At 62.3% G+C, this 56280-nt stretch carries 51 protein-coding genes, 1 tRNA gene and 1 pseudogene (2 of these 53 running past the window's edge); 25 read left to right on the forward strand and 28 right to left on the reverse strand.

Annotation, left to right across the window (positions count from 1 at the left end):
* The 3 genes from NKI85_RS21335 to NKI85_RS21345 form a co-directional block, all read left to right on the forward strand.
* Positions 1-1231, forward strand: partial view of a glutamate--cysteine ligase gene (locus NKI85_RS21335; RefSeq protein ID WP_352526352.1) — the 3' portion only. The gene continues 143 nt to the left of window position 1, outside the view; 1231 of the gene's 1374 nt are visible here — the last part of the coding sequence; its start codon lies off the left edge, out of view; its stop codon occupies positions 1229-1231.
* 102 nt (positions 1232-1333) lie between these two features.
* Positions 1334-2224 carry a DUF937 domain-containing protein gene (locus NKI85_RS21340; RefSeq protein ID WP_352526351.1) on the forward strand — a complete coding sequence of 297 codons (891 nt, stop codon included), beginning with the start codon at positions 1334-1336 and terminating at the stop codon, positions 2222-2224.
* Positions 2225-2485: 261 nt separating this feature from the next.
* Positions 2486-2710: a type II toxin-antitoxin system HicB family antitoxin gene (locus NKI85_RS21345; RefSeq protein ID WP_352526349.1), complete on the forward strand. Its 225-nt coding sequence runs from the start codon at positions 2486-2488 to the stop codon at positions 2708-2710.
* A 145-nt stretch (positions 2711-2855) separates the two neighbouring features.
* Here NKI85_RS21345 and NKI85_RS21350 read toward each other — a convergent pair whose 3' ends face one another.
* Positions 2856-3146, reverse strand: a complete 291-nt coding sequence (locus NKI85_RS21350) for a DUF1127 domain-containing protein (protein ID WP_352526347.1) — start codon at positions 3144-3146, stop codon at positions 2856-2858.
* 178 nt (positions 3147-3324) lie between these two features.
* Between NKI85_RS21350 and NKI85_RS21355 the strand changes: the two genes are divergently transcribed.
* The 3 genes from NKI85_RS21355 to NKI85_RS21365 all read left to right on the forward strand — a co-directional run bounded on the left by NKI85_RS21355 (position 3325) and on the right by NKI85_RS21365 (position 7080).
* Entirely contained in the window at positions 3325-4281 is a 957-nt protein-coding gene (locus NKI85_RS21355; RefSeq protein WP_352526346.1) for a LysR substrate-binding domain-containing protein, read from the forward strand.
* 74 nt (positions 4282-4355) lie between these two features.
* The gene (xseA, locus tag NKI85_RS21360) at positions 4356-5921 is read left to right on the forward strand and encodes an exodeoxyribonuclease VII large subunit (RefSeq protein WP_352526345.1); all 1566 of its coding nucleotides are present in this window, start codon (positions 4356-4358) and stop codon (positions 5919-5921) included.
* A gap of 31 nt (positions 5922-5952) precedes the next feature.
* Positions 5953-7080, forward strand: a complete 1128-nt coding sequence (locus NKI85_RS21365) for a DmpA family aminopeptidase (protein WP_352526344.1) — start codon at positions 5953-5955, stop codon at positions 7078-7080.
* 61 nt (positions 7081-7141) lie between these two features.
* On the opposite strand, the gene NKI85_RS21370 is transcribed toward NKI85_RS21365, so the two are convergent.
* From NKI85_RS21370 to NKI85_RS21385, 4 genes and pseudogenes are all read right to left on the reverse strand, one after another.
* Positions 7142-7396: a DUF768 domain-containing protein gene (locus NKI85_RS21370; protein ID WP_023719384.1), complete on the reverse strand. Its 255-nt coding sequence runs from the start codon at positions 7394-7396 to the stop codon at positions 7142-7144.
* 576 nt (positions 7397-7972) lie between these two features.
* Complete coding sequence (locus NKI85_RS21375; protein ID WP_352526415.1) at positions 7973-8317, reverse strand: Atu4866 domain-containing protein; 345 nt, start codon at positions 8315-8317, stop codon at positions 7973-7975.
* On the reverse strand, positions 8317-9045 hold the full coding sequence (locus NKI85_RS21380) for an SDR family oxidoreductase (protein ID WP_352526343.1): 729 nt from the start codon (positions 9043-9045) through the stop codon (positions 8317-8319). Before NKI85_RS21380 ends, NKI85_RS21375 begins: the two co-directional genes overlap by 1 nt.
* A gap of 108 nt (positions 9046-9153) precedes the next feature.
* Positions 9154-9928: pseudogene (locus NKI85_RS21385) on the reverse strand (SDR family NAD(P)-dependent oxidoreductase).
* A 111-nt stretch (positions 9929-10039) separates the two neighbouring features.
* Here NKI85_RS21385 and NKI85_RS21390 point away from each other — a divergent pair.
* Positions 10040-10948: a LysR family transcriptional regulator gene (locus NKI85_RS21390; protein WP_352777828.1), complete on the forward strand. Its 909-nt coding sequence runs from the start codon at positions 10040-10042 to the stop codon at positions 10946-10948.
* A 66-nt stretch (positions 10949-11014) separates the two neighbouring features.
* On the opposite strand, the gene NKI85_RS21395 is transcribed toward NKI85_RS21390, so the two are convergent.
* Positions 11015-11091, reverse strand: a tRNA-His gene (locus NKI85_RS21395).
* Between the two features lie 443 nt (positions 11092-11534).
* On the reverse strand, positions 11535-11993 hold the full coding sequence (locus NKI85_RS21400) for a phasin (RefSeq protein WP_352526342.1): 459 nt from the start codon (positions 11991-11993) through the stop codon (positions 11535-11537).
* Between the two features lie 253 nt (positions 11994-12246).
* On the opposite strand from NKI85_RS21400, the gene NKI85_RS21405 reads away from it, so the two are divergent.
* On the forward strand, positions 12247-16017 hold the full coding sequence (locus NKI85_RS21405) for a PAS domain S-box protein (protein ID WP_352777831.1): 3771 nt from the start codon (positions 12247-12249) through the stop codon (positions 16015-16017).
* Positions 16018-16304: 287 nt separating this feature from the next.
* On the opposite strand, the gene NKI85_RS21410 is transcribed toward NKI85_RS21405, so the two are convergent.
* Positions 16305-18263, reverse strand: a complete 1959-nt coding sequence (locus tag NKI85_RS21410) for an acetoacetate--CoA ligase (RefSeq protein ID WP_352526339.1) — start codon at positions 18261-18263, stop codon at positions 16305-16307.
* 284 nt (positions 18264-18547) lie between these two features.
* Between NKI85_RS21410 and NKI85_RS21415 the strand changes: the two genes are divergently transcribed.
* A complete protein-coding gene (locus NKI85_RS21415; RefSeq protein WP_352777833.1) occupies positions 18548-20398 on the forward strand; it encodes an AsmA family protein in 1851 nt (616 codons plus the stop codon).
* An 11-nt stretch (positions 20399-20409) separates the two neighbouring features.
* On the opposite strand, the gene NKI85_RS21420 is transcribed toward NKI85_RS21415, so the two are convergent.
* The 7 genes from NKI85_RS21420 to NKI85_RS21450 form a co-directional block, all read right to left on the reverse strand.
* Positions 20410-21228 (reverse strand): ABC transporter permease, encoded by an 819-nt coding sequence (locus tag NKI85_RS21420; RefSeq protein ID WP_352526337.1) that lies wholly within the window; start codon positions 21226-21228, stop codon positions 20410-20412.
* The gene (locus tag NKI85_RS21425; protein WP_352526335.1) at positions 21225-22193 is read right to left on the reverse strand and encodes an ABC transporter permease subunit; all 969 of its coding nucleotides are present in this window, start codon (positions 22191-22193) and stop codon (positions 21225-21227) included. Before NKI85_RS21425 ends, NKI85_RS21420 begins: the two co-directional genes overlap by 4 nt.
* Positions 22194-22202: 9 nt before the next feature.
* Positions 22203-23342, reverse strand: a complete 1140-nt coding sequence (locus tag NKI85_RS21430; protein ID WP_352526334.1) for an ABC transporter ATP-binding protein — start codon at positions 23340-23342, stop codon at positions 22203-22205.
* Positions 23343-23415: 73 nt separating this feature from the next.
* Positions 23416-24513 carry a polyamine ABC transporter substrate-binding protein gene (locus NKI85_RS21435; RefSeq protein WP_352526333.1) on the reverse strand — a complete coding sequence of 366 codons (1098 nt, stop codon included), beginning with the start codon at positions 24511-24513 and terminating at the stop codon, positions 23416-23418.
* A 352-nt stretch (positions 24514-24865) separates the two neighbouring features.
* Positions 24866-25819, reverse strand: coding sequence for a DMT family transporter (locus NKI85_RS21440; protein WP_352526331.1), 954 nt, complete (start codon positions 25817-25819; stop codon positions 24866-24868).
* A 182-nt stretch (positions 25820-26001) separates the two neighbouring features.
* Positions 26002-26979 carry a DUF2167 domain-containing protein gene (locus NKI85_RS21445; RefSeq protein ID WP_352526330.1) on the reverse strand — a complete coding sequence of 326 codons (978 nt, stop codon included), beginning with the start codon at positions 26977-26979 and terminating at the stop codon, positions 26002-26004.
* A gap of 134 nt (positions 26980-27113) precedes the next feature.
* Positions 27114-28565 carry a helix-turn-helix domain-containing protein gene (locus NKI85_RS21450; RefSeq protein WP_352526328.1) on the reverse strand — a complete coding sequence of 484 codons (1452 nt, stop codon included), beginning with the start codon at positions 28563-28565 and terminating at the stop codon, positions 27114-27116.
* A gap of 237 nt (positions 28566-28802) precedes the next feature.
* Here NKI85_RS21450 and aceA point away from each other — a divergent pair, with 237 nt between their 5' ends.
* On the forward strand, positions 28803-30092 hold the full coding sequence (gene aceA / locus NKI85_RS21455) for an isocitrate lyase (protein ID WP_352526327.1): 1290 nt from the start codon (positions 28803-28805) through the stop codon (positions 30090-30092).
* Between the two features lie 78 nt (positions 30093-30170).
* A complete protein-coding gene (locus NKI85_RS21460; protein ID WP_352526326.1) occupies positions 30171-30413 on the forward strand; it encodes an SMc00767 family acetate metabolism repressor in 243 nt (80 codons plus the stop codon).
* Positions 30414-30477: 64 nt separating this feature from the next.
* Here the strand turns inward: NKI85_RS21460 and NKI85_RS21465 are convergent, their stop codons facing one another.
* Positions 30478-30939 carry a RidA family protein gene (locus NKI85_RS21465; RefSeq protein ID WP_352777838.1) on the reverse strand — a complete coding sequence of 154 codons (462 nt, stop codon included), beginning with the start codon at positions 30937-30939 and terminating at the stop codon, positions 30478-30480.
* A 429-nt stretch (positions 30940-31368) separates the two neighbouring features.
* Between NKI85_RS21465 and NKI85_RS21470 the strand changes: the two genes are divergently transcribed.
* On the forward strand, positions 31369-31758 hold the full coding sequence (locus tag NKI85_RS21470; protein ID WP_352526324.1) for an ANTAR domain-containing protein: 390 nt from the start codon (positions 31369-31371) through the stop codon (positions 31756-31758).
* Between the two features lie 33 nt (positions 31759-31791).
* Here NKI85_RS21470 and NKI85_RS21475 read toward each other — a convergent pair whose 3' ends face one another.
* Complete coding sequence (locus NKI85_RS21475; RefSeq protein ID WP_352526322.1) at positions 31792-32508, reverse strand: HAD family hydrolase; 717 nt, start codon at positions 32506-32508, stop codon at positions 31792-31794.
* A gap of 168 nt (positions 32509-32676) precedes the next feature.
* Here NKI85_RS21475 and NKI85_RS21480 point away from each other — a divergent pair, with 168 nt between their 5' ends.
* The 3 genes from NKI85_RS21480 to NKI85_RS21490 all read left to right on the forward strand — a co-directional run bounded on the left by NKI85_RS21480 (position 32677) and on the right by NKI85_RS21490 (position 36584).
* Positions 32677-34110: a glutamine synthetase family protein gene (locus tag NKI85_RS21480; protein ID WP_352526320.1), complete on the forward strand. Its 1434-nt coding sequence runs from the start codon at positions 32677-32679 to the stop codon at positions 34108-34110.
* A 128-nt stretch (positions 34111-34238) separates the two neighbouring features.
* Positions 34239-35525, forward strand: a complete 1287-nt coding sequence (locus tag NKI85_RS21485; RefSeq protein ID WP_352526319.1) for an NAD(P)/FAD-dependent oxidoreductase — start codon at positions 34239-34241, stop codon at positions 35523-35525.
* A 258-nt stretch (positions 35526-35783) separates the two neighbouring features.
* Positions 35784-36584 carry an SH3 domain-containing protein gene (locus tag NKI85_RS21490; protein ID WP_352777841.1) on the forward strand — a complete coding sequence of 267 codons (801 nt, stop codon included), beginning with the start codon at positions 35784-35786 and terminating at the stop codon, positions 36582-36584.
* 68 nt (positions 36585-36652) lie between these two features.
* On the opposite strand, the gene NKI85_RS21495 is transcribed toward NKI85_RS21490, so the two are convergent.
* Positions 36653-37399, reverse strand: a complete 747-nt coding sequence (locus tag NKI85_RS21495; protein WP_352777844.1) for an SDR family oxidoreductase — start codon at positions 37397-37399, stop codon at positions 36653-36655.
* A 274-nt stretch (positions 37400-37673) separates the two neighbouring features.
* Between NKI85_RS21495 and zwf the strand changes: the two genes are divergently transcribed.
* The 3 genes from zwf (at position 37674) to edd (ending at position 41742) form a co-directional block, all read left to right on the forward strand.
* Entirely contained in the window at positions 37674-39143 is a 1470-nt protein-coding gene (gene zwf, locus NKI85_RS21500) for a glucose-6-phosphate dehydrogenase (RefSeq protein WP_352526315.1), read from the forward strand.
* Positions 39125-39844: a 6-phosphogluconolactonase gene (gene pgl, locus NKI85_RS21505; RefSeq protein ID WP_352526314.1), complete on the forward strand. Its 720-nt coding sequence runs from the start codon at positions 39125-39127 to the stop codon at positions 39842-39844. The genes zwf and pgl overlap by 19 nt, the downstream gene beginning before the upstream one ends.
* 74 nt (positions 39845-39918) lie before the next feature.
* Positions 39919-41742, forward strand: coding sequence for a phosphogluconate dehydratase (edd, locus tag NKI85_RS21510; protein WP_352526313.1), 1824 nt, complete (start codon positions 39919-39921; stop codon positions 41740-41742).
* Positions 41743-41841: 99 nt separating this feature from the next.
* Here edd and NKI85_RS21515 read toward each other — a convergent pair whose 3' ends face one another.
* The 4 genes from NKI85_RS21515 to NKI85_RS21530 all read right to left on the reverse strand — a co-directional run bounded on the left by NKI85_RS21515 (position 41842) and on the right by NKI85_RS21530 (position 46452).
* Positions 41842-43509, reverse strand: coding sequence for a vWA domain-containing protein (locus tag NKI85_RS21515; protein WP_352526312.1), 1668 nt, complete (start codon positions 43507-43509; stop codon positions 41842-41844).
* A 111-nt stretch (positions 43510-43620) separates the two neighbouring features.
* Positions 43621-44619, reverse strand: a complete 999-nt coding sequence (locus NKI85_RS21520) for a GlxA family transcriptional regulator (protein ID WP_352526310.1) — start codon at positions 44617-44619, stop codon at positions 43621-43623.
* Between the two features lie 16 nt (positions 44620-44635).
* A complete protein-coding gene (locus NKI85_RS21525) occupies positions 44636-45553 on the reverse strand; it encodes a bifunctional methylenetetrahydrofolate dehydrogenase/methenyltetrahydrofolate cyclohydrolase (protein WP_352526309.1) in 918 nt (305 codons plus the stop codon).
* A 209-nt stretch (positions 45554-45762) separates the two neighbouring features.
* Positions 45763-46452, reverse strand: coding sequence for a hypothetical protein (locus tag NKI85_RS21530; protein WP_352526308.1), 690 nt, complete (start codon positions 46450-46452; stop codon positions 45763-45765).
* 352 nt (positions 46453-46804) lie between these two features.
* Here NKI85_RS21530 and proC point away from each other — a divergent pair, with 352 nt between their 5' ends.
* Positions 46805-47620 (forward strand): pyrroline-5-carboxylate reductase, encoded by an 816-nt coding sequence (proC, locus tag NKI85_RS21535; RefSeq protein ID WP_352526307.1) that lies wholly within the window; start codon positions 46805-46807, stop codon positions 47618-47620.
* Positions 47621-47634: 14 nt separating this feature from the next.
* On the opposite strand, the gene NKI85_RS21540 is transcribed toward proC, so the two are convergent.
* The 3 genes from NKI85_RS21540 to NKI85_RS21550 all read right to left on the reverse strand — a co-directional run bounded on the left by NKI85_RS21540 (position 47635) and on the right by NKI85_RS21550 (position 49707).
* Positions 47635-48027 (reverse strand): type II toxin-antitoxin system VapC family toxin, encoded by a 393-nt coding sequence (locus NKI85_RS21540; protein ID WP_352526305.1) that lies wholly within the window; start codon positions 48025-48027, stop codon positions 47635-47637.
* Positions 48027-48269 carry a type II toxin-antitoxin system VapB family antitoxin gene (locus NKI85_RS21545; RefSeq protein ID WP_352526304.1) on the reverse strand — a complete coding sequence of 81 codons (243 nt, stop codon included), beginning with the start codon at positions 48267-48269 and terminating at the stop codon, positions 48027-48029. The genes NKI85_RS21540 and NKI85_RS21545 overlap by 1 nt, the downstream gene beginning before the upstream one ends.
* Before the next feature lie 124 nt (positions 48270-48393).
* Complete coding sequence (locus NKI85_RS21550) at positions 48394-49707, reverse strand: NAD(P)H-dependent oxidoreductase (RefSeq protein WP_352526302.1); 1314 nt, start codon at positions 49705-49707, stop codon at positions 48394-48396.
* 388 nt (positions 49708-50095) lie between these two features.
* On the opposite strand from NKI85_RS21550, the gene NKI85_RS21555 reads away from it, so the two are divergent.
* Genes NKI85_RS21555 through NKI85_RS21565 form a run of 3 tightly spaced genes read left to right on the forward strand, consistent with a single transcriptional unit; the run spans position 50096 to position 52162 of the window.
* Positions 50096-51328 carry a pilus assembly protein TadG-related protein gene (locus tag NKI85_RS21555; protein ID WP_352526300.1) on the forward strand — a complete coding sequence of 411 codons (1233 nt, stop codon included), beginning with the start codon at positions 50096-50098 and terminating at the stop codon, positions 51326-51328.
* Positions 51328-51768: a TadE/TadG family type IV pilus assembly protein gene (locus NKI85_RS21560; protein ID WP_352777848.1), complete on the forward strand. Its 441-nt coding sequence runs from the start codon at positions 51328-51330 to the stop codon at positions 51766-51768. Before NKI85_RS21555 ends, NKI85_RS21560 begins: the two co-directional genes overlap by 1 nt.
* A 40-nt stretch (positions 51769-51808) precedes the next feature.
* Positions 51809-52162, forward strand: coding sequence for a TadE/TadG family type IV pilus assembly protein (locus NKI85_RS21565; protein WP_352526296.1), 354 nt, complete (start codon positions 51809-51811; stop codon positions 52160-52162).
* 72 nt (positions 52163-52234) lie between these two features.
* Here NKI85_RS21565 and NKI85_RS21570 read toward each other — a convergent pair whose 3' ends face one another.
* Positions 52235-52420 (reverse strand): hypothetical protein, encoded by a 186-nt coding sequence (locus tag NKI85_RS21570; protein WP_352526294.1) that lies wholly within the window; start codon positions 52418-52420, stop codon positions 52235-52237.
* Positions 52421-52605: 185 nt separating this feature from the next.
* On the opposite strand from NKI85_RS21570, the gene NKI85_RS21575 reads away from it, so the two are divergent.
* The 3 genes from NKI85_RS21575 to NKI85_RS21585 all read left to right on the forward strand — a co-directional run bounded on the left by NKI85_RS21575 (position 52606) and on the right by NKI85_RS21585 (position 54880).
* Entirely contained in the window at positions 52606-53487 is an 882-nt protein-coding gene (locus tag NKI85_RS21575; protein WP_352526292.1) for a YihY/virulence factor BrkB family protein, read from the forward strand.
* Positions 53477-54250 carry an SDR family NAD(P)-dependent oxidoreductase gene (locus NKI85_RS21580; RefSeq protein WP_352526290.1) on the forward strand — a complete coding sequence of 258 codons (774 nt, stop codon included), beginning with the start codon at positions 53477-53479 and terminating at the stop codon, positions 54248-54250. The genes NKI85_RS21575 and NKI85_RS21580 overlap by 11 nt, the downstream gene beginning before the upstream one ends.
* Before the next feature lie 129 nt (positions 54251-54379).
* Entirely contained in the window at positions 54380-54880 is a 501-nt protein-coding gene (locus NKI85_RS21585) for a DUF2314 domain-containing protein (protein WP_352526288.1), read from the forward strand.
* A gap of 74 nt (positions 54881-54954) precedes the next feature.
* On the opposite strand, the gene NKI85_RS21590 is transcribed toward NKI85_RS21585, so the two are convergent.
* Complete coding sequence (locus NKI85_RS21590; protein WP_352526286.1) at positions 54955-55716, reverse strand: glutamine amidotransferase; 762 nt, start codon at positions 55714-55716, stop codon at positions 54955-54957.
* A gap of 89 nt (positions 55717-55805) precedes the next feature.
* On the reverse strand, positions 55806-56280 hold the end of the coding sequence (locus NKI85_RS21595; RefSeq protein ID WP_352526284.1) for a rhamnose ABC transporter substrate-binding protein. 527 nt of this gene lie beyond the right edge of the window; 475 of the gene's 1002 nt are visible here — the last part of the coding sequence; its start codon lies off the right edge, out of view — the gene reads right to left on this strand; the stop codon is at positions 55806-55808.

Below are 56280 nucleotides of genomic sequence, written 5' to 3' on the forward strand. Positions count from 1 at the left end.
GCCGGTGCCCTATGGCGGCGAACGCGGCATACGCGCCATCCTCGAAGGCATGCAGGACAAACTCGGCTGGGACCCGATCATGGATGCCGGCCGCATCATCGGCTTGGTCGAGCCGACCGGCCAGGGCGCGATCTCGCTGGAACCCGGCGGCCAGTTCGAACTGTCCGGCGCGCCGCTCGAGACGATCCACCAGACCTGCCGCGAAGGCAATGCGCATCTGGCGCAGGTACGCGAGATCGCCGAACCGATGGGCATTCGTTTTCTCGGCCTTGGCGGCAGCCCGAAATGGTCGCTGGCCGAGACGCCGAAAATGCCGAAATCACGCTACGAGATCATGACCCGCTACATGCCCAAGGTCGGCACCAAAGGCCTCGACATGATGTACCGGACCTGCACGATCCAGGTGAACCTCGACTTCGAGAGCGAGGCCGACATGCGCCGCAAGATGCAGGTGTCGCTGAAGCTGCAACCGCTGTCGACGGCGCTGTTCGCCAACTCGCCCTTCACCGAAAGCCGGCCGAACGGATTGCAGAGCTGGCGCGGCGAGATCTGGCGCGACACCGACAACCAGCGCTCCGGCCTGCTCGAGTTCTGTTTCTCGCCCGATTTCGGCTTTGCCGATTATGTCGAATGGGCGCTCGACGTGCCGATGTATTTCGTCATCCGCGACGGCCAGTACCATGACATGACGCACGTCACCTTCCGCCAGTTCATGGCGGGCGCTGCCCGCAACGAATTGCCGGACGGGCTGCCGACGATGGGCGACTGGGCGAACCATCTGTCTACGCTGTTCCCCGACGTGCGATTGAAACGCTTTCTCGAAATGCGCGGCGCCGATGGCGGGCCGTGGCGGCGCATTTGCGCGCTGCCGGCCTTCTGGGTCGGGCTGCTCTATGACGCGGCAGCGCTCGACGCGGCCGAGGCGCTGACTTCGAGCTGGAGCTATGACGAGGTGCTGGCGATGCGCAACGCGGTGCCGGAACAGGGCATTTCGGCGCCCTTCCGCAACACGACATTGCGCGAGATCGCCCGCGACGTGCTCGTCATCTCGCGCATGGGACTGAAGAACCGTGGCCGCAAGAACCGCGACGGCTATGACGAGACCTCGTTCCTCAACACGCTGGACGAGGTCGTCGCGCGCGGCACGACAAGCGCCGAAGAGATGCTCTCCGCCTACCACACGCGCTGGGGCGGTTCGATCGAGCCGGTGTTCATGGAATACGCGTATTAACGCTTCGCTATCCGCATGGTTCATGGTCCGGCAAATTCGCTTCAATCAGTGATGGAAACGAACTAGGCTTCTCCTGCGAGGATTTTCCCGGAGGAGAAAACAATGCCTTCCTTGTTCGATATTCTGGCGCAGGCTCAGAACGGCACCGGCATGCAGGCGCTGGCCCAGCAGTTCGGGCTTTCGCAGCAGCAGACGCAATCGGCGGTCGCGGCGCTGCTGCCGGCCTTTTCACAGGGGCTGAAGCGCAATACGGCGGACCCTTATGGGCTCGGCGCCTTCATGACGGCGATGGCCAGCGGCCAGCACGCCAAATATTTCGAGGATGCAAGCCGGGCCTTCTCGCCGCAGGGTCTCGATGAAGGCAACGGCATTCTGGGGCATTTGTTCGGCTCGAAGGATTTGTCACGCGCCGTCGCCAGCCAGGCCGCGCGGGCGAGCGGCGTCAGCCAGCAGGTCCTGCAGCAGATGCTGCCGGCAATCGCCTCGATGATGATGGGCGGATTGTTCAAGCAGACCACCAACCAGCTAGGCGGGCAGATGCATGCGGCAGGCGGCGGCGGCAATCCGCTCGGCGAGCTCATCGAGCAGATGATGCGGCAGGCGGGCGGCGGCGGCCAGGCGCCGGCACCACAGCCTGCAGGTCCAGCGGACAATCCACTCGGCAAGGTGCTGCAGGATATGTTCGGCGGCGGGCAGCAGCCGCAAAGCCAGCCGCAGCAGACACAGAACCCTTATGGTGACAATCCGCTCGGCAAAGTGCTGCAGGATATGTTCGGCGGCGCACAACAGCCGCAGTCTCAGCCGCAGCCTCGCCAGGCGCCGCGGCAACCCCAGGCGCCGCAGCCGCAGACCAATCCGAGCGGCAGGCCGAGAAATCCGTTCGACGACCTGTTCGGCAAGATGTTCGAGACGGGCGCCCAGCAACGCGACGACTACCAGAAGGGCATGGAGTCGATCTTCGACCAGTTCAAACAGGGAATGGGCCGGCGATAGCGCCACAAGCTGCGAGTCGACGTCCTGTGGGCAAGAGACTGGAACAGATGCGCCGCAACCCTCGCGGTGATTGGTCAATAGCTGATGTAAGGGCAGTTTGTGACGATGCAGGCGTTCAATGCGTGCCGCCACGATCCGGTGGGTCGCATTACAAAGTCTATCATTCGGCAATGGCCGAGATTCTGACAGTGCCTTTTAAACGCCCCATCAAACCCGTATATATTCGAAAACTCGTGGCTTTCATCGACGAGGTAAAGAGACATGGCGGACAGACTTGAATATGCGGTCGTCATCGCACCGCTTTCCGCAGAAGACGGGGGCGGATTTTCGGCCTCGGTCCCCGACCTGCCAGGCTGCATCACCGATGGTGAAACTCCTGAAGAAGCTATCGCTAATGTCCAAGACGCCATATCGTCCTGGATAGAAGCTGCGCACGAACTTGGCAGATCGATACCAAGGCCATCACAAAAGTCGGCCGTCGCCTGATTTCCCAAAAAGAAAGCCCGGTCCTTGCAAGGACCGGGCAGCGCGCAGGCGGCCGGGGGGATCCGGCAGGGAGTGGGGAGCCTGCGTAACTTGATGGCGTCGTGCCTCGAAAAGGTTCAATGCGACCGGATCGCAACTTGTGCGATCAGGCCACCTTGCGGGCAAGATCCTCGATCGTTTCGGCGCGCTCGACTGCGATGACGCGAAGCCTCTCGGTCGGATCGCGGCCAAAGGGCACACCGATAGCGACGTGCAGGTCGGCGCGGGTCAGGCCGATGTCGGCGAGCTCGGCATCTGACATTTCGCCGAGGCGATAAAAGGCGCGGCGGTTTTTCCAGGCGCGGTAAATATTGGCAGCCGCATTGGCCACGCGCGTCGCAACGGCCGGACGCGAGGTGATGCGCGAGGTCTCGGTGGCGAAATCAAACGTAGCCATGTCGGTCTCCTTTAGACTCGAACGGACAAAACCGGTCGATCGGGCGCTGGCGACAGCGGCCGTTCCGGCTTCGATTCACATGCCTTCATGTAGACAATGCGAATTTGCCATGGCGCGATTGATTAATCCAACGAATGTTTCTAATCTTTAGCATCAACATCAATGATGGATTGGACCGATGAAAGCGCCACTCGATCTCGATCAGTTGCAGACCTTCATCTCGATTGTCGACACCGGCAGCTTTACCCGCGCGGCGGAAGCGGTGCATCGCACCCAGTCGGCGGTGTCGATGCAGATGCGCCGGCTGGAAGAGCGGATCGGCAAGCCGCTGTTCGAAAAGGACGGCCGCACCAACAGGCTGACCGAGGAGGGCGACCGGCTGCTCTCCTACGCAAGGCGGCTGCTCTATCTCAACAAGGAAACACTGGCCGCATTCGACGACCGCCGGCTCGAAGGCACCATCCGCATCGGCACCCCGGACGACTATGCCGATCGCTTCCTGCCCGAGATCATGGCGCGGTTTGCCCGTTCCAACCCGCATGTCGAACTGACCGTCATCTGTGAGCCGACGCCGGGACTGGTCGAACACATCAAGCGCGGCAATCTCGACCTGGCGCTGGTGACGCACAATGACGCGCGCGGCCAGTCGGAAGTGGTGCGGCGCGAACCGCTGCTGTGGGTTACCTCGGCCAACCATGCGACGCATGAGCAGACGATCTTGCCGATGGCCTTCGGCCGGCCGAACTGCATCTGGCGGCGGGCCGCCGCCGACGTGCTCGACCAGCAGAACCGCGACTACCGCATCCTGTTCACCAGCTTCTCGGCCACCGTCATCGCCGCCGCGGTGCTTTCCGGCCTGGCGATCTCGGTGCTGCCGGAATGCGCGCTGCGGCCCGGTATGCGGGTGCTGGGCGAGGCCGACGGTTTCGGTGCCCTGCCCGATTGCCGCATCGGCATCATGCGCGGCCAGACCTCGCAGCCGGAGATCGTCGACGCGCTCGCCCGTCATATTTCGGAAAGCCTGGACAATATTTCCGTGCCGCTCGGGGAAGAGACCGGCACGTTCGACTTCGCAACACTCGCCTTCGCGAAGATGAAGCGGACCAAGCCGAGCCAGATCCTGCCGGGCTGGTGAAGGATCGCGCAATTGGGGCGGACATCGAACACGGCCGCCTTGACGCCGGCCAACAACAGTCCCCCAATCGGCCGATGAGCGACGCAGCATCCGAATCACGCACCAACGCCACCGAATATACGGTGAGCGAGATTTCCGGCGCGCTTAAGCGCACGGTCGAGGACGTCTTCGGCAATGTACGGGTGCGCGGCGAGATTTCCGGCTATCGCGGACCGCATTCCTCCGGCCATGCCTATTTCTGCCTGAAGGACGATCGCGCGCGGCTCGATGCCGTGGTGTGGAAGACCACGATGAGCCGGCTGAAATTCCGTCCCGAGGAAGGCATGGAGGTGATCGCCACCGGCAGGCTCACCACCTATCCCGGAAAGTCCAACTACCAGATCGTTATCGACAATCTCGAACCGGCCGGTGCCGGTGCGCTGATGGCGCTGCTGGAAGAGCGCAAGCGCCGGCTGCAGGCGGAAGGGCTGTTCGACGCGGCCCGCAAGCGCCTGCTGCCTTTCATGCCGCGCGTCATCGGCGTGGTCACCTCGCCGACAGGCGCCGTCATTCGCGACATCATCCACCGCATCAAGGACCGGTTTCCGCTGCACGTACTCGTCTGGCCGGTGCGGGTGCAGGGCGAGACGGCGGGTGCGGAGGTGACCGCTGCCGTCAACGGCTTCAACGCACTGCCGTGGGACGGCGCCATCCCGCGGCCCGACCTGTTGATCGTGGCGCGCGGCGGCGGCAGCCTGGAGGACCTCTGGGGGTTCAACGACGAAGCGCTCGCCCGGGCCGTCGCGGCTTCGGGCATTCCAGTGATTTCGGCGGTCGGCCACGAGACCGACTGGACGCTGATCGATCTGGCGGCGGATGTGCGGGCGCCGACGCCGACAGGCGCTGCCGAAATCGCCGTACCGGTCAAAGTCGACCTCGAAGCGACGCTTGCCGGCCTTGGCGCACGGCTGAAGACCGCGGTGTCGCGCAATTTCGAACGCAAGCGGCAGGCAGCACGCGCGGCCGCCCGTGCGCTGCCCTCGCCCGACCAGTTGCTGGCGCTGCCGCGGCGGCGCTTCGACGAGGCGACGAGCCGGCTCGGCCGGGCGCTGTCGGTCAGCGTCGAGCGCAAGCGGGCCAGGCTTCTGGGGCAGCGGCTGACGCCGGCCACCTTGTCGCGGCGGATGAACGAAGCCCGCACGCTGACCCGCCGCGACCTCGCCCGTGCGCAAGCGGCGTTCTTTGCCATCGTGCGCGAGCGGCGAGCGCGGTTTTCGCGCACCGCCACCAGACTGTCACCGGCGCCGATCGCAAGACGGCAGAAACTGCAAGGCGATGCCCTGCTGGCCCTGACGCGACGGCAGGACCACGCGATTTCGAGACGGCTGGACCGTCTGCGTGGAAGACTGACGCAGGCCGACCGGCTGCTGGCGACGCTGTCGCATAAGGCCGTGCTGGCGCGAGGCTTCGCGCTGGTCAAGGATGCGGACGGCGCGGTGGTCAAGCATGCGGCGGAAGTCGCGTCGGGAATGGCACTTTCGCTGGAGTTCGCCGACGGCACCGCGGATGCCGTCGCCATCAGTGGCACGGCGCGGCCGAAGACGGTTGCCAAGTCCGCGGCCAAGCTCAAGGCGCCGGGCGGCCAAGGTTCGCTTTTCTAAGGACGACCAAGGCTTGCTTTCTGAGGACGAAATGACCGACCCGCATCTTGCGACGCCCTCGGGCAAACTGCGTGCACGCGCCTTCGCGATCCCGTTCGAAGGCACGCCAGGGCCTTTAAACGCCATCACCGATGTGCCTGGCGTGACAGTCGGCTATACGACGCTGATCTCGGGGGACGGGCCGCTCGTTGTCGGCAAAGGTCCGGTGCGCACCGGCGTGACCGCGATCCTGCCACGGCCCAGAGGCGAGTTGGCCGTCCCGGCGTTCGCCGGCGTGTTCAGCGCCAATGGCAATGGCGAACTGACCGGCTCGCATCTGATAGAGGAACTCGGAGCGTTCAATCTTCCCATCACCATCACCAACACGCATTCCTGCGGCGTCAGCCGCGACGCAACGCTGCGCTGGATACAGAAGGTGCTGCCGCAATCGCTCGACAGCGCCTGGGCGCTGCCGGTGGCGGGCGAGACTTATGACGGCTTCCTCAACGACATCAACGGCCATCATGTAAGCTTCGAGCACGTGTTTTCGGCGCTCGAGACGGCTGAAAGCGGGCCGATCGAAGAGGGCAGCGTCGGCGGCGGCACCGGCATGATCACCTTCGGCTTCAAGGCGGGATCGGGGACATCCTCGCGCAGCGTCGACTGGAACGGAGAGCGTGTCACGATCGGCTGCTTCGTCCAGTCGAATTTCGGTGCAAGGCGGAACCTCGTCATCCGTGGCGTCAGGACCGAAGCGGAACTCGCCGAACCGGCGGTCCGGGACAACACGCCGCGAGCGGAAAAGAGCTCGATCATCGCGATCGTCGCCACCGATGCGCCATTCATGCCGCATCAGTTGAAAAGACTGGCAAAACGCGTGCCGCTCGGCGTGGCGCTGACCGGCGGCTATGGATACAATACGTCCGGCGATATCTTTCTGGCCTTCAGCACGGCCAATCCCGACGCGGCGCGCGGCGCGGCGGGCAAATTGGTCAGCGCCGGCTACATACCGGATGCCGACATCAACCCGTTCTTCGACGCCGTCGTTCAGAGCGTGGAGGAAGCAATCCTCAACGCGCTGGTCGCCAATGAAGACATGACCGGGCGCGACGGCAATTTCGTGCCGGCATTGCCGACAGAGTGGCTCACGGAGAGATTTGGCAAGGCTGCGCGGCGATAGACCGCGCAACTGCATCAGACAGCCAATGGTCGCCCGGCCGGTTTTGCCGGGGGGCGGTCCGTCAGCCGGCAGGCTTGTTGGAATTCTGCTCGTCCTGGTCGGCCTCGGCCGCCTCTTCGAGCCTCGAAGCAATGAGCTCCTGAATGTCGCCGACCTCTTCCTGGATATCCTCCAGGGGTATGCCGGCTTCGGCAGCCTTGGCCGCACATTCCCTGGCGAGGGTCTCGGCCTGCTTCTCGATTCTGGCTGGCGAGGGCTGGCAATGGACTTTTTCGCCAATCCACCCGCGCAAGAACTCGATCGCGTGTTCACTCATACTGCTGTTCCCTAGCGGCTATGCCGGTTGGTAATCATAAACGTCGGCATCTTGGAAAAGATGCGTGCTGCCATTCGAGCCGAGTCGGCTTCGCCCGGCAAGCCGAACTTGTCCGAGGTCCACAGAGCTGAAGGGAATGGAGGGTTCAAGGAGCACGTTCTGGTTCTTGAGGACTGATTCTCTCGACGAAACTCGTTCGACCCGCGCTATTGTTTCTATTTGCTTTTTTTTGGTTTTCAAGCCGTTTTGGATCACAATAGATGTCGCAATGACTAGCACATTTACCGCGCTCTCGCCGGCACCACGTAAGAGGCGAGCCGTCAAAGCCGCCGCTATATAGTGACAACCCTTTGCAATGTCGACTCCGCTCGCGATCCTGCTTCTTTCCGCCGCGCTTGCCGGGAGATATGTGGTGCGGCGAGCCTTGCAGTGCAAACTGCTGAGCGCCTCATGCAAGGCGTGCAATAGCTTCCTGGCAAGTGGGGCGGTGTCCGAGGAAAAGAGCGGCGGCACTTCGATCAAATACCGCGCAACCGTAACGGTGGAACCCTGAAGTGCTTGTCTCAGGGTGGCTCTCTACCGCTGGCGATAAAGGATCATCCCGCCATGATAGAGAACGCCTTCGACGAACTCACCATCTGCGGTGAAGCCCGTATCGTCCCAGTATTCTATGTGGTTGCCCTCTACTTGATAGCGTCCCCGGTAGGCGCTCTCGCGGTCACCGCGCGCTTCGTCATAACGGCCGTTCGGCAGGAGTTCGTGCCGGACATGGCGATCCTCGGTGATCCACATTCCGACGTAGGGATGATCTTGGTGCGTCATCGGTTCCTCTGCAAGAATTGGAGTTAACAACAGGGCCAGCCCTACTGGCGCAGCAGCGATTGCAACACAAGCGAGCACTGCGGCCAAACGGGGCCGCATCAATGCGCCGCCTTCGTCGGACGCACGACGATCTCGTTGACGTCGACATCGTCGGGTTGTTCGATTGCGTAGCGCACAGCTCGGGCGATGGCGTCGGGTTGCAGGGCAATTGCCCGCCACGTTTTCATGGCAGTGGCGGCGGCTTGGTCGGTGATCGTGTTCGCCAGCTCGCTTTCAACCACGCCAGGATGAATGCAGGTTACGCGGATATCGTCACACTCCTGGCGGAGCCCATCGGAAATCGCGCGGACAGCGTATTTCGTTGCACAATAGACGGCAGCCGTGGGCGAGACGGCCAGTGCTCCGATGGAGCCGATATTGATGATGTGGCCAGAGCCGCGTGCCGTCATCTCGGGCAGGACCGCCGCGATGCCATACAGAACACCTTTGATGTTGACGTCCACCATCAGCTCCCATTCGCCAACCTTCATCGCGGCCATGGCCGACAGCGGCATGACGCCCGCATTGTTGATCATGACATCGACCCGGCCCCATTCGGCCCGGGCGGCATCGGCGAACGCTGCGACATCTGCCCTCTTGGTGACATCGAGCGCTCGCACACGAACCGTTCCACCAGCCGCCTCGATCTCGGCCGCGAGAGCTTCAAGGCGGTCGGTACGCCGCGCGCCGAGGATCAGCTTTGCACCTGCCGCGCCAAGTTCGCGGGCGATGCCAGCACCGATGCCGCTGGAGGCACCGGTGATCAGAACAACTTTGTCCATGGTCATGAAAATGATCCTTTCGGTTCCAGAAATCCTGTGAGTATTTTCACGATGTGAAGGGTAGGCGTGCGATTAAGATCCTGCAGCGCGCCGGTCTGATGGTAGGGTTGCGTTTCATTGGGCGGTGTAGCCGCCGTCGACCAGAAGCAGGGTCCCGGTAATGAAGCTGGACGCCGGCGAGGCAAGAAAGACGATGCTCTCGGCAACTTCTTCCGGCTGCCCGATCCGGCCGATCGGATGTGCGTTGCCAAAGCTTCGCAGCATCTCCCGCCCATTCTCCACCACACCTTCCATGATGTCGGTTTCGATCACGCCAGGGGCAACGGCGTTGCAGCGAATGCCCATGCGCCCGTATTCGATCGCGATCACCTTGGTCAGCTGTGCGACAGCCGCCTTGGAGGAGGCATAGGCCGCCTGCGTCTCGAAGGCCGCAACCGCCGAAATCGATGAGACATTGACGATCGCGCCGCCGCCACCGGCGGCCATCAATTCCACTGCGGCACGGGCGGTGACGAAGCTGCCGCACGCATTGATCTGCAGAATGCGGTCATAGTCGTCGACGGAGGTCTCCGTCAGACGTTTGTTGAGCGTACGACCGGCGTTGTTCACGACGATCGAGGCGTCCGAAACGCTTCGCCGCGAACTCGACCGAGCGTCTCGCCAGATCCTCGTCGGCGACATCGCCGACCAGGGTTGCCACATCCTCGGCTTCCAATTCACGTACAGTGTCGCTGAGATCGCTTGCCACGATCCGGGCACCCCGGGCACGCAGCAGCTCCGCGGTGCAGCGACCGATGCCGCGTGCCGCGCCCGTCACGAGGGCGATTTTTCCATCCAGGTTCCAGGAAGAAGGCAGTGATGTCATGGGATCTCCTTTGTCAGCCGGCATCGGTTTGGATCGAGACGATCAAGCCTTCTTGCCGTTGCGACAGAGATAGGAGCATGGCATTGTCGCGATAACCCGCCTATTGTTAACCTCTAAGGTAAGTGTTGCTAACCAATGGACGTCGATCTCAATGCAATTGCCGTCTTTGTCACCGTGGCTGAGGAACGCAATTTTCGCGCTGCGGCAGACCGCCTGGGCGTGACGCGCTCGGCGGTAAGCCAGGGCATCCTTAGGCTTGAACAGCGTCTGGGGATCGCATTGCTGCAGCGCACGACACGCAGCGTAAACCTGACCGAAGCGGGTGAACGACTGCTGGCGAGCGTCGCACCGGCGATCGCCGACGTGAACGCGGCAGTCGAAGCCACTACGGAGTTTCTGGACCACCCGCGCGGCCTGCTGCGGATCGCGGTTTCATCGATCGCAGAGGCGTTCCTGTCAGGACCGTTGCTGGCGTCCTTCACGGAAACGTTTCCCGAGGTGCATCTGGACATTGTGGTCACCGACGAGGAGTTCGATATCGTGGCCGAAGGCTATGATGCCGGGGTGAGACTCGGCGAAGTGATCGAGCAGGACATGATCGCCGTGCCGGTATCGGGCGATCAGCGACAGATGGCCGTCGGCGCGCCGCGCTATCTCAACCGGTTCGGAGCCCCCGCTCATCCGCGTGAGCTTGTGGCCCATCGTTGTATCGGCTGGCGGCCGGCGCCCGGAGTTTCGCCTTATCGCTGGGAGTTTGGCGAGGACGGGCGCGAGTTCGACGTGGCTGTTGCGCCCGAGATCACGACCAACGACATGTGGCTGATGATCCGGCTGGCTGTTGCGGGCGCCGGGATCACGTTTGGCATGGCGGACACATTCCGCCCCTGGATCGACCGCGGCGAGCTTGTGCCAATCCTTGACGGCTACTTCCCGCCGTTTGCGGGCTTCTATCTTTATTTCCCCAGCCGGCGGAATATCGCGCCGAAGCTGCGAGCTCTCGTGGATCACCTGCGCGGCACGCGTCAGGCGCGGAATCGCGGGTGACCGCGACCGGATCGTAAAGACCGCTTTAGCGATATTTTGCCAGTCAGAAATGTAGCTGAAAGCTGATGGTACCGTTGGCTGGGATCGAACCAGCGACCTCCGGATCCACAATCCGGCGCTCTAACCATCTGAGCTACAACGGCACGCTTGCCTGAGCGAGATCCAGACGGAACGTTTATTCTCCGGGACCCGCTCTGTCGTTCGGCGATGCGTCCATACGGGCTATCGGAGCTTAATTCAAGGCTTTTGACGGCGCATGATCCCGAAAATCAGTTTCGATTTTCGGAAAGGATCATGCGCAAATCCAAAGTTCTGCGGCGTCTTTTGCGCATCCAAGAGGGCGCGCGGCGCTGTAGTAAAACATCGTCTCCCAGCGCAAGCTTTCGCCGGACAAAGAAAAGGCCGGCGGGAGGAGGTGCCGGCCTTTTCCTGTTACGAGCCAGCGGGAGGAGGTGCTGGCTGGTTACCCCGGTGAGCAGAGGGAGGAGGTTCCACTCGCCGGGTATTCGTTTGAACGACTATATCGCACATCTATTTGTCTGACGAAATGCGACCTTTTGATGCATCGTCAAACTGTGTCCAAATATTAGGCGATCTTAATTTCTTTCACGGCCTTTTCGAAGGCGGTCTTGATCGGCTTGGATACGTCCTCGGCCGCCTTGGCAGCAACGGCCTGGAAGTCCTTGGCCTGCTCGACGGTCATTTCGACCTGTTTGCGCAGGAATGCTGTCTGCAGCTCGACGACTTCCGACAGCGACTTGGCGCCGATCAGGGCTTCGAAATGTGAGAAGCCGGCTTCGGCATTGGCGCGCAGAGCGGCAATGGTCTTGAGCGACAGGTCGCTGGACACGGTCTTGGCGGTCTCGTAGGTCGACTCCAGCGCTTTCTGGGTCTCCTCGGCGCCGGTCTTCAGCTTGGCATAGGCCTCTTTCGACTGCTCGACGCCTTTTTCGGCGAAGGCGCGGATCTGGTCGGTGGCCTTGGAAGCGTCGAAGCTCGGGAATTCAACGTTTTCGATCGTGTCGGCAGTCTTGGTCCTGGACATTTTCCATCCTTTTCATCGGCAGCGGCTTTGACAGAAAGCCGTCTCGTTCATCTATCATGGCAATATAAAGGCAAATTTTGTGCGTTGCAACATGTTTGTTGCATCGCACCATAGATTATTTGTTTCGCGGCGTTAACCACGCGCCCAGAGATTCCGCTGGTTGCACGCTATGACTTGTGGACCTTCGCGCCGCCGGCTTTTATTAACAAAGCGTTAACCGCAAATTGCCCGCTCTGTGAGGGTCGCCAAGCGCATGCCGGCTGAAAACTACTCCTTCCTCGATGTCGCCGTGCTCGACGCGGTCCGCCTGCGCTTCGCCGCCGGCGACGCGATCGCCATTCTGTCGGCAGATCTCGAGCAGGTGATCTGGGCCAACGGCCCCGGGGCTGCGGTATTCGGCTATCCGGACATCGGAGCGATCATCGGCGCCTCGACAGGATTGCCGCTGATCGCCAGGCGCCAGATCATGGCAACCAGCGGTTTTCCGCAGGTCGGCCGCGACCGTGCCATCACGGTCCGACTGGCGACCGGCCTGACCAGCCGCGCGGTCGGCTTCTTGGCCAGCGCAGTGACAATGCCCGATGGCGAGGAAGCAATCATGCTGGCGCTACCGGGGGCGCAGGCCGGCTCGCGCAGCGCGGCCGAGATCGCCGATCGCGCCATCAGCGGCTTTACCGAAGACGGCCACTACATCGCCTTTGTCGACGCCAAGGGCAATATCGACGCCGCGTCGGACGGCTTTTCGTCGCTCGGCATCCGGCCTGAGACGCTGGCTGCCCTTGTCGCCGACGTGGCAAACGAGAGCGACCGCATCGTCAAGCGCCTGGTTCCGGGCGGATCCAGCTCCTATCCGGCGGGCTTTGCCCGGCTGACGGACGAGCGGCACCTGCTGGTGGTGATCGACGAGGACCGGCTTGACGGCGAGGCCCTTGTTGGCGAGCGCGCCGGCGCGGAAACCGGCAGCGAAGCAGCAGCGGCACCGAGCGGTGGCGATCTTCCCCAGTCGACGGACCAGGACAACGAGCCGCCAATCGCCGGGATGGGTGCGGCGGAGATCGGCCCAGCGAACGAAGGCACCTCCGCAGCGGCGGAGCACGAGCCTCCCGACTTGGCCGACAATCAGCACACGGTTGGCGAAACGCCGACGCAGCATGACCATTGGTACTTCAATGCCGGCGACGACGCGCAGGTCCGTGTGCCCGGCGAAGTCGAGACACCAACCGGCCCCGATGCTTCGCAGGCCGGCTCGGATGCTTCGCAGGAAAGTGCTGCACGAGCCACCAAAGCCGCCTCCCCGGCCGAACGCCCCGCCCCGGCGATCGACCGCACGGCTGCGCCCATGCGTTTCGTCTGGCGTACCGACGCAGAGGGCCGGTTCAGTGCCTTGTCGCCGGAATTTGCCGAACTCGTCGGCAAGCCTGCCGCCGACGTGATCGGCCGCCGCTTCGAGGACGTTTCGGCCGCCTACGGCCTCGATGCTTCAGGCGAGATCGCCGGCCTGCTCGAACGGCGCGACACCTGGTCCGGCCGCTCCGTGCTGTGGCCGGTCGGTGGCACCGATCTGAAGATACCCGTCGATCTGGCGGCGCTCCCGGTTTACAGCCGCAGCCGGGTTTTCGAAGGCTTTCGCGGTTTCGGCGTTGCCCGCAGCGGCGATGCGGTGGTCGATCCGGACGCGGTCGGTATGGCCCTTGTCGCCGACGGCGAACCTGCCGTGACCGTCGCGCCGGAAGCCGTTGAACCTGCCCCCGAGACACCGAAACCCGCCGATCCGTTCCAGGGCGAAGTGCCGGCGCTGACCATCGTGCCAAGACCAGAGCGGCGCTTTGCCGACAAGGTGATCCGGCTGGCCGAGCACCGGCAGCCGGCCAACGACAAGGGCCTGTCGACGCTGGAACGCAGCGCGTTTCGCGAGATTGGCGAGCGTCTCAAGAAGGACAGCACCCCGGCCGAAAAGCCGGCAGACCAGCGGCCGAGCGCCCGGAAGCCAAAGCCGGCTGCGGAGGCCGAGACCAAAGTCGAGGCAACCGGCAAGGCCGACGAGCCAAAGCTGAAAGCTGGTCCGACGGACATGGGTGAAATGCCAGCGCCAGGTCCGGAAAGCGAGGCAGCTGCCGCTGAACCGCCCGAGGCTGATGCGGAGGACCAGAAGGACCTTGCCCGGCTCGACGGCGAGCAGCCCGATGAGACGGCAGAAGAGACGCAAGCCGGCGAACCCGTCACACGCCCGGCCTCCGGGTCGCTGCTCGACTATGCCGACCGCGAACCCAGCGACGAAGCGCAGGAAGGCGTCGAGCCCAGCACGAACCGTCCAACGATCGTCGCCGAGGCGCCGCGGGATGGCGAAGACGACGACAGCATGACGGCCGAAGATTTCCGCGACGCCGAGGACAGCGAAGATTGGTCCGATGACAGCGAAGCCGCCGACGACGATGCCGGCCCGGCGGCGCCAATCGAGCGACCGCAGGCACCACCGCTCAAACTCGACGGCTTCGTGCCGTCGGCGTTTGCCGCCGGAGAGGACAACAAGGGGCCGGATACCTCGATCCTCGGCAAGCTGCCGGTGCCGTTGCTTATCCATTCCGGCGACCACCTGCATTACGCGAACGAGGAATTCCTCGGCTTGACAGGCTATGCGACGCTGGACGCGCTGGACGAGGCCGGCGGGCTCGGCGCGCTGTTTGCCGATCCTTATGACGACGACGGCAGTTCCGACGGCAGCGATCATGCACTGCGGCTGAAGACTCGCGACGGTCAGGAGTTTGCGATCGACGCGATTTTACGCTCCGTCCCCTGGCGGAACGGCAAGGCGCTGATGCTGGTCGTACGCCGTTCCGGCGACGACGAAGCAGCAGCCATTCCACATGGCGCCGCCGACGACCAAACGCAGCCGGATGTTTCCGAGCTCAAGGCGCGCATCGCCGAAATGCGCACCATCATCGACACTGCCACCGACGGCGTCGTGCTGATCAGCCGTAACGGAACGATCCGTTCAATTAGCCGTCCGGCGGAAGCGCTGTTCGGCTTCGACAGCGACGAGGTGACCGGCAAACCGTTCGTCTCGCTGTTTGCGATCGAGAGCCAGCGCGCGGCGCGCGACTATCTCGACGGGCTGTCGGAGCCCGGCGTGGCAAGCGTGATGAACGATGGCCGCGAGGTAATCGGACGCGAGGCGCAGGGGCGCTTCATTCCACTGTTCATGACCATCGGCAGGCTGCCCAACGACAGCGGCTTCTGCGCGGTGGTGCGCGACATCACCCAGTGGAAGCGGGCCGAAGAGGATCTGACCCAGGCACGCGCGGTCGCCGAGCGCGCCTCGTCGCAGAAGACTGATTTTCTGGCCCGCATCAGCCACGAGATCCGCACGCCGCTCAATGCTATCATCGGCTTTTCCGAGCTGATGGTGGACGAGAAATTCGGGCCGGTGGCCAATGACCGCTATCGCGACTATCTGCGCGACATCAATCGTTCGGGCAACCACGTGCTCGATCTGGTCAACGATCTGCTCGACATTTCGAAAATCGAGGCCGGCCAGCAGGAGATGGCCTATGAGGCGGTGTCGCTCAACGACACGCTAGCCGAAACCGTGGCGATGATGCAGCCGCAAGCCAATCGGGAACGCGTCATCATCCGCTCCAGCTTCGCCTCGCGGCTGCCGGAAGTGGTGGCCGATCTGCGCAGCGTGCGGCAGATCGCGCTCAACATCCTGTCGAACGCCGTCCGCTATACGCAGGCCGGCGGGCAGGTGATCGTGTCGACGGCCTACGAGATCTCCGGCGACGTCGTCATGCGCGTGCGCGATACCGGCATCGGCATGAGCCAGTCCGAGATCGAGCAGGCGCTGAAGCCGTTCAAGCAGATCAACGCGCTGAAGCGCGGCCGCGGCGACGGCACCGGTCTTGGGCTGCCGCTGACGAAGGCGATGGTCGAAGCGAACCGTGCCAGGTTCACCATCAACTCGACGCCCGGCGAGGGAACCCTGGTCGAAGTCGCCTTTCCCTCGACCCGCGTGCTGGCCGGTTAGGTCTATGGCTGCCCAAAGAAAAAGGCGTCCAACAGGACGCCTTGAATGATAGAATTGCTGTCACAACGGGGGCTTGAGCGAATCAGATCCTCTGGGGGCTAGAGGAACGGGATTTCTCCCTCAAGTTACGCACGACTATCGATGCCGGGCCTTAACAAATCCTTACCCGCGCGTCCGAAAATTTACCAATGTGTACCACTCATGAAATCTAGGTAAATTCCGCAGAGACATTTCGTTAACCATGCCGGAGAGGCAGACGCCAAACCGGCTCTCAGTTTGGATCCGGCTCAGTCGGCAAGCTGCGGCAGGTTGCGGAACAGCTCGAGTGCTTCGGGATTGGCGAGCGCTTCCTTGTTCTTGATGGCGCGGCCATGCACCATATCGCGAACCGCGAGCTCGGTGATTTTGCCCGATTTGGTGCGCGGTATATCGCCGACGGCGACGATCTTGGCCGGCACGTGGCGTGGGCTCGCCCCGGTGCGGATTTTGGTGCGGATGCGTTTTTCCAGCTCGGCGTCGAGCTCAACGCCGGCCGCCAGCCGCACGAACAGTACGACGCGAACGTCATTGTCGAAATCCTGGCCGATGCATAGCGCTTCGAGGATTTCCGGCATCTGCTCCACCTGGTTGTAGATCTCCGCCGTGCCGATCCTGACACCGCCCGGATTGAGCGTGGCGTCGGAACGGCCATGGATGATCAGGCCGCCATGGGCGGTCCATTCGGCGAAATCGCCGTGGCACCAGACATTGTCGAAACGTTCGAAATAGGCGGCTTTGTACTTTTTGTCCTCGGGGTCGTTCCAGAAGCCGATCGGCATTGCCGGAAACGCCTTGGTGCAGACGAGCTCGCCCTTCTCCTGGCGGAGCGGGCGGCCGTCATCGTCCCAGACATCGACGGCAAGGCCGAGCCCCGGCCCCTGGATCTCGCCGGTCCATACCGGTTCGATCGGCACGCCGAGCACGAAGCAGGAGACGATATCGGTGCCGCCGGAGATCGAGGCGAGATGCACGTCCTTCTTGATGCCTTCATAGACGAAACGGAAATCTTCCGGCGACAGCGGCGAGCCGGTCGAGGATATGGCGCGCACGCTGGAAAGATCATGGGTGTGGATCGGCTTCAGGCCGGCCTTGCGCACGGAATCGATGAATTTGGCCGAGGTGCCGAAATACGTCATCTTCTCGGCATCGGCGAAGTCGAACAGCGCATTGCCGTCCGGGTAGAAAGGCGAGCCGTCATAGAGCAGCAAGGTGGCACCCGACGCCAGGCCCGACACCAGCCAATTCCACATCATCCAGCCGCAGGTGGTGAAATAGAAGAGGCGGTCGCCGTCGAGCAGACCGGCATGCAGCCGTTCTTCCTTGACGTGCTGGATCAGCGTTCCGCCGGCCGAATGGACGATGCATTTAGGGATGCCGGTCGTGCCCGACGAAAACAGGATGTAGAGCGGATGCGAAAACGGCAGCCTTTCGTAACTGACAGGCCTGGCGGCAAAGGGTGACAGCGCCTCCTCCAGCGCAGCCGCCTTGTCGATGGTCGCCGCGACGTCGAGCGAGGTGCCGAGATAGTCGACAATGAGGACTTTGCGCACGGTGGCGAGCTTGCCCGCTACGGCCGCGATCTTGTCGGCGACTTCGATCGCCTTGCCATTGTACCAGTAGCCGTCCGGCGCGATGAACACGACGGGCTCGATCTGGCCAAACCGGTCGAGAACCCCCTGCTCGCCGAAATCTGGAGAGCAGGACGACCAGACGGCGCCGATCGAGGCGGCAGCCAGCATCGCTGCAACGGCCTCCGGCATATTGGGCATCATCGCGGCGATTCGGTCGCCCTTCTTCACCTTGAGCGACAGGAAAAGCTGCTGCAGGCGCGAGGTCAGCGCATGCAGCTCGTTCCAGGACAGCCGCCGCTCGACCTTGTCCTCGCCGCGAAAGACGATTGCGTCGCCAAGCCCGGTTTTCTTCAGGAGATTCTCGGCGAAGTTCAGCTTCGCGTCAGGGAAGAAGGTCGCGCCGGGCATCTTGTCGCCATCGACCAGCACGCGTTCGCCCTTATCGCCGACGATGCCGCAAAAGCCCCAGACCAGGCTCCAGAAGGTCTCGCGGTCATCGATCGACCAGCGATGCAGTTCGGCATAGGAGGAGAAAGCCTTGCCGGACCTGGCCGCCGCGGCGTTCATGAAGGCGGTCATCGGCGCAGCGTCGATCTGCTCTTGCGTCGGGGTCCAGAGCGGTGCGTCGTCAGCCATCCATTGTTCCTCCTTAAAGCACGTCACGTTTGAAGAGATTCACGCGACGCGCTTTAAACTTTTGTCGTTATGCATGTCGTTTATCCCAAAACCGCTGCGCACTTTTGGGCGACATGCATTGGCATCGCTTATGCATATCGCGATGCAGCAGAGCAAGATTTTGTTGGACCGGGCCGGCCCGGGTGTGCGCAAATGCCATCGCCGGGCCATAAAGACTTGAAATGCGTCAGCCGTCGGTTACACCCGTCGGGCGATTTTGTCGGAATGGAAGCATACGGGGCGATATGCCATCACCTTTGATCCGACGCGGAATATGGGCGATCGGCGCAGCCGTCATCGTCATCGCGCTGGTTGTCGCAGCTTTGCCGTTGATCGCCTCGACCCGCATCGTGCGTGACCGCATCGCGTGGGAAATGAGCGCTTGGAGCGGTTTCAGGGTCACCATCGATGGCGCGCCGCGGATCGAGGTCTGGCCGAATTTCCGGGCGATCCTGAGCGACGTGACGCTGTCGCAATGGACAGAGACGGATGCGCCGCCTGTGGTCGAGGCCGAACGGGTCGAGGTCGACCTCTCGGCGATGGCGGCGCTGCGGGGCGACGTGGTGTTTTCAACGGCGCGGCTGGTGCGGCCGACGATCAGGGTTCAGCGTAGCGCGAGTGGGTTTTTCCTGCCTGCGATTCCTACCGGCGGACGCATTACGCGTTCGATCGACGCTGCCCGCGCGGTGATCAATACAAATCCCGCCAAGCCGGATCTTGGCAAGCTGCCGGCAGATCCGTTCGGCACGGTCGAGTTCCGGGACGGCCGCGTGGTGGCTGCCATCGGCGGCAAGGACCAGGAGATATTGAGCAGCCTGAGCGGCCAGGCGAATTGGGCCGCGATGAACAGCAATGCGACGCTATCGGCGACCGGGATATGGCGCGGCGAAAGCGTTGCCGTCGATGCCGCATCGCCGAACCCGCTGGTGCTGTTTGGCGGCGGCGCAGCACCTGTCACCTTTTCCTTCAAGGCGGCGCCTGCCAGCTTTTCATTCGACGGCTTGGCCAGCATGTCAGAGAATGGCTATTTCGACGGCCAGGCAAAATTTGCCGCACCTTCGCTGAGACGTGTGCTCGAATGGTCGCAGGCCGGCATCGCGCCCGGTGCCGCAATCGGCTCGATCTCGGTTTCGAGCAAGATCACGGCGACGGACGGACGCATCAAGTTCGAAAACACGGCCCTAACCCTCGACAACAACCCCGGAATGGGCGCGCTGGACTTCACCTACGGCGAGACACTGCCGGTGATCTCCGGCACACTTGCCTTCGATACGCTCGACCTCAGATCGTTTCTCTCGGCCTTTACGCCCGTGCCATCCGCCGGCGCCGCCGGCCCGGGCGAAATCGACACAAGCTTCGCCGACCGGATCAATCTCGATCTCAGGCTGTCGGCCGCGCATGCCACGGCAGGCGCAATCCAGCTTGTCGACGTCGCCGCCACCGCACAGGTCAAGAATGGCCTCGCCGTCTTCGACATCTCCGATGCATCCGCCTTTGGCGGCAACATCCAGAGCAGCGTCCGTTTCGACCGCAAGCCCGCCGGCACGGAAGTCGAGATCCGGCTGCTTGCTTCCGATATCGACGGCGGCGCTTTCGGCACCGCAGCCGGGATGACGCGTCTGGTGCCGATCGGCACCGGAACCGTTTCGGTCATCCTCAAGGGGCCGGGCAGAACCTGGGACTCCATTTTCGAAAACGCCAATGGCTCGCTGTCCGCGACGTTCGGCGCGGGTGCGCTGAGCCGGCTTAACCTGCCGGCGTTCCTCAAGCACACCGAACAGGGCGGATTCTTCGCGCTCGACGACGTCTCGGACGGAACGCTGCCGATCGACGGGGCCGAACTCAAGGCGAGCGTTTCGAACGGCGTGGCGCGCATCGACAAGGCCGAGGTGAATTCCGCGCAATACAAGATCTGGCTTTCCGGCATCGCATCCTATGCCGGACGCGGGTTGGCGCTGTCCGGCGGCATCGTCCAGCCGAGCCAGGCTGCCACGCAGACGAACGGCCAGGCGCCCAAGCAGTCGTCGTTCTTCGTCGGCGGCACGTGGAGCACGCCGTTCATCTCGCCGATAAGTCGCGGCGTTTCAGGCGAGTAGGCAGCAAGAACTCAACCTCGCTGCGCCGCCTGCTCGTCGCGCTGGCGCTGCACCTCGCGGCGTTTGTTTGCGAGCGAAGCGATGATCACGCCGACGGCGACGACGGCGATCAGGATGGTGCAGGCCGCGTTGATTTCCGGCGTCACGCCGAGGCGAACCTGACTGTAGATCTTCATCGGCAGCGTCGTGGCGCCGGGACCCGAGGTGAAGCTGGCAATGACCAAATCGTCGAGTGAAAGCGTGAAGGCCAGCATCCAGCCGGAGACGATCGCCGGCATGATGACCGGCAGCGTGATCTGGAAGAAGGTCCTCACGGGTGGCGCACCGAGGTCCATCGCGGCCTCTTCCAGCGAACGATCAAACGTGATCAGGCGCGACTGGACCACCACCGCGACGAAGCACATGGTCAGCGTGGTGTGGGCAAGCGTCACCGTGAGAAAGCCGCGGTCGAGGCCCACGGCGACGAAGAGCAGTAACAGCGACAGGCCGGTGATGACTTCCGGCATGACCAGCGGCGCAAAGACCATGCCGGAAAACAGCAGCCGGCCGCGAAAGCGCGTGTAGCGCGTCAAGGCGAGCGCCGCCAGCGTGCCGAGCACGGTGGCCACGGTGGCCGAGATGACGCCCACGCGCGCCGTCACCCAGGTGGCGTCCATCAGACCCTGATTGTGGAACAGCGAGACGTACCATTTCGTCGAGAAGCCGCCCCAGACAGTGACCAGCTTCGACTCGTTGAAAGAGAACACGACGAGCAGGACGATCGGCAGGTAAAGAAAGGCAAAGCCGAGCACGATCGAGGTGATATTAAAGCGGCTCCAGGTGGCGTTCATTTGTCCTGCTCCTGGGCGCGCGCCTGGGCTCGCTGGAAGATCATGATCGGCACGATCAGCAGCAGCAGCAGGATGACGGCAACGGCGGACGACACCGGCCAGTCGCGGTTGGCAAAGAACTCATTCCACAGCGTCCTGCCGATCATCAGCGTCTGCGAGCCGCCGAGCAGGTCGGGAATAACGAACTCGCCGACGGCGGGAATAAAAACCAGCAGGCAGCCGGCGATGACGCCGGGCAGCGACAGCGGGAAGGTGATCTTCCAGAAGGCGCTGGTCGGCGGGCAGCCGAGATCCTTGGCCGCCTCGATCAGCGAATAATCCATTTTCTCAAGCGACGAATAGAGCGGCAGCACCATGAACGGCAGATAGGAGTAGACGATGCCGATGAAGATCGCCGTGTAGGTGTTGAGGATGATCAGCGGTTGGCTGATGATGCCGGTGGCGAGCAGCAGCTGATTGAGCAGGCCCTCGGGCTTGAGGATGCCGATCCAGGCGTAGACACGGATCAGGAACGAGGTCCAGAACGGCAGTATCACCAGCATCAGCAAGGTCGGACGGATCGTCGCCGGAGCGCGTGCCATGCCATAGGCTATGGGATAGCCGATCAGCAATGTCAGGACGGTCGAGATGGCGGCGACGATGACACTCGTCACATAGGCGTTGAAGTAGAGCGCATCCCGCGTCAGCAAGATGTAGTTGTCGAAATTGAGCGCGCCAACCCCCGAGATGAACCCGGAAATGCCGCCGCGGAAATCGAGCACCGGAGTGTAGGGCGGCATGGCGATCGCCGTCTGCGACAGCGAAATCTTGAAGACGATGATGAAGGGAACGAGGAAGAAGAACAGCAGCCAGAGATAGGGAATGATGATGACGAGACGGCCGACGAAAGCCGCGCCCAGCCTGGCCAAGGCGGATTTGCCGGCAGCGCTTGCCGGAGGGCTTGTTGGGGCGGTGACGGCGGACATGATCGTCGCCTACCGCGTCAGCACGATGCCGGCGTCGGGGCGGAAAGAAACCCAGGCGCGGTCGTTCCAGTTCAGCGGATCCTCGGTGAGGCGTGCCGCGTTCATGGTACTCGCCCGCACCACCTGACCGTCATCCAGCCTGACGTGATAGACGGTCATGTCGCCGAGATAGGCGATGTCGTAGACCTCGCCCTCGATGGCGTTGACGGCACCGGCCGGTTTTGTGGACGACACTTTGATCTTCTCCGGCCTGATGGCGAAGGTGACGGCAGTCCCTGCGGCGGCACTGCCGGCGTTGTCGGTGCGGATGGTGATGCCGTTGCCGGCATCGATGCTTGCGCTGCCGGCCTCGCCGCGCGCGATCTTGCCGTCAAACATATTCACGTTGCCGACGAAGCCGGCGACGAAGCGCGAGCCCGGCGCTTCGTAGACCTCGGCCGGCGTCGCCACCTGCATCACCTCGCCCTTATCGATGATGGCGATGCGGTCGGCCATCGTCATCGCCTCTTCCTGGTCATGGGTGACGACGACGAAGGTGAGGCCGAGGTTCTGCTGCAGGTCCATCAGCTCGAACTGGGTTTCCTCGCGCAGCTTCTTGTCCAGTGCGCCAAGCGGCTCGTCGAGCAGCAGGACTTTCGGCCGCTTGGCGACCGAGCGGGCCAGTGCGACGCGCTGGCGCTGGCCACCGGACAATTGGTGCGGCTTGCGCTTGGCGAACTGCTCGAGCTTGACCAGTCTCAGCATCTCAGCGACGCGCTTTTCGACATCGGCCTTGCCCATGCCTTCCTGCTTGAGGCCGAACGCGATGTTGTTCTCGACCGTCATGTGCGGGAACAACGCATAGGACTGGAACATCATGTTGACCGGCCGCCGGTATGGCGGAATGCCGCGCAGATCCTGGCCGTCGAGCAGGATGCGGCCGGCGGTCGGCTCCTCGAAACCGGCAAGCATCCTAAGCAGCGTCGATTTCCCGCAGCCTGAGGCCCCGAGCAGGGCAAAGAATTCGCGTTCGAAGATGGTCAGCGACAGATTGTTGACGGCAGTGAAGTCACCGAATTTTTTGGTGACGTTGTCGAACTGGATGTATGGCTTGGCGTTAGGATCGTTCCAAGGCGCAAAATCCCTGCGGATGCTGCCAAGCGATTTCATGTCCCACTCCGTCCTGCTGCTTGCCCCGCGAAAAGCGACCCCGGCAGCCGGCTGCCGGGGCCTAGTCAGGTTGTTATTGGCCGGTGACGATCTTAGTCCAGGTGCGGGTGATGATGCGCTGGGTCTTGGGGTCGTAAGGCGAAACGGTGTAGAGTTTCTGCAAGGTGGCAGCGTCCGGATAGATCGCCGGATCCTCCAGGATCGCCTTGTCGATGAACTGCTGCGACGCCTTGTTGCCGTTGGCATACAGAACGTAGTTTGACGATTTGGCGATCACTTCGGGCTTCATCATGTAGTTGAGGAATTCAAGCGCTTCGGCGACATGCGGTGCATCGGCCGGGATCGCCATCTGGTCGAACCACATCTGGGCACCTTCCTTCGGCACGGAGTAGCCGATCTCGACGCCCTGCTTGGCCTCTTCGGCGCGGTTGCGGGCCTGGAAGACGTCACCCGACCAGCCGACCGCCAGGCAGATGTCGCCATTGGCCAGGGCGTTGATATATTCGGAGGAGTGGAACTTGCGGACATAGGGCCGGACCTTCAGCAAGGCTTCTTCGGCCTTGGCAATATCGTCGGCGGACGTGCTGTTCGGGTCGAGACCAAGATATTTCAACGCCGCCGGTATGATGTCGGCCGGTGAGTCGAGCACATAGACACCGCAGTCTTTCAGCTTGGCCAGACTTTCCGGATTGAAGAACACATCCCAGCTGTCGATCTTGTCGGTGCCGAGCGCTGCCTGCACCTTCTTGATGTTGTAGCCGATCCCGACCGTGCCCCACATGTAGTTGATCGAATATTCGTTACCGGGGTCGTATTTGGCGGTTCGTTCCAGAACGGTGTCCCACATGTTGGAAATGTTGGGCAGCTTCGATTTGTCGAGCTTCTGGAACACACCTGCCTGGATCTGGCGTGCGAGGAAATTGCCGCTGGGCACGACGACGTCGTAGCCGCTGCCGCCGGCGAGCAGTTTCGTTTCCAGGATCTCGTTGGAATCGAAGGTGTCGTAGACGACCTTGATGCCGGTTTCCTTGGTGAAGTCGTCGATGATCGAACTGTCGATATAGTCGGACCAGTTGAAGACGTTGACGACACGGTCCTCGGCATGCGCGCCCAAGGTGAAAACTGCCAGAAACGCCGAAGTCGCCGAAAGCCAGAGCGCTTTGCGGGTCATGCTATTCTCCTTTGATGAGTGTTCCGTCGCCAGCTCGTCGCGGCGTTCGCGCGGCTGGGCATTTGCTTCAGGGTATTGAGCTTGCAGGCAGGCGACAAGCGCGAATTGCCGGCGCCATTATGGTTCGGCGACGAGGCGACAGTGAAGACTTGGCGTGGCGTTGGTGGTGTTCCGGGGCCGTCAGAAGCTTTCGCTACGGCGCAGGCAGGGAGACGACGATGTTGTCCGGCCTCGATGCGGCCGGCATGGAGACTTGGCAAGATACGCCTGTCTTGTTGTTGCCGTGACCGCAGCCTGCCCGCGCGGCTGCGACATTGTCAATGGTTCATCTCGCTTTGGCGCGCTCGCCGCATCAATTAGGCGACGGCACACCGGTGACGCCCGCCCGCCCCGGCCGCGTCTGGCGCTTGAATTCGAGCCCGATATGGACGAGCAGCGCGGTGACGACGACCGCACCGCCGAGGATGGTGCGCGCCGACGGCACCTCGGAATGGATGAGCCAGACCCAGATCGGGCCAAGGATCGGTTCGAACGTGCCGAGCAGCGCCGCCACAGCGGCCGGAACAAGCCGGGCGCCGGTGGCGAAGAAGGCGAGACCGATCCCCAGATTGATCACGCCGAAGGCAAAAAGGAAGCCCATGTCGTGGCTGGAAACGCCCATTGCCGACGTCTGCGATGCCGCGAAGGCGGCCGCCAGCATCGTGCCGAGGCAGGTCGCCGGGGTCATGCGCACATGGGCAAAGCGGCGCGTGATGACGGTGGCGATCGAGAACATGACGGCGATGAGCAGCGCCAGCCCGTCGCCGATCGGCGATACGGCGCCATCGAGCGATTCCGACACCATGATGGCGACGCCGGCAATGACGGCGGCGATCGCCACCCAGGTCGTCACGGCCACCCGTTCGCGAAACAGCACCCAGGCAAACAGCGCCGCCAGAAGCGGCACGCCGGCCTGCATCAAGAGGATGTTGGCGACGGTGGTATAGGCCAGCGCCACTACAAAGCAGGTGGACGCCGTGGCGAAGCAGAACGCGACGGCAAGGCCGGCAAGGCCCATGTCGCGAAACAGCTTCAGCGTGCCACGCCAGCCGTCGCGCCAGACTATGAAGCAAAGCAGAAAGGCGGCCGCCCAGACCGAGCGCCAGAACACCACCGTCCAGCTGTCAGTGTTGTCGATGAAGCGCGCAATGGTGCCGCCAAAACTCCACATTAGCGCCGACAGGAATACCAGCAGGAAGCCGACGCGTTCCCCTTGCGGCGACACGATCGGCGAAGCGGCAACCGGAGATGATGCGGTATCGGTCATGGATGCGACTGTCGGCGAATTCGGAGCAGCACGACATGCAATGGACGACAGAGACGTGCCTCATTCGCGTAACGCAAAGCAGAAGGCCGGGCGTGATCCAGTTCAATGTTCCGTTTGGCGCACTGATGAGGGCGCCTCGCCCTCGCCCGGCGATGATCCGAGGCGACCTGTCGACGATGGCTTTACGACGTGCCCCTGTTGCCGCGGATAAAGCGCCAGAGACCGGCCAGCGGAACCAGCAGGAGCAGGCCAAACTTTTTCAGCGCGATCAGCGCCACGACCAGAAAACCTGCTTTCGCCGCCAGCTTTCCGGCAATCAGGCCACCGAAGCCAATCGCCGCAACCGTATCGACGCCCGGCACGAAATCGGCGTATGTCTTGCCGGTATTGAAGTCCGCGAGGCCAAGCACTTCATCCAGGCTTTGCCTTATCTCCGGCAATTGTTCCATCGTCGCGATATAGCTCATCACGAAGACGCCCTCCCTGCCAAGGAAACGGACGTCGTAGTTGAGCGTATGGGCGGCATCGTTCCCAAATTGCAGCTCCTTGGCCCAGTGCAGGCGCTTGTGGGCCGCGTCATAAACCGGCGGCGACGCCCAGCCGATCAGCGTAATGGGCGCATAGCCATCCTTTACCCTCTGATCGTTGCCGGACAGAGTGTCTGACTGCATGTTGCGCAGCAGTTCATTGTAATCGATGGACGCGGCGTCGCTGTCGTCGACGTAACCGATCTTTTCCCAGCGCAGCTCTATCCCCCAATTGTTGTCGGCAATGGGATCATGGGAGACTGGAAAGATCATGCCGAGGGCATCGGAACCAGAGTCGGGCGGATTGCCCCAGGCTTTGGTGAGGACGGAGAGCGTGTCCTTCTTGTCCAGAAAATAGAACTTGTCCTTGAGGTCGAGATGGATGCCTTCGGCAAGATTTATCGCGCCGGTCTTCGGATCGATCTTGTCCAGGAACGCCTTGCCGGCATCATTATACTGTTGATAGGACTTGAAGAAATCCGAGGACTTTTCAGCCAATGCGGGATCGGCCGAAAACGCGAGCGCCAAGCCAAACCAAAAAACTGTCCTGCCCATCATTGATCCCCCGACCGTTGCGCAGTTCTTTTTTTGATACCGTACCGTCAATGCTGAATCAATATTCGGCTGAATCAATATTTTGGCTGAGTCAATATTTTGGCTGAACCAATATTTTGGCCGGCAACTGCGAACCAGCTTACTGGTCGCCGCCGCAGGAACAGATGAGGTTCTTCGGTCGAAGATTCAGCCGCAATATTGCTGGAGCCGAATCACTGAAAATCGAAGGCGCTCAGTCCCGTCACCATTTCGTCGAGGCCGAGCGGGCGTGTCACCGGTGGCTCTGCGCGGGCGAGGCAGCCGATGCGTTCGCACAGCCGGCAGGCGGGGCCTATCGGCGTCGCCGCCGCCGTGGCGCTCTGTCCGGCCTTGCCGATAGCGGCCGGCCCCGGCAACGCCGCTCCGTAGACGACTTCGTCGCGAAAACCGATGTCGCAGCCGAGCAGCAGCGCCGTGCGGCGCGGTCGCTCGGCAAACGAGCCCTGCGGCCCTTCGAGCGTGCGGGCAATGCAGAGAAACGCTGCACCATCTGGCATTTCCACCGCCTCGACCAGGATTTGGCCGGGCTGACCGAAGGCGGCATGGACCGGCAGCTTCGGACAGCCGCCACCGAAACGGCTTTGCGGAAAGCCGTGGCCGCCCGCCTTGCGAAAGCGATTGCCGGCATTATCGACCTCGAGCATGAAGAACGGCACAGCCAGCGCACCCGGCCGCTGCAGGGTCGTCAGCCGGTTGGCCGCCTGCTCGAAGGAAACGCCGAAGCGCGACCGCAACATGTCGATGTCATAGCGGGCGCGGACCGCTGCGGCGTGAAAAAGCTGATAGGGCATCATCAGCGCGTGCGCGGCATAGCGGCCGAGCTCGAAACGGGCGAGCCGGCGGGCTTCGTCCGTGGTCAGCTTCAGCGCCTGGATTTCGGCAGCGACAGCGACACTCATGCGGATCAGGCAGGCCTCCATCGCCACCTCGCGCAGCTGATCGAATGGCGACAGGCGTTCGGACAGGAACAGGCGTTGCGAGTGACGGTCATAGCGACGGCGCCAGTTGGGCATGGTGGCGACCGGCAGCACCTTGACGACGATGCCGAACTCACGCCTCAGCCAGGCCTTGAGCGCACTGAGCAGATCGTCGCCGGGATCGAGCACCGAGGTGAATGCCTCGGCCTCCTCTTCGAGTGGCGCAAAATGGTTCGGCCGGCGCTCGAAAATCTCGTGCACTTCGTCGATCGGCAGGCGGGCGCCTGAGAGCGCGGTCGCTTTGCCGTCACGCGCGAGAAGCTCGTTGAGGTCGGAGAGCCGCTCGGCCTGCTCGCGATAGGCGCGAAACAGCTTTATGACAGCAGCGGAGGCGTTGGGCGCCGCCTCGGCAAGCTCGATGAGCTCCTGATCGCCCGGCAGTTCGCCGGCCAGCAGCGGATCTGAAAACACTTCCTTCAAGTCGGCAACCGACCCCCTCGCCTCGCCTTGCAATTCGTGCGGGTCGACCTTGTAGACGGATGCCAGTCTCAGGATCAGCTGCACCGTCAGCGGCCGCTGGTTGCGCTCGATGAGATTGAGATAAGACGGCGAGATGCGGAGCCCTTCGGCCATCGCCGTCTGGGTCAGGCCCTTGGCGTTGCGGATGCGACGAATGCGCGGTCCGGCGAAGATTTTATGGTCGCCCAATCGACTGTCCTTGACAGGAATTTACATCCACCGATGGCATGACGGTCTTTACAATCATGACAGATTTACAGCTCTCATCGGTCAAACACAACACAGGTTTTCCCTTATTTTGCGGCCTATTCTGAGGTTTATCTCGCTTGTCCTCGTCCTGAAATGTAAATGGTGTCACACACGGCGCACGTATTTCCCTGTGCGGCGTTTTCCGAAACCGGCATCGAAAACCGTTTGGAGCGACCAATGACCGATTTTTACAACCTCGTCCCCTCGGCGCCGCAAGGCCGCTTTGACGGTATCGAACGGCCCTATTCGCCGGAGGACGTGAGGCGGCTGCGCGGCTCGATCCAGATCCGGCAGAGCCTCGCCGAAATGGGCGCCAACCGGCTGTGGCAGCTCATCCACGAAGAGGATTTCGTCAACGCGCTCGGTGCCATGTCGGGCAACCAGGCGATGCAGCAGGTGCGGGCCGGGCTGAAGGCGATCTATCTGTCCGGATGGCAGGTCGCCGCCGATGCCAACACCGCTTCCGCCATGTACCCGGACCAGTCGCTCTATCCCGCCAATGCAGCGCCCGAACTGGTCAAGCGCATCAACCGCACCCTGCAGCGCGCCGACCAGATCGAGACGTCCGAAAGCAAGGGGCTGTCGGTCGACACCTGGTTCGCGCCGATCGTCGCCGATGCGGAGGCCGGCTTCGGCGGGCCGCTCAACGCCTTCGAGATCATGAAGGCGTTCATCGAAGCAGGGGCTGCCGGCGTCCACTACGAGGATCAGCTGGCTTCGGAGAAGAAATGCGGCCATCTTGGCGGCAAGGTGCTGATCCCGACCGCCGCACATATCCGCAACCTCAACGCGGCGCGGCTTGCCGCCGACGTCATGGGCACCCCGACGCTGGTCGTGGCACGCACCGACGCGGAAGCGGCAAAGCTCTTGACCTCCGACATCGACGAGCGCGACCAGCCCTTCGTCGATTATGGTGCCGGCCGTACCGCGGAGGGCTTCTATCATGTCAGCAACGGCATCGAGCCCTGCATCGCCCGCGCCGTCGCCTACGCGCCCTATGCGGACCTGATCTGGTGCGAGACTTCCAAGCCCGATCTGGCGCAGGCCAGGACGTTTGCCGAGGGCGTGCGCAAGCACCATCCGGGCAAGCTTCTCGCCTATAATTGCTCGCCGTCTTTCAACTGGAAGAAGAACCTCGACGACGCGACGATAGCGAAGTTCCAGAAGGAACTCGGCGCCATGGGTTACAAATTCCAGTTCATCACGCTGGCCGGTTTCCACCAGCTCAATTTCGGCATGTTCGAACTGGCCCGCGGCTACAAAGAGCGGCAGATGGCGGCCTATTCGGAACTGCAGGAAGCTGAATTTGCCGCGGAAGCCAATGGCTACACCGCCACCAAGCACCAGCGCGAGGTCGGCACCGGCTATTTCGACGCCGTCTCGATGGCGATCACCGGTGGCCAGTCTTCGACCACGGCCATGCATGGATCGACCGAGCACGCCCAATTCAGGCCGGCGGCGGAATAGCGGAATAGCAGACAAACAGAGGGAACGCCCAAACGGGCATGGCAACACAACAGGCATGGCAACACAGGGAGAAGACCAATGGCATCGATAAGCCGCGTCAAGGAACGGGCCGAAGAGCAGGCCACCAGCATGAATGTCGACCAACAGGCGACCATCCGCATGCTGGCGAATGACCTGCACAGGCTCAATCAGTCGGTGATGAAGGCTGTCGAGGCTGGCGTCTCGGTCGAGCTGGTGCGCTCAGCACGGCACCATGGCGGTGACGGCAACTGGGGCGACCTGCTGATCCCGGTGATCGTCACGCAACGGAGCCACGGCTGATGAACTTCTACAGCGCCGCGCCTTTTGAACGCATGCTATCGCACCTCACAAGCCGCGGCTCTGCCTAGTCCGGCAGAGCCGCGAGTGCAACAATTTCAATGACAAGGTCGGGATGCGCAAGCGCTGCAACTCCAATCACTTCCGAGGGCGGCGGGTTGTTGTAGCTGCAGTGCTTCGGGCAGTGCTCGGCAAAGAACTCGTCCAAGATGTCCAGGCGAAAATTGGGAGAGCTCAGAACACCGCCATCGGGAAATGGTCCCTTAACGAAGAAGCTCAGCCTGATGAGATATTCGAGTGCACTGCCGAGCTCCTCCAGATCTGATTTGATGTTCGTGAGAATTTCGCGCCACTGCGCGGCTGCATCGCCGACGGCGCCACCTCCGCTTTTGCCGATCGGATCATAGTTCTCGGCGGTCGCAGTGTTTCCGGAAAGGTAGACAAATCCCTTTGCGCCGGTAACGACCGTACCCTTTCCCCACGGCATCAACCGGCCATTTTTAAATTTCTTGTGAGTCACGAGGTCCATTGTCATCCCCCTCGCTCAAAGAGACGTGCTTAGCCAACGAGGAAGGATAGTCCGGCGAGGCGATACGACAAGCTCGCGACCGACTTGCCTCGCCTTCGTCCAACCTGCGTCAATCCTGCTGTGGCTGCGAGTTGATGCGTTCGCGCCTCAAAGCCAAACTTCGCTGAGGCCTGCCCAGTTGTGGGGTCGACTTTGCCTTTCCAGCGGCGGCAGAGAACAGCACTTAATTTTAATTTTAGTGTTTCTTGCGATATTCTCCTCATGTGCCATTTCAGCTTGACATGAGCAGCGATCTCACGCCAATTACCCGTCAAGTTTCAACCCTGCATTGAAACATTGAACAACGGCCTGCCCTCCATGTGCCCAGCGAATCGCGATATCGACACTGCAAAACAGCTGGCTTTCGGTAGCCGGGACGTGGAGACCGGGATGCGCCCGGATTTCTCGCGGGTGCTGGTAGTCGGAAAATCACCGATCAACCGGGTCGTGGTTTCGAAGATCGTGGAGCGGTCCGGCCTCAAACCGATCTCGGAAACTCCCGAAACCGCGGCAAAGGCCTTGCACGCACTGGTTCCCGGCACTGTCGTTCTCGACGGCGGAGCGGAGAACGGGGACTGCGACGCCTTGCTGACGGGCATCGATGCACTGCGGAGGGCGTCAGGCAAATCGCTTCCGTCGGTAATCCTGCTTTCAGTCAAGACCGGCACTCCGGAGACCCTGGGCCTGTCGAGCGTCATCGATGCGGTGGTCGTCAAGCCGATCACCACCGAACGGCTGCAGCCGGTGATCGACCGGCTGGTCGGGCTCGGCCGCAACTGACCTCTTACCGCGACGCGTCGACTGCAGACCTGATCAATCAATCTCGCCGATACGCTCGATCAGGCCTGGCAGTTCACCGAGATTGGCTATCTGGCGAAAGCGTGGTGCCGTGACCGGCGGCTCGACATGTTCCAGCACCCAGGTCAGCTCATGCGGCACGTGGATGCCCCAACTGCCCGCTTCGATGGCCGGCACGACGTCCGATTTGAGCGAGTTGCCGACCATCATGCTCTTTTCCGGGCCATCGCCGTGGCGGCTGAAGATGCGGCTATAGGTGGCAGCGCTCTTGTCGCTGACGATTTCGACCGCATGAAACAGCTCGCCCAGTCCGGATTGCGCGAGCTTGCGTTCCTGGTCGAACAGGTCGCCCTTGGTGATCAGCACCAGGCGGTAGGCGCCGGCCAGCTTTTCCACGGTTTCGCGCGCATGGGGAAGCGGCTCGATCGGATGGCTGAGCATCTCGCGGCCCGCGGCGAGAATTTCGGCGATGGTTGAGGCCGGCACCTGGCCTTCGGTGACCTCGATCGCCGTCTCGATCATCGACAGCGTAAATCCCTTGATGCCGAAGCCGTAGACCGCAAGGTTGCGCTTCTCGGCCTCCAGCAATCTTGCCGAAATCCGGTCCTCCTCGGCGCGGTCGGCGAGCAGCACGGCAAAGCGCTTCTCGGTCATGCGGAAGAACTGTTCGTTCTGCCACAGCGTGTCATCGGCATCGAAGCCGATCGTCGTCAGTTTGCGGTTGTGTTGCATTCGGTGTGTTCAATTGCGGCGTTGCGGGAGGCCGACCCTAGACCAGGATGTTTTTATCCGGAAGCCGTTCTGTTCCCCGGGTATCGAGGCGGGACGCCAGCCGGCTGCCCTTCCCTTTCGTGGCCGGCAACGGCTATACTCCACAATCTGCAACAAATCTGGTGATTGATGCCGCCTGCAAAAAAGGAAGTCCGTCCGTCGAGCCGCGGAGGACGCGCCCGCACGCCTGCCTTCGTGAAAAACCAACGCGGCGTCAAGAACTGGAAGGAAGTCAGCGCCTGGCTGGAATGGCGCGGCATCGAAGACATCGAATGCATCACACCCGACCAGGCCGGGGTTGCGCGCGGCAAGATGATGCCGTCGAAGAAATTCACCTCCAACACCTCGCTGGCGCTGCCTTCGGCGGTGTTCATGACAACGATTTCCGGCGGCTACCCGGAGGACGGCAACGGCTTTCACTATCCGGAGGACGACGGCGACCTCAAGCTGATGCCTGATCTCTCGACGCTGACGGTGGTGCCGTGGGAGGAGGACCCGACGGCGGCGGTCATCTGCGACCTCGTCCACCAGGACGGCCGCTCGGTCGAATTCACACCGCGCAACGTGCTGAAGCGTGTGCTTGCCGCCTATGACAGACGCGGACTGAGACCGGTGGTGGCGCCCGAGATCGAGTTTTACCTGGTGCGCAAGAATCCCGATCCGGACTACCCGCTGACCCCGCCTGTCGGACGCTCCGGGCGGCCGATCGGCGGCGGCGCCGGCTATTCGATCGCCGGCGTCAACGAATTCGACGAACTGATCGACGACATCTACCATTTCTCCGAAAGCCAGGGCCTGGAGATAGACACGCTGATCCACGAGGAAGGCGCCGGCCAGCTCGAAATCAATCTGCGCCATGGCGATCCGATCGAGCTCGCCGACCAGGTGTTCATGTTCAAGCGCACAATTCGCGAGGCGGCGCTGAAGCACGAAATCTACGCCACCTTCATGGCCAAGCCGATCCAGGGGCAGCCCGGTTCTGCCATGCATATCCATCAATCGATCATCGACAAGAAGACCGGCAAGAACATCTTTTCGGCGGAGGACGGCTCGGAGACCGACGCCTTCTTCCACTTCATCGGCGGCATGCAGAAACATGTGCCGAACGCGCTGGTGATGTTCGCGCCCTATGTCAATTCCTACCGGCGGCTGACGCAGGCGGCCTCGGCGCCGGTCAACAACAAATGGGGCTACGACAACCGCACCACCGCCTTCCGCGTGCCGCGCTCCGACCCGGCAGCGCGGCGCGTCGAAAACCGCATCCCTTCCTCCGACGCCAATCCCTATCTGGCGCTGGCCGCATCGCTCGCCTGCGGGCTGATCGGCATGACCAACAAGATCAAGGCCGAGCCGCCGGTACTGACGACCGCCAATGAGGATGAGATCGACCTGCCGCGCGGCCTGCTCGAAGCCGTCGACCTGTTCGAGGCCGACGAGGAACTCTGCGCCCTGCTCGGCAAGTCGTTTGCCGCCACCTATGCGGCGATCAAGCGAGCGGAATTCGAGACCTTTATGGAAGTGATCAGCCCATGGGAGCGGGAGTATTTGCTGCTGAATGTGTGAGTGGCGACTTTGTCGCGTGAATGGTGAATAGTGAATGGTGAATAGTTTCATATTGGACGGATGAACGCAGACAGTGCGCTTTCGCAAAGCCGTTCACCATTCACTATTCACCATTCACTGGCGTTCCCATGTCCTACCAATCCCCAATCTCCCCCGGCCGCTCCTGGTACGAGGACACGGCCGGGCCAAGACGAGAATATCCGGCGCTCGACGGCGACCGGACGTGCGATGTCGTGATCGTCGGCGGCGGCTTTACCGGCCTGTCGGCTGCGGTCCATCTCGCCAAGACAGGCGCGGATGTCGTTCTGATCGAAACGCATCGTTTCGGTGACGGCGCATCGGGCCGTAATGGCGGCCAGCTTGGCACCGGACAACGGGCCTGGGCAGAGGAACTTGAGGCGGAATACGGCTTTTCCCGCGCCAAGGCGCTGTTCGACCTGGCCGAAGAGGCCAAGGCGCATCTCCTCGACTTCGCTGCCGTCAACCAGATCGAGATCGACTATATGCCCGGCCAAATGTCGGTGGCGCACAAGAAGCGCTATGTCGACGACTATAAGACGCATGCCGAGATCATGGCGAACCGGTTCGGCTATCCGCACATCTCATTCATGGACGCCGCGGAGACCGCCGAGCGGCTGGGCTCGACGCATTATTTCGGCGGCACCCGCGACACAGGCACTGGCCACATCCATCCGCTGAAGCTGGTGATCGGCACCGCAAAAGTCGCGGCAGAGGCCGGCGCAAAGCTGTTCGAGCAGACGCCGTCGACCGGCGTCACCTCCGACGGCGGCAAGGTGAGGGTGACGACGCCGAAGGGTACGATCACCGCCGGCAAATGCCTGATCGGGGTCAATGCCTATGGCGGCACGCTCGAACCGGTGAGTGCCGCGCATATCATGCCGATCGGTTCCTTCATCGGGGCGACGGTACCGCTGGGAGCCGATTCCAAAGTGTTGCCGGGTGGCGAGGCGGTCGACGATTCGCGCTTCGTCGTGCGCTATTTCCGCAAATCGAAGGATGGGCGGCTGCTGTTTGGCGGGCGCGAGATCTACGCGGTCAACGATCCCAAGGACATCCACATTCACATCCGCCGGCAGATCGCCGAGATCTATCCGGCACTGAAGGACGTCGAGATCACCCATGGCTGGGGCGGCTATGTCGGCATCACAATGCCGAGAAAACCGTTCGTGCGCGAAGTGATGCCCAATGTGATCTCGATCGGCGGCTATTCCGGCCACGGCGTCATGCTGTCGAACTTTTTCGGCAAGCTTTATGCCGAGACGGTCGCCGGCAACCGCGACCGGCTGAAGCTGATGGAGGATTTGAAGATCCCACCCTTCCCCGGCGGTCGGCGTTTCCGCGCGCCACTGCTCTTTCTCGCGCTCAACTGGTACGCGTTGCGGGACAGGATTTAACCAGACGTTGCAGAATCCTTAACCAGAGCGCAGAATTCGCGCCAAGGGCGCAGTGATGCCACAATCGCGGGCGAAAGAAGGTGCTCGTGGGCAGCTGAACGGGGAATTTTTGCGGGTCTGCCCGCTTTTGGTTTGGGACCGATGCCGATCGATTGCCGGCTCTCCGGCATGGGTCGTAAGAACATCGGCCCGCAAATGGAGGTGGCAAGAGTGAGAGAGCCCTTCAGTTTCGGCGCGCCGGAACGACGGCGCCTTGCGATGCAATTCGGTTATGATATGCGGCCGACGTTCTGGCAGGGGGTCCGGTCGAACGCGCATCTGGTGATAGCTGCGCTTGGCACGGCAGCTCTGCTCGGCGTTGCCGCGGTGGCGCTGTGGCTGGCATTGCCGGCAAATGAGCGACAGGCGGCCGCGAGCCCGGAGCAGACCGTTCCGACCATTCCGGTCAAGACGACGAAGATCGCGCCTGCCAAGGTTGCTGCGGCGCCGCGGGCGACGGGCAAAGCCGACGCGGTTTCCTCGGCGGTGGCCGCCGCGGAAGCCGAGATACCGGCGCTGGCTCCTAACGATCCACGCTGGACGGGGCCAAAGACCACATCAGCGGCCGCCACGGCAGCATCCGACCAGTTGGCAAGCCAGACCGAGCAGGCGGCCGACAAATCGTCTGCGGCGGCGGCATTCGCCGACCCGGCAGCGAAACCCGACGCTGCAGCATTGTTTGCCAAGGTGGCGGCTCCCGGCAGCTCGACGAAAAACGCCGGGCCCGACGGCGCGCAGACCGCCGCCATCCCCACGCCCAAGCCGCCGGCAGCGCAGTCCGCGAGCGAAGACGACAACAGCAGCACCAAGACAAAATCCGGGAAGGCGAACGCTGCCGGTACCGGACGCATCCTGAGATCAGTCACAATGCGGATCGGCCCGAAGAAGAATGCGGCCGCCATTCTCACGGTGCCTGCCAAGACCTCGGTGCAAGTGATGAGTTGCAAACAATGGTGCCAGATCGTCTACAACGGCAAGCGCGGCTGGGTCTACAAGAGCTACATCAAAACCGGGGCGTAAGGCCGGCAGAGCGATCGCGGCTCGGATCGCTCCCCGTCAGTCCGGCTTTCGCCGGATGACCGGACTGTTCAAATGCAGCGCCCGCCGTCGACTTCCAGCGCCACGCCGGTGATGAAAACCGCCTCGTCCGATGCGAGCCACAGCGCAGCATTGGCCACGTCAAGCGGCGTCGAAAGCCGGCCGAGCGGGATCGATGCGCGGAACTTCTCGCGGATTTCGAGTGTGTCGGCGCCCATGAATTTCTCGAGCATGCCGGTCTCGCCGGCAACCGGGCAGAGACAGTTGACTCGGATGTTCTTCGGCGCGAGCTCGACCGCCATCGATTTGGCCGCGGTGATCGCCCAGCCTTTCGATGCGTTGTACCAGGTAAGACCAGGCCGCGGCCTGATACCGGCCGTGGAGGCCGTCGTCAGGATGACGCCGCCGCCTTGCCGCTCCATGATTGGCACCACGGCCAGCGCGGCGTGGTAGATCGCCTTCATGTTGACGGAAATGATCAGGTCGAAGGTCGCCTCGTCGACTTCCAGCATGTCACCATTGCGATGAGTGTAGCCGGCATTGTTGACCATGATGTCGATGCGGCCGAAAGCGCTCATCGCCGCACGGACCATCTCATCGAATTCGGAACGCAGCGAGACGTCGGTCTGAGTCCAGATCGCCTTTTCGCCGATCTCGCCGGCGACGCGCTCCGCGCCCTTGGCGTTCAGATCGGCGACGACTACTCGCGCGCCCTCCTCGGCAAAGCGCCTGGCCATGCCCTCGCCAAAGCCCGAGGCAGCGCCGGTGATGATGGCGACCTTGTTTTCCAGACGCATGCTTTTCTCACTTATCATTGACGACGACCGACGGCAGGTTTGGCCATGGCCATCGAAAGATGTGGGTCCATTGCCGATTTCTCCTTTGGCTTTCGCCTCGATCCCGCTCTATGCTGCACCTGCGAAGGCTCCCAGAAGCATCGCTTGCCGACAAGCCTCCGGGTGGCGCCGGTGTCAAGAGCACACGCGGATGTGACGGAATGGCACTGGAACACTTAAATCGATTAGATTATATCAGCCGCGTTATCGCGCCCGGCGTCAGAGCGGACAGACCATGACCAGCCAGATCATCCCCGTCGACCCTTTCGACTTCATCATTTTCGGCGGCACCGGCGATCTGTCGGAACGCAAGCTTCTGCCGTCGCTGTACTATCGCCAGCGCGACCACCAGTTTTCCGAACCGACGCGCATCATCGGCACGTCGCGCTCGAAGATGACCGACGAGGAATTCCAGTCTTTCGCCAGGCAAGCGATTGCCGACCATGTGAAGCCTGCCGATATCGACGCTACCGAACTGAAGACGTTCCTCGCACGGCTCTCTTATGTCCCGGCCGACGCGACCACAGGTGCTGGCTTCGACAGGCTGAAGAAGGCAATCGGCAACAGCGAACATATCCGCGCTTTCTATCTGGCGGTGGCGCCGGCGCTGTTCGGTGACATCTCGCACAAGCTGAAGGAACACGGGCTGATCACGCCGAATTCGCGCATCGTGCTGGAAAAGCCGATCGGCCGCGATCTCGCCTCGGCGCGCGCGCTCAACGATTTGGTCGGCGACGACTTCCATGAAAGCCAGATTTTCCGCATCGACCACTATCTCGGCAAGGAGACCGTGCAGAACCTGATGGCACTGCGCTTTGCCAATGCGCTTTACGAGCCGCTGTGGAACTCCGCCAATGTCGATCATGTGCAGATCACCGTGGCCGAGACGGTCGGCCTGGAAGACCGCGTCACTTATTACGACAAGGCCGGCGCATTGCGCGACATGGTGCAGAACCACATGCTGCAGCTGCTCTGCCTCGTCGCCATGGAAGCGCCGTCGTCGATGGACGCCGATGCCGTCCGTGACGAAAAGCTGAAAGTGTTGCGGGCGCTGAAGCGCATCAACGGCAACGAAGCGCCCAAGCACACGGTGCGCGGGCAATACCGTGCCGGCGCCTCGGCCGGCGGGCCGGTGAAAGGCTATGTCGAGGAGCTCGGCAAGAATAGCAACACCGAGACCTTCGTTGCGCTCAAGGCCGAGATCGGCAACTGGCGCTGGGCGGGCGTGCCGTTCTACCTCCGGACCGGCAAGCGGCTGGCGACCCGCGTTTCGGAGATCGTCATCGAATTCAGGCCAATCCCGCATTCGATCTTCGGCGACAGCGCCGGACCGATCTTCGCCAATCAGCTGGTGATCAGGCTGCAGCCCGACGAAGGCGTCAAGCAGTTCATCATGATCAAAGATCCCGGGCCGGGCGGCATGCGGCTGCGCCAGATTCCGCTCGACATGAGCTTCGCGCTATCCTTCGGCGCGCGCGCGCCCGATGCCTATGAGCGGCTGATCATGGATGTCATCCGTGGCAACCAGACGCTGTTCATGCGCCGCGACGAGGTCGAGGCGGCGTGGAAATGGATCGACCCGATCCAGAACGCCTGGGAGAACGCTAGGCAGGAAGCGCAAAGCTACACCGCCGGCACATGGGGGCCATCGGCCTCCATTGCGCTGATCGAACGCGACGGGCGGACATGGCACGAGAGCAATTGAGCGACGCCGCCGCCTATACGTGGCACGAATTTGCCGAACGCCAGCAGCTGGCGGCAGCACTTGCCGGCCACGTCGCCGGCCGCCTGTCAAAGGCAATCGCGGCGCGCGGCACGGCATTTCTCGCCGTCTCCGGGGGCACCACGCCGGCGAAATTCTTCACGGCGCTTTCCAACATTCCGATCGCCTGGGACAAGGTCAAGGTGACACTGGTCGACGAGCGTTTCGTGCCGGCGTCGTCGCCGCGATCCAATGCCGGCCTGGTGGCCGCCAACTTGCTGCAGAACGCGGCCGCCGCCGCAAATTTCGTTCCCCTCTACCATGAGGCGACAAGCGTCGAGGATGCGGCGGTCTCCGACAGCAAGGCGCTGCAATCGCTGCCTTGGCCGCTCGACGTCGTCGTGCTCGGCATGGGAACCGACGGCCACACCGCCTCGTTCTTTCCGGATGCCGACGAACTAGCAAAATTGCTCGACCCGTCTTCCCAAAGGATCGTGCTGCCGGTTCACGCGGCAAGCGCCGGCGAGCCGCGGCTGACGCTGTCGCTGGCACGGATCGTCGAAGCCAATCTTCTCGCACTGCACATCGAAAGCGAAGACAAGCGCGAGGCATTCGAGAGCGCGATGGCATCGGGAACACGAAAGCCCATTCGTGCTGTGCTCGATGCAGCCGAGAGGCCCGTAGAGGTTTTCTGGGCACCCTGATTTCGAACTTGGCTGCAGGTCCCGGCATCCAACCGGAAGTGTTTGCGGGACCTCGCCTGAAAGGACTGATCGCCATGACCGCAAGACGCGACATCGAAGCCATCACCCAGCGCATCCGCGAGCGCTCCAAGCCCGGTCGCGAGGCCTATCTCGGCCGCATCGCCGAAGCCTCGAACCGCACCGCCAACCGGGCCGTGCTGTCCTGCGGCAACCTGGCCCATGGCTTTGCCGTCTGCAGTCCATCCGAAAAGGTGGCGCTTGGCGGCGACCGGGTGCCGAACCTCGGCATCATCACCTCCTATAACGACATGCTGTCGGCGCATCAGCCTTTCGAGACGTTTCCGGCGCTGATCAAGGACGCGGCACGCGAGGCCGGCGGCATTGCCCAGGTGGCCGGCGGCGTGCCGGCGATGTGCGACGGCGTAACCCAGGGCCAGCCCGGAATGGAGCTGTCACTGTTCTCGCGCGACGTGATCGCCATGGCCGCGGCAATCGGCCTGTCGCACAACATGTTCGACGCCGCCGTCTATCTCGGCGTCTGCGATAAGATCGTGCCGGGGCTGGTGATCGCGGCGCTGACCTTCGGCCATCTGCCTGCCGTGTTCATCCCGGCGGGACCGATGACGACCGGCCTGCCCAACGATGAAAAAGCCAAGATCCGCCAGCTTTATGCAGAAGGCAAAGCGGGGCGCGCCGAACTGCTCGAAGCAGAATCCAAATCCTATCACGGGCCGGGAACCTGCACTTTCTACGGCACCGCCAATTCCAACCAGATGCTGATGGAGATCATGGGCCTGCACACCCCTGGCGCCTCGTTCGTCAATCCGGGCACGCCGCTGCGCGACGCGCTGACCAGGGAAGCGACCAAGCGGGCGCTGGCGATCACCGCGCTCGGCAACGCCTACACGCCGGTCGGGCGGATGATCGACGAGCGCTCGATCGTCAACGGCATCGTCGGCCTGCACGCCACCGGCGGTTCGACCAACCACACCATCCACCTGATCGCCATGGCGGCAGCGGCCGGCATCGCCATTACCTGGCAGGACATTTCCGACATCTCGGAAGCAGTGCCGCTGCTGGCGAGGGTCTATCCGAACGGCCTTGCCGACGTAAACCACTTCCACGCCGCGGGCGGGCTCGGCTTCCTGATCCGCGAACTCCTCGACGCAGGCATCCTGCACGAGGATGTGCAGACGGTGTGGGGCGAAGGGCTGCGCCCCTACGCGGTTGAGGCCAAGCTCGGCGCCGACGGCGGCGTCGTGCGCGAGGCCTCGCCGCGCGAGAGCGGCGACGAGAAGGTGCTGGCGCCGTTCAAGAAGGCGTTCCAGCCGAGCGGCGGGCTGAAGGTACTTTCAGGCAATCTCGGCCATGCCGTCATCAAGACCTCGGCGGTCAAGCCGGAGCGGCGCATCATCGAAGCGCCGGCCAAGGTTTTCGATAGCCAGCAAGGGCTGAACGAGGCGTTCAAGGCGGGGTCGCTGACCGGCGACTTCATCGCCGTCATCCGGTTCCAGGGCCCAAAGGCCAACGGCATGCCGGAATTGCACAGGCTGACCACAGTGCTCGGCATCCTACAGGACCGCGGCCAGCATGTGGCGCTGGTCACCGACGGGCGCATGTCAGGCGCTTCCGGCAAGGTGCCGGCGGCGATCCACGTGACGCCGGAAGCGGCGGAGGACGGGCCGATCGCCAGGATCCATAACGGCGATATCATCAAGCTCGACGCCGAGGCCGGAACGCTGGAGGTGCTGGTGCCGGCCGGCGATTTCGCACTGCGGCGAGCAGCGGACAGCGACCTCATAGGCAATGAATTCGGCTTCGGCCGCGAGCTTTTCGCCGGGTTCCGGCAGATGGTTGGGCGCGCCGACCACGGCGCGAGCGCCTTCGGAACGGCGTGACCGTTTTCGGCATGAGAAAGAGCGGCTGGTGGCCGCCCTATCTATTGTTTTAGCCGCATTTCTACGACGCCAACTGATTCCACTTGGCTGCAAAATGCTCTATTGAACCGTCAGCTCGGCTCGCGCGCCGGCCCTGACCGTTACCGTGCCTTCCTTCGAGCTGTTGTCCGATTTCTCCGAAACCACCGCGTAGTCGCCAGCCGAAAGGGTGGCCTGATACTTCTGGTCATAGGCGTAGCCGACCGACTTGCGGGTTCCGTCGATGTCCTTCTTGGCCTCGAAAACCTCGATCTTCGAGGCGCCTGGCGCGGTGATCGCCAGCACGCCGGCGTTCATGGCAACCTTCAGGTCCTGATGTTCGCCAATCTTGACACTGAACGGCTGCTCGGCCACCGCGAGATCAACCGTCGCGATCATTATATAATTGTCGGGCGGCAGATCGAACTTGCTGTCGGGACCGTAGGCATAAGTCACCTCCTGCCTGGTTCCGTCGACCTGCTTTTTCGCCTGGAGCACCTTGAAGCCGACGCCCGAACCCTCGGCCTTGTCGCCACCGGCAGCATAATAGGCGTTGGCGACCACACGCCCGACGCCGACGATGATGTGCTTGTCGATGACCCTGCCGGCAGCAAGCGGGATCGTCTCGGTGACCACGCCCTGGCCGATCGTGACGGTCACCTTCTCGTCGCCGGCCGGCAGCACGACTTTCGTGTCGCCATAATAGGTCGGCGGCGTGTCGACGCCCGGATAGGCGATCACGACAGCCGCGCCGTCGTCGACGTCCGCCCCTTCGCTTGGCCTGGGGTGGATGACCAGCGTGCCGGCATTCAAGGTGAAGAGCGGTTTGGCGACCTGGCCCGGCTCGATCCTGATCTTCTGTTCGGCCTTGGCCTCGCCGGCGCGCGCGACGACGATATAGTCGCCCGGCTCCAGATTGCCCTTGTAGCGGCCGTATTCGGTGGTGACGGGATCGCCGCGCGTGCCGTCGGAATTTGCCTTGTAGATTTCCCAGGCATTGCCGTCGGTGACGGGGTCGCCACCTTGGGCAAGCACGACGGTCGGCACGAAATTGAATTCCGCCGGCTGAGCGGGCGCCGGCTGGGGAGCAGGCTGCGGGGCGGGAGCCGGTTCAGGAGCCGGTGGCGGCGGCGCAACGGTCTCGACGAGGGCATCCTGCAACGCCTTCTCGTCGGACACCTGGATGTATTTGCCGCCGGTGTTGTCGGCGAGGCAAGCGACCTGCTTGCCTTCGGCAGCCGTCAAGCCGAAGCCGACGACGTCGACGGTGAAGTCGACGCCGGCAGCCTCCAGTTCCTTGCCGAGCGCACAGGGATCGCCGTTGCACGTCTCGATGCCATCGGTGATGAGAACGACCGTCGCCTTGTCTTCCCTGTATTTCAACGATTCCGCCGCTTGCTTGACGGCGGCGGTCAGCGGCGTCTTACCTTGAAATTTCAAGCTGTCGGCCGCGGCTGAAATCGCGCTTGCCGAGCCTGCCTGCGGCGCCACAATGAGTTCGATGTCGTCGCAACTGGCCTTCTCGCGATGGCCATAGGCCATGAAGCCGATTTCCTCGTCTGCCGGGACCGACTGCAGCACGGCTCGCAGCGATTCACGGGCGATTTCGAGCTTGGGCTTGCCGTCGATCTGCGCCCACATCGAGCCGGAGGCATCGAGAATGACGATGACGCGGTCGGCGGCAAAGCCGAGCCCCGTCATCCACAGCAGCAGGGCCGCCGCAGCGACGCTCCGTGCAAATGCCGCCATAAAGATCTCCCCCTCGGTCGCCGCCGCCCGGCGCGGGAAAGCTATTTGACGCCGCGTCGCGACACAAGCCCGGATGGAGCACGAAGCTGCATCGCCAACTGCGCCAAACCCTCAATAGGTCGTGCGGCGCTCCTCGGAAGGCGGCCGGCCGAATTGCAGCCGGTAGCTCTGGGCAAAATAGGAATGCGAGGTGAAGCCGGTGGCGATTGCCACGTCCAGGATCGGCATGTTGGTCTGGCGCAGCAATTCGCGCGCTCGCTCGAGCCTGAGCCGCATGTAATAGCGGCCGGGGGTCACGCTCAGATGGCGCAGGAACAGGCGCTCGACCTGGCGCACCGACAGGCCCGCCGACTTGGCGAGCTGCACCGCCGACAGCGGCTCGTCGAGATGGTCGGCCATCAGCTCGACGATGCGGCGCAGCTTTTCCGACTTACCGGTCAAGTCGCGCTCCGGGCCGACGCGCTGGCGGTCTCCGGCCGAGCGGATGCGCTCATGCTGGAACTGGTTGGCGACACCGTTGGCGAGGCTCGAGCCGAAATCGCCGCGCACGATCTCCAGCATCAGGTCGATCGAGGTGGTGCCGCCGGCGCAGGTGTAGCGCTTGCGGTCGATCTCGAAGACGTTGCCGGTGCAGTTGATGTCCGGAAAGCGTTCGAGGAAACCGGCGCGGTTTTCCCAATGGATGGTGCAGCGGTAGCCGTCGAGCTGGCCTGCCTCGGCAAGCAGGTAGGAGCCGACCGAAAGTGCGCCGAGCGCATTGCCGCGCCGGCCCCAACTGCGCAGTGCCGCCAGCACCTTGCTCTTGCCGGGAAACTCCGTCGTCAGCCCGACCGAGACGAAAAGGATATCGACCGGCGGCAAATCGGCAACGGCGTAGTCGATCTTGAGCGGCAGGCCGTTGGACGCCATGACGGCATCGCCGTCGGCCGACACCGTCGTCCAGCCGTAAAAATCGCGGCCGACCAGCCGGTTCGCCGACCTGAACGTGTCGATTGCCGCGGCCAGCGAGAACATGGAGAACTTGTCGACCAGCAGAAACCCGAACTGCCGGCCGCCCTGAACGGGATCATTAGTGACCGGCCGTTCTAAGGGAACAGTGAGGTTCGGCAAGGACGCTGCTTTCTGGTCAGAAGGAAGGCCGTTTCAACCCGGCTGCGAGATAGGCGGAAGCTAGCGTGTTGGCCATCAGCATGGCAATGGTCATCGGTCCGACGCCGCCAGGCACCGGCGTGATGGCGCCGGCCGCCTTCGCCGCTTCGGCAAAGGCGACATCGCCGACGAGGCGGGTCTTGCCTTCACCCTTCTCAGGTGCGGCGATGCGGTTGATGCCGACGTCGATGACGGTGGCGCCAGGCTTGACCCAGTCGCCCCGGACCATTTCGGGCCGGCCAACGGCGGCAACGAGAATGTCGGCGGTGCGGGCAAGCGCCGGCAGGTCCTTGGTGCGGCTGTGTGCGATGGTGACGGTGCAGTTGGCGGCGAGCAGAAGATTGGCCATCGGCTTGCCGACGATGTTCGAGCGCCCGACGACAACCGCATTGAGGCCGGACAGGTCCTTGCCGCGCACACGTTCGATCAGCAGCATCGAGCCGGCCGGCGTGCAAGGCACGAAGGCGGTCTCGAGCTCGCCAGTGCCGAGCTTGCCGACATTGATGAAGTGGAAGCCGTCGACATCCTTCTCCGGCGCGATGGTCTGGATGATCTTGCCGGCATCGATATGGCCGGGAAGCGGAAGCTGCACCAGGATGCCGTTGATGGCCGGATCGGCGTTGAGCTGGCCGATGATCTTCAACAGGTCCTGCTCGGAGGTTTCGGCCGGCAGCGTGTGCTGAACCGAATGGAAGCCGCATTCCTTGGCGGTGCGGGATTTGGAGGCGACATAGACCTGGCTTGCCGGATCCTTGCCGACGATGACCACTGCAAGACCGGGGACCACTGCGAGACCGGGCTGCCGTCCGCCCGTTTCCGTCAGTTCGGCGGTCAGGGCCTTGACCCGCCGCACCACGTCTTCGGCGACACTTTTTCCGTCAATCAACTCAGCCATGAACCACCCTCGACGTCTATCGCCTAAGCCTGCCGCGTTAAAGCATCCATGCGGCGTGCTCCAGATATCTTTTATGCGTGTCGTTGCCCAGAACCATGCGCAGCCGGACGGACATGCAGCGCGGCATTTTCACGAAAATCCGGCCGGGCAATCCCGCCAATGCGCCGTCTCATGCCGTTAACTCGAAACCGGCATGTTTTATTCGACGCTCAGAAATAGCGGCGACGCGTGCGGTTTTCGGTGAGCTCGCGAACCGCCTCGCGGAATTCGAGCAGGCTGGCGCGGATTTCCTCGATCTGGCTTTGCTGATCGGCGGCTTCCGAAGCCTGATTTGCCTCCGTCGACCAGGCCTCAGTATAGGCCGAATGCGGCGGCGCGGGTTGCTGCGGATAAGGTGCCTGTCCGGCATAATGCGGCTGTGGATAGAAGGCGGGCGGCATGGCTGCGCTGGAATTTGTGGGGGCGGAATTCTCGCCGGACGTCATCTCCTCCGGCGCTCTGCCGGGCACGAGTCTGCGCAGCGCCGACAACACGGCACCGATCGCGCCTGGACGTTTGGTGCGCGCGACCTCGACCGACGGAGCGGGAGGCGGTGCTGCCCGGTACGCGGCGCGATCAGCGGAACCGGCATCGAGGCCGCCAAGGGAGCCAGCGGGGTCGAAAAATACATCGGCAGCTGCAGCCTCTTCCGTCAGTATGGTGCCGCCCTCTGGCTCATCAGGATGGGGCTGGCTTGAGCCGGCGGCCGCCGAGAGGATGGGGCTGGAGCGCGCCTCGCGGCGCGAGCGGGCGAGACGATGGCGTGTGGCGGCCTCGCGCCATGACCGGCCTGCGCGGTCCTCTAGCGAAACCAGCGATGCTTCGTCCTCGGCGCGCACCGCTTCGACGAGCGACAGCAAGGACCGCTCGTTCCTGCAGTGTTCACGATTATCCCTGTAAGCCATGGTTCCTGGAGCTTTCCCCTCGGGCTGGGATGTAGCGACCGCCCACTGGTTAACCGATGCTAAACAGGCATAGGAAATAAAAGGTTAATTGGCCGCCCCCGCCGCTGCGCGACTACATGCGCATCCCAACCGCAAGGAGAACATCTGTCTCGGCGATTTCTTCATTGATGATGGTGGTGTTGCTGGCCTGAGCAAGTATCGTTGCGACCGATCGCAGTCCGGGATTCCGCCTGATCACAGTCCCAACAGGGGCTTCCCCGCCCTGCCGCGAACGTCTATGGGAAGCCATCTCTATGGGAGGCTTTCGATGACGATCAGGCTTGTTCTCGCCGGTTGCGGCAATATGGGCTACGCCATGCTCTCGGGCTGGCTGAAAGCCGGCAAGCTCGCTCCGGCTGCGGTGTTCGTGGTCGAGCCCAATGCCGAGTTGCGCAAGCGTGCCGAAGCACTGGGCTGCGCTGCTGCCGCGGATGCTGGCACGATCCCGGCGGACGCCGTGCCGACCCTCGTCGTCATTGCGGTGAAGCCTCAGGTGATCCGCGACGTGACGGCTGGCTACATCCGCTTCAACGATGGCCGAACCACCTTCCTCAGCATCGCCGCCGGGACACCGGTCGCTACGTTCGAAGGTATTCTCGGCGACCGCGCGCCGATCGTGCGCTGCATGCCCAACACGCCGGCGGCGATCGGCAAGGGCATGATGGTGGTGTTTTCCAACAGGCTGGTTTCCGACGACACCAAACGCCTTGTCGCCGACCTGCTTTCGGCAAGCGGGCAAGTGGCCGATATCGACGACGAGGGCCTGATGGATGCGGTGACGGCAGTCTCCGGGTCGGGGCCGGCCTATATTTTCCATTTCATCGAAGCGCTGACCGTGGCCGCCGAGAAGGCTGGCCTGCCGACCGGGACTGCCAAACTCTTGGCCATGCAGACGGTCTACGGCGCCGCATCGCTGGCCGCCGAAAGCGGCGAGGAGCCGGGCGTGCTCAGGCAGCAGGTGACCAGCCCCAACGGCACGACGGCTGCCGCGCTTGCCGTTTTGATGGGCGAGGACCGGCTGACGCGCCTGCTCACCGAGGCGGTGGAAGCGGCGCGGCTGCGGTCGATAGAGCTGGGGAAGTAATAGCCGATTGCGGATTACGCGAGATCGGTACGCGAAAAGTCGTTGCCCTTGTAGAGCAATGCGGAGCCATGACTTTTTGCGCAGGCATAAGAAAGGCAGTCGGCTAAGTTGAGCTGGGCGGGATGTCCGCGCCACTTTCCGTAGTCTGAAAATGCCTGGAACGCGAGCTTGGCATCGCTGGCGTCGATCGGCACAATTTCGATTTCAGCCTCGCGAAGAAACGCCTCTATCGCATCTCCGGCGACAACCGGTGGCACGGCAAGCATCGTCGAAAGCCGCATCGCCGCTTCAAGCACGACTAGAGCCGAAGTTATCCTTGCTGGCGCTGCCTCGATGCGGTTGCTCCACTCGCCGGCATCCTCTTCTCCTGAAAGAATCGCGACAACCACGGAGGTGTCGACGAACATCAGGAATGCCCCCACATTTCGTCGATCTCATCCTTGTTGACAGCCCGACCGCCCTGGCCTGCCTTGGCCTTGAAGTCCTTGGCAATGGCAGCGAGCCGCTCCGCCAGGGGAATGCGTCCGCTTTCCCGCCTCAATTCGGATTCAAGCGCCTCGATGACCGCCTCTGTCATCGAAATCTTGCGTTTGGCAGCAAGCTCTCGCGCCAGTTCGCGTGCGCGCGGGTCCCTGATCTGAAGATTCATGTAATCATCTGAAGATTCATGTAATCGCCTCCGCCTTCATCGTCACTACAATATAGAGAATTCGTCATGACAACGCCAGTGCGCTCGGCCGGAGGCCATTGCGACGGCTCACCGGTCGAGAGCCTCACGCCCCATACAGCATCTCGTCCTGCAGCCGGCGCAAGGCGAATAACCTGGTCGTGGGGTCGGGCGCGGCATTGTCGGCGGTGAGCAATTCGCCTTTCCGCACCTGTTTCAGCACCTTGCCGCCTTCGAGCAGGCCGACCGGCACGGCGCGATGGGCGCGGGCCTGTTCGACGGTCATGGTCCAGGAGCGGTAGCAGGTCTCGCCGATCGCATCGAACGTCTCGCCTGCCGCCAGATCGCGCTTGGCCACGGCGCAGACCTCGGCCACCGGCCGTGGCAGCGGCACCATGTCGGGCTTGCCGTAAAGCGCGATACGGGCCGCCGTCAGCGGCACTTCCAGCGAGGTCAGATGGTAGGGCCTGAAGAAGCTGTAATAGGGGCCGTGGCCGATATGCAGATCGTCCATGCGCTCGATGATGCGCGGATGCGTCGCCTCGACGATGACGAAGACGCCGGGCGCCACACCCTTGCCGACGGTGTAGTCGACGACGCCCTTCTTCGACAGGATGCCGCCATGCTCGCGCGGGATCAGCACCTTGACCAGCTCGTCGCGGTCGGCCTTGGGGCCGTGCATGCCAGGAATGTCGGGTACCAGCCCGGTGGCGTTGGCGATGGCGCACATCTCAACCATGGTCTTCGAGCCGTCGACGAACTCGACCAGCATGCGCGGGTTCATGTTGCGGCGCAGCGCTTCCTCGCGGTAGTCGTCGGGAACGGCGTCGTGGTTGAGAGGGTTGTTCTTGCCCTTGCCGGCCGAAACGATGGTGTAGCCGAGCGCCGAGGCGAACTCGATCAGCTCCATGCAGCTCGACGGCTCGTCGCCGGCACCGACCGAATAGACGACGCCGAGCCGGTCGGCCTGCTGCTTCAGATAGCACCCGATGGTGACGTCGGCCTCGACATTCATCATCACCAGATGCTTGCCGTGCTGCATCGCCATCAGGTCGAAATCGGCGGCGACGCCGGGCTTGCCGGTGGCATCGATGACGACATCGATAAGTGGATTGGTGACCAGTATTTCGTTCGAGGTGATGGCGATCTTTCCGCTTTCGATCGCCTGGCTGACCTTCGAAGGCGTATCGGCCTCCCGTGCCATCGCCTCGTCACCATAGGCGATGCGGATGGCGTCACGCGCCGTATGTGGACGGCGGGTCGAGATCGCGCAGACCGAAATGCCCGGCATCAGCATGCCTTGCGTCACCAGGTCGGTGCCCATCTCGCCCGAACCAATGACGCCGATACGCACCGGGCGGCCTTCCGCGGCGCGCTTGGCAAGATCGCCGGCAAGCCCGGTCAAGGCGACATTGGTCATGCTGGAGCGTCCACTGCTTTAAGTCTTTGTTTTTATGCATGTCGTTATCCCAAAACGACTGCGCACTTGGGCAACATGCATCAGGACGCGGGAATAGCAGGGAACGGTAACGGTTTGCCAACGAAACCGGCCGCCGGCGGCGTTTTCTTGCGCTTGGCCCCAAAATCGGATTGGTTCCTGTGAAGACAATGCACCCAGCCAAAGTGTTACCGACGGTCCTGTTGGGCCAACGTCCGCGTTCTCAGATCTTAGAAAAGCCTCTCAGGGCACCGATTCAACCGGCGAAACGAGTGGAGCAGAACCGCTAAGCGCCGTTTGAATGGATCACAGCCAAGAAATGGACGGAAATTCTTAGTCATTCTTTTATGCATCCCGACTTAAATGAGGAATGGACTGGCGTGCCCGTATCTTCAGGCGTTTTTTCCGCATGCGACGAACCGGCAGGAGTGGCAACGTTGCTACTATTTTTGCCCTGTCTCTGCCGATTGTCGTCGGCGGCGCGGGTCTCGGCGTTGAGACTTCCTACTGGTATTACAGCGGCCTGAAGCTACAAGCGGTGGCGGATGCGGCAGCCTATGCTGGCGCTTTGGAAAAGGTTTCAGGATCCGACAAGCCAACGATTGTCTCCGCCGCGACAACGTCAGCGACCACGAACGGCTGGAAACCGTCAGCAGGTACAATCGAGATCTTCACGCCCCCGTCAGCCGGTCCAAATGTCGGGAAAAAAGCGGTTGAGGTGATCGTTCACCAGAACCTCGATCGGTTTTTTACGTCGATATTCACTCAAAACGCGGTTGGCGCACAGGCAAGGGCGGTGGCTCTTATCACGGATGCTTCAAAGGCCTGCCTTACGGTGCTCAATCCTTCCGCTCCGAAAGCGGCGCTCTTTTCAGGCAGTTCGAACCTCAAACTGACCGGCTGCGTCGTGATGTCGAATTCGATAGCCGCGGACGCCATCAAGCTTCAGGGATCGGCAAGCCTTCAGGTCGATTGCCTGATATCGGCAGGCGGTGTTTCGTTGAGCAACCCCGTGACGACCGTGTGCGCCAGCCCGATAACCCAGGCGTTGCCCGCTGCCGATCCTTTTGCCGACTTGCCGGCGCCACCGGCCACGAACCCCTGTCAAAACAGCAATCAGTCGACGTTGCAACCTGGAACATACTGCAGGGGGCTCAGCTTGAGCGGCAATGTAACGCTCTCGCCCGGGGTATACGTCATTCAGGGAGGAGATTTCAAAGCGAACTCGAATGCAAATATTTCAGGCGAGGGAGTCATCATCTATCTGGCCGGCAGCTCCGGCGTCAGCATGAACGGCACGGCCACCGTCAAGCTCAGCGCACCGACGTCAGGCACCTATTCGGGGGTGCTGTTTTACGGCGACAAAGCTAACCTGACTGGATCGAACACGTTTAATGGCACGGCAGATTCGCTTTTGACCGGCGCTTTGTATTTTCCAACACAGGATGTCAATTACCTCGGCAATTTCTCGGGCAAAGGTGGTTGCACTCAGGTCGTCGCCAGTACCGTGCAGTGGTCCGGCAACGCGAACGTCAATCAGGATTGCACCAGCCTTGGAATGCGAGACATTCCGGCCACGCAAACCGTTCAGCTTGTCGAGTAATGTTCGTGGAATGGCTATCAGTCCGGATCTTCCGGAGCGATTCGGGTATTGCTGCGGTAGAGTTTGCGCTGGTTGTGCCGATCCTTTGCCTGGTACTTCTTGCCATCATTGACGGCTGGTCTTTTGTATCAAGCGCGTTGTCGATGCGTGCAGGCGTGAAAACGGCGGCGAACCTCGTGATGCAAGGAGCAGTCAACGATGCAGCTACCCAGGCCGTCGCTCTTTCGAGCTGGGAAAACCGTCCTGATGACGCGCAGGTGACACTGAGCCGGAAATACATGTGCGGGAACATCGTGGCCGATCCGTCTATCCTGTGCGACACTTTGAAAGTTCCCTCGGTATTCGTTGTAATACAGGCGACAGCCACCTGGTCAGCGCCCTTCAGTTTTGGCGAGTTCACGCGCGGGCTCAATCATCAACAGGTGATTCGTGTCCGCTAAAAGGAGAGCTTTCACGCGTGATGCATCAGGCGGAGCTGCATTGGAGTTCGCGCTAATCGCGCCTTTTCTGATAATGCTTTTGATCGGCGTTTTCGCATTCGGCTGGGCTCTGAATGCCATGTCGAGTGTTCGGTATACGCTGGAAACGTCCTCACGTGCGCTGCAAATGAAGAACTCGCTGACTGAAGCCGAAATAGAAGCCCTAGCCACAGCGAAACTGCTGAGTTTGGGATTGAGCGACGTCGATGTAACAATAGCAATCGACGCGCCAAGCGGCGGCTTTCGCATGGCCCATCTCACGGCCAGGTATGCTTTCGTTATCGAGTTCCCGTACTTCGATCGGTATCCGATAAATTATGGGACGACTGTCACAGTTCCATTGGTTGGATCGTGAGCGCGTCCAATAGCCTTACACAATAAGGGGTGAGCGGATCAACGAAAGGGGCTGCGTCGGTTTTCTCGCGGGCTACCGCAATTCGGCCAGCAACGCCTGCGCCTCGGCAAGGTTTTTTTCAGAGCCGGCGGCAAGGTCGCCCATCTTGCCATCCCGAAAGATGACGAGCGCATGCTGGCAGGCGGCAATAGCTTCTTCGGCCATCGCCTTCTGCTTGCGGGCAGCATGATGGCCGACGCGTGGCAACTGTTTGGGCAAGACGTGTTGTTGTCATGGGCTCTGCAATGCCGCTCAGTAGCGATCCTTCGCGCCGCCTCTGTCCCGCCGACATCAAAGTTCCGCACCGCAGCAGCCGTCCTGCTTGCGCCCGTTTCCGGCCCTACTACCCCTCGCCCACCTCTATCTCGCCGCTACTTGTTTAATGACAAGCATGCGAGGCCCACATGTGGAACTTGGCGACGGAGGGCTGGGTACTCCTCAGGCAGAGCATCCTCGGCTTCGTCAACGACAATGCGCTGAGCCGTGGGGCGGCGATAGCGTTTTATGCCACGACTTCGCTTGCGCCGATCCTGCTTATCGTTGTCGCAATCGCCGGCATGGCCTTCGGGCACGAGGCGGCGCAACTCGCGCTTTCGGCCCAGATCGCCGGCCTGATGGGGCCGCAAAGTGCCGAGCTCCTGCAAGCGACGATCGAAAACGCCTCGCAGAAAAAAACGGGAATCGTTGCCAGCATTCTGGGGCTGGTCACGCTGTTCGTTGCCGCATCCGGCGTGTTCGGCGAAATGCAGCTTGCGCTGAATGAAATCTGGAAGGTGCAATCGAGCGGAGCATCGATTTCACGGCTGGTGCGGGCACGCATTGCAAGCCTGGGCCTGGTCGCGGCGCTCGGCTTCCTGCTTCTGGTGTCGCTGGTCGTAAGCGCTGCAATTTCGGCGCTCGGAGAGGTCATCAATGCCTATCTGCCGTTTGGCACCATCATCCTGAGCGCCATCAACGGGATTGTCTCGTTTGCCCTGATCACGCTGCTGTTTGCCGCAATCTACAAGGTGCTGCCCGACCGCAGCCTGCAATGGCGCGATGTCGGCATCGGCGCGGTCGTAACCGGGTTTCTGTTCACCATCGGCAAGTCGCTGATTGGCTGGTATATCGGAACCAGCGCCATCGCTTCGTCATACGGCGCAGCCGGTGCCCTGCTCGTCGTGCTGTTATGGGTCTATTATTCGGCCGAGGTATTTTTGCTGGGCGCCGAATTCACGCGAGCCTATTCGGTTCGACACGGCAGCCGGTCCGATTTGAAGAAGAAGGTGGAACTGCATGACAAATGAGTTCACGCCGAAATTCGATCTGGCCGGCAAGGTGGTGCTGGTTACCGGCGCCTCGCGCGGCATCGGCCGCGCCTGCGCACTCGCCTGCGCCGGCTCGGGCGCCGACATGATCGTCGGCGTGCGCAACACTGCCGACGGCGCGGATCTCACCGCCGAGATCGAACGCATGGGCCGGCGCGCGCTTGCCTTGCAAATGGATCTGACCGACCTGGCAACGGTGCGAAAGGCCGTCGCCGATGCCCACGCCGCCTTCGGCCGCATCGATGTTCTCGTCAACAATGTCGGGCTCGGGCCAGAAAACCTGGCCGAGAACGTGATGGAAGAGGATTTCGACCTCACCGTCAACGTCAACCTCAAGGGCACGTTCTTCACCACGCAGGCGGTCGCACGGCTGATGATCGTGCAACAATCCGGGCGCATCATCAACATCAGCTCGCAGGCCGGCACGGTGACGCTGAAGGGCGAGGCGATCTACTGCATGACCAAGGCGGCGATCAACCATTTGACGCGCTGCCTGGCCGCCGAATGGGCGCAGCACAAGATCACCGTCAACAGCGTCGCGCCGACCTTCATCTGGACCGACGGAACGCGGCCTTCGCTCGACGATCCGAAGTTCCATGCGCATGTGCTCGGCCACATCCCGCTCGGCCGCATCGGCGACCCGATCGACGTCGCGGGCACCGTCGTGTTCCTCGCCTCGCCGGCAGCGTCGCTGATTACGGGGGCGAATATATTGGTGGACGGCGGTTGGTCGGTGGCGTGAGAGGGCTCTTCGGCTGATGCTGCGACACCGCCTCGCGAGTGCTTTCCGATGAGCAGCGAACGCAGATGTGGGAAGAGCGATTGATCTCGCAGGTCGTCGAGCTTTCAAAATTACTCCAAGAGGTCTTTTATGAGCGAAAAATCTCAATCGAACGATAAATTCGACGAACCGCGGGATGAGCCACTCTTCGTGGCTAACTCGCAAACAGACCCCCCCTTCCTGGCTGCTTACGACCGAGCGCTTGCGAGTGTGCCGACATTTATCGAACATATAGAGAGGAATGCAGATGCCCTGTGTTCTGCGAAGCTTCGCTTTCGCGATCCCGACGAAGAACGTCTTGGGGAGGACTGCTTTCTTTTCCTTTGGCTTACCGCCGTGCACTATCATGCCGAGGAGCGGCTATTTTCGGGTACATTTTTCGAGGTGCCACCCGAGCTTCAGAAATGGCATCAGGTCGGCCAGCGACTTGCATTTGAAGGCGACGATATTTTCGATTGGATGGTTCTCGACGAGGGGCACTTGCATGGGGGATTCACATTGCGCGTAACCCGAGACAAGCTTCCTGAGAAAGATCGTGGCTCATACGATCGATATGTCGGGGTTTCAGTCTATGAGCCACTTCCGTCCTGAAACGCATGGTTAATGGCCTCGCCTTTCGTTGAGGATTGGGCAACCGCACTGGTCAAACCCGGTATCCGGCTTTCTCATTCATTGCCGGCGAGCCAACGGACCATGTTCGCCATCAGTTTTCCGTAGAACGGCCATCCGAGGAAATCCTGCGAGAGCCAATGCGGGCCGATATCGGTTGCCCAGGCAATCGTTCGGCCGCGGCCATGGCTGCCAACGGCAAGGAGCGGCCAGTCGGTGCCGCGATAATGGCAGGTCGCCAGAAGCTGGCACGAACCGTCGCGCCTGAATTCAAGCTTGTTCATGCCGAGGATCGGCGGCAACGGCCCCTCGACCCCGGAAAAAATCGGGTGCGACGACTGCAGGATGGAGGCCTGCAGGCCTTGCGGCACCTCCATGCCGTCGCAAAAGGGCAGGCAGCGGACCGGCAGCACGTCCTCGACCGGGGTGTCGTGGAACCGCGCCGTCCCGAACATGCCCTGAAAGCCCATGTAGCCGCCGGCCAGCATCAGCCCGCCGCCAGCTTCGACATAGGCCTTGAGCACATCGAGGCGGTTGACGCCGACACGCCCAGCGCGGGCATCCGGCGTGACCAGCAATGTCAGCGCGCCGACATCGGAGATCACCACCGCCTGGTATTGGGCGAGCGCATCGAGGTCATAGGGAAATTCCGCGGCGCAGCGCTCGCCGCCGATCTGCGTGACGGCGATGCCTTCGGCGGCCAGCGCGGCATTGAAGGCCGTCGCGCCATTTGTCGAGGTCGCACTTGTAAGCACATCACTGCCGATGGCGACCGACGTCGTCGCCGCAAAGGTCTCGCCTGCAAGCAATATGTTCATTGCCGTCCCCGCACTGTTTTCATTCGAGAGGTTTTAGGGAAGGGCGCCGGATGGACCCGGCGCCCCGCCGGAGCTTGAGCGCTACAGGATCAGAACTTGAACTCGGCCAGATTGTCGGGGGTCACGATCTTGGCCGGACCAAGGATCAGTTCGCCGCCGGCGCCAATCGTGTATTCGCCGAGCCGGCCGGCTGTGAACTTCTCACCCTCCTTGCCGGTGATCTTGCACTGCGCAAACGCCTGGGCTGTCTGATAGGTAAGATAGCCAAGATCGGTGACGTTCCACCAGATATCCTGAGCCGCTCCGTCCTTGATGTATTTCGAGATCAGAGTGGCCGGCGCGAGGCCGGTCAGCTTGACCTTGCCGATCATGCCCGCCTCCTCGAGTGCACGCGCGGCCGCCGGAAGGCCAATTCCTGCCGGGACGATGATCACCTTGAGATCGGGAAACGCCTGGACCAGCGCCAACGCCTGTTGCTGGTTGATCTGTTCGCTTTCTTCGCCATAGGCCACCTGCACCAGCTTCATCTTGGAGAACTTCGGCTCGGCAGCCATCTTTGCTTTC

Source organism: Mesorhizobium sp. M0571, assembly GCF_040320985.1.
GTDB lineage: Bacteria > Pseudomonadota > Alphaproteobacteria > Rhizobiales > Rhizobiaceae > Mesorhizobium.

What these genes read in the sequence shown, in the direction of transcription:
- NKI85_RS21480 (WP_352526320.1), top strand. Translation starts at nt 32,677, where the DNA reads ATGCCGCCTGCAAAAAAGGAAGTCCGTCCGTCGAGCCGCGGAGGACGC.
- NKI85_RS21430 (WP_352526334.1), bottom strand. Translation starts at nt 23,342, where the DNA reads ATGAAATCGCTTGGCAGCATCCGCAGGGATTTTGCGCCTTGGAACGAT.
- NKI85_RS21365 (WP_352526344.1), top strand. Translation starts at nt 5,953, where the DNA reads ATGACCGACCCGCATCTTGCGACGCCCTCGGGCAAACTGCGTGCACGC.
- NKI85_RS21405 (WP_352777831.1), top strand. Translation starts at nt 12,247, where the DNA reads ATGCCGGCTGAAAACTACTCCTTCCTCGATGTCGCCGTGCTCGACGCG.
- edd (WP_352526313.1), top strand. Translation starts at nt 39,919, where the DNA reads ATGACCGCAAGACGCGACATCGAAGCCATCACCCAGCGCATCCGCGAG.
- NKI85_RS21550 (WP_352526302.1), bottom strand. Translation starts at nt 49,707, where the DNA reads ATGACCAATGTCGCCTTGACCGGGCTTGCCGGCGATCTTGCCAAGCGC.
- NKI85_RS21475 (WP_352526322.1), bottom strand. Translation starts at nt 32,508, where the DNA reads ATGCAACACAACCGCAAACTGACGACGATCGGCTTCGATGCCGATGAC.
- NKI85_RS21590 (WP_352526286.1), bottom strand. Translation starts at nt 55,716, where the DNA reads ATGAACATATTGCTTGCAGGCGAGACCTTTGCGGCGACGACGTCGGTC.
- NKI85_RS21580 (WP_352526290.1), top strand. Translation starts at nt 53,477, where the DNA reads ATGACAAATGAGTTCACGCCGAAATTCGATCTGGCCGGCAAGGTGGTG.
- NKI85_RS21545 (WP_352526304.1), bottom strand. Translation starts at nt 48,269, where the DNA reads ATGAATCTTCAGATCAGGGACCCGCGCGCACGCGAACTGGCGCGAGAG.
- NKI85_RS21460 (WP_352526326.1), top strand. Translation starts at nt 30,171, where the DNA reads ATGGCATCGATAAGCCGCGTCAAGGAACGGGCCGAAGAGCAGGCCACC.
- NKI85_RS21465 (WP_352777838.1), bottom strand. Translation starts at nt 30,939, where the DNA reads ATGGACCTCGTGACTCACAAGAAATTTAAAAATGGCCGGTTGATGCCG.
- pgl (WP_352526314.1), top strand. Translation starts at nt 39,125, where the DNA reads ATGGCACGAGAGCAATTGAGCGACGCCGCCGCCTATACGTGGCACGAA.
- proC (WP_352526307.1), top strand. Translation starts at nt 46,805, where the DNA reads ATGACGATCAGGCTTGTTCTCGCCGGTTGCGGCAATATGGGCTACGCC.
- NKI85_RS21440 (WP_352526331.1), bottom strand. Translation starts at nt 25,819, where the DNA reads ATGACCGATACCGCATCATCTCCGGTTGCCGCTTCGCCGATCGTGTCG.
- NKI85_RS21515 (WP_352526312.1), bottom strand. Translation starts at nt 43,509, where the DNA reads ATGGCGGCATTTGCACGGAGCGTCGCTGCGGCGGCCCTGCTGCTGTGG.
- NKI85_RS21390 (WP_352777828.1), top strand. Translation starts at nt 10,040, where the DNA reads ATGGACGTCGATCTCAATGCAATTGCCGTCTTTGTCACCGTGGCTGAG.
- NKI85_RS21380 (WP_352526343.1), bottom strand. Translation starts at nt 9,045, where the DNA reads ATGACCATGGACAAAGTTGTTCTGATCACCGGTGCCTCCAGCGGCATC.
- NKI85_RS21400 (WP_352526342.1), bottom strand. Translation starts at nt 11,993, where the DNA reads ATGTCCAGGACCAAGACTGCCGACACGATCGAAAACGTTGAATTCCCG.
- NKI85_RS21435 (WP_352526333.1), bottom strand. Translation starts at nt 24,513, where the DNA reads ATGACCCGCAAAGCGCTCTGGCTTTCGGCGACTTCGGCGTTTCTGGCA.
- NKI85_RS21470 (WP_352526324.1), top strand. Translation starts at nt 31,369, where the DNA reads ATGCGCCCGGATTTCTCGCGGGTGCTGGTAGTCGGAAAATCACCGATC.
- NKI85_RS21345 (WP_352526349.1), top strand. Translation starts at nt 2,486, where the DNA reads ATGGCGGACAGACTTGAATATGCGGTCGTCATCGCACCGCTTTCCGCA.
- NKI85_RS21420 (WP_352526337.1), bottom strand. Translation starts at nt 21,228, where the DNA reads ATGAACGCCACCTGGAGCCGCTTTAATATCACCTCGATCGTGCTCGGC.
- NKI85_RS21410 (WP_352526339.1), bottom strand. Translation starts at nt 18,263, where the DNA reads ATGGCTGACGACGCACCGCTCTGGACCCCGACGCAAGAGCAGATCGAC.
- NKI85_RS21555 (WP_352526300.1), top strand. Translation starts at nt 50,096, where the DNA reads ATGGACTGGCGTGCCCGTATCTTCAGGCGTTTTTTCCGCATGCGACGA.
- NKI85_RS21375 (WP_352526415.1), bottom strand. Translation starts at nt 8,317, where the DNA reads ATGCGGCCCCGTTTGGCCGCAGTGCTCGCTTGTGTTGCAATCGCTGCT.
- aceA (WP_352526327.1), top strand. Translation starts at nt 28,803, where the DNA reads ATGACCGATTTTTACAACCTCGTCCCCTCGGCGCCGCAAGGCCGCTTT.
- NKI85_RS21560 (WP_352777848.1), top strand. Translation starts at nt 51,328, where the DNA reads ATGTTCGTGGAATGGCTATCAGTCCGGATCTTCCGGAGCGATTCGGGT.
- NKI85_RS21370 (WP_023719384.1), bottom strand. Translation starts at nt 7,396, where the DNA reads ATGAGTGAACACGCGATCGAGTTCTTGCGCGGGTGGATTGGCGAAAAA.
- xseA (WP_352526345.1), top strand. Translation starts at nt 4,356, where the DNA reads ATGAGCGACGCAGCATCCGAATCACGCACCAACGCCACCGAATATACG.
- NKI85_RS21350 (WP_352526347.1), bottom strand. Translation starts at nt 3,146, where the DNA reads ATGGCTACGTTTGATTTCGCCACCGAGACCTCGCGCATCACCTCGCGT.
- NKI85_RS21415 (WP_352777833.1), top strand. Translation starts at nt 18,548, where the DNA reads ATGCCATCACCTTTGATCCGACGCGGAATATGGGCGATCGGCGCAGCC.
- NKI85_RS21585 (WP_352526288.1), top strand. Translation starts at nt 54,380, where the DNA reads ATGAGCGAAAAATCTCAATCGAACGATAAATTCGACGAACCGCGGGAT.
- NKI85_RS21540 (WP_352526305.1), bottom strand. Translation starts at nt 48,027, where the DNA reads ATGTTCGTCGACACCTCCGTGGTTGTCGCGATTCTTTCAGGAGAAGAG.
- NKI85_RS21340 (WP_352526351.1), top strand. Translation starts at nt 1,334, where the DNA reads ATGCCTTCCTTGTTCGATATTCTGGCGCAGGCTCAGAACGGCACCGGC.
- NKI85_RS21495 (WP_352777844.1), bottom strand. Translation starts at nt 37,399, where the DNA reads ATGCGTCTGGAAAACAAGGTCGCCATCATCACCGGCGCTGCCTCGGGC.
- NKI85_RS21425 (WP_352526335.1), bottom strand. Translation starts at nt 22,193, where the DNA reads ATGTCCGCCGTCACCGCCCCAACAAGCCCTCCGGCAAGCGCTGCCGGC.
- zwf (WP_352526315.1), top strand. Translation starts at nt 37,674, where the DNA reads ATGACCAGCCAGATCATCCCCGTCGACCCTTTCGACTTCATCATTTTC.
- NKI85_RS21525 (WP_352526309.1), bottom strand. Translation starts at nt 45,553, where the DNA reads ATGGCTGAGTTGATTGACGGAAAAAGTGTCGCCGAAGACGTGGTGCGG.
- NKI85_RS21575 (WP_352526292.1), top strand. Translation starts at nt 52,606, where the DNA reads ATGTGGAACTTGGCGACGGAGGGCTGGGTACTCCTCAGGCAGAGCATC.
- NKI85_RS21355 (WP_352526346.1), top strand. Translation starts at nt 3,325, where the DNA reads ATGAAAGCGCCACTCGATCTCGATCAGTTGCAGACCTTCATCTCGATT.
- NKI85_RS21490 (WP_352777841.1), top strand. Translation starts at nt 35,784, where the DNA reads ATGCAATTCGGTTATGATATGCGGCCGACGTTCTGGCAGGGGGTCCGG.
- NKI85_RS21485 (WP_352526319.1), top strand. Translation starts at nt 34,239, where the DNA reads ATGTCCTACCAATCCCCAATCTCCCCCGGCCGCTCCTGGTACGAGGAC.